Source organism: Nostoc sp. DedQUE08 (assembly GCF_034530895.1).
GTDB lineage: Bacteria > Cyanobacteriota > Cyanobacteriia > Cyanobacteriales > Nostocaceae > Nostoc.
In genome coordinates, this window is sequence record NZ_JAVRCD010000008.1 from 115343 (window position 1) to 173013 (window position 57671).

At 41.1% G+C, this 57671-nt stretch carries 56 protein-coding genes and 2 pseudogenes (2 of these 58 running past the window's edge); 17 read left to right on the forward strand and 41 right to left on the reverse strand.

The features are described 5' to 3' along the window. Positions 1–801: the 3' portion of an MFS transporter gene (locus RMY64_RS07740; RefSeq protein WP_322699750.1), read on the forward strand. Its footprint begins 399 nt before the window's first position; the window shows 801 of its 1200 coding nt (coding positions 400–1200); its start codon lies beyond the left edge, outside the window; it ends in the stop codon at positions 799–801. A gap of 80 nt (positions 802–881) precedes the next feature. Here RMY64_RS07740 and ftsH4 read toward each other — a convergent pair whose 3' ends face one another. Beyond that, entirely contained in the window at positions 882–2750 is a 1869-nt protein-coding gene (gene ftsH4, locus RMY64_RS07745; protein ID WP_322699751.1) for an ATP-dependent zinc metalloprotease FtsH4, read from the reverse strand. Between the two features lie 575 nt (positions 2751–3325). Further along, positions 3326–4408 (reverse strand): peptidoglycan-binding protein, encoded by a 1083-nt coding sequence (locus RMY64_RS07750; RefSeq protein ID WP_322699752.1) that lies wholly within the window; start codon positions 4406–4408, stop codon positions 3326–3328. A gap of 402 nt (positions 4409–4810) precedes the next feature. Here RMY64_RS07750 and RMY64_RS07755 point away from each other — a divergent pair, with 402 nt between their 5' ends. Next, positions 4811–5467, forward strand: a complete 657-nt coding sequence (locus RMY64_RS07755; protein WP_322699753.1) for a class I SAM-dependent methyltransferase — start codon at positions 4811–4813, stop codon at positions 5465–5467. A 59-nt stretch (positions 5468–5526) separates the two neighbouring features. Here the strand turns inward: RMY64_RS07755 and RMY64_RS07760 are convergent, their stop codons facing one another. Continuing rightward, positions 5527–6483 carry an aldo/keto reductase gene (locus RMY64_RS07760; RefSeq protein ID WP_322699754.1) on the reverse strand — a complete coding sequence of 319 codons (957 nt, stop codon included), beginning with the start codon at positions 6481–6483 and terminating at the stop codon, positions 5527–5529. A gap of 225 nt (positions 6484–6708) precedes the next feature. Between RMY64_RS07760 and RMY64_RS07765 the strand changes: the two genes are divergently transcribed. After that, complete coding sequence (locus tag RMY64_RS07765; protein ID WP_322699755.1) at positions 6709–7449, forward strand: SDR family oxidoreductase; 741 nt, start codon at positions 6709–6711, stop codon at positions 7447–7449. A 166-nt stretch (positions 7450–7615) separates the two neighbouring features. Here RMY64_RS07765 and RMY64_RS07770 read toward each other — a convergent pair whose 3' ends face one another. The 3 genes from RMY64_RS07770 to RMY64_RS07780 form a co-directional block, all read right to left on the reverse strand. Further along, complete coding sequence (locus tag RMY64_RS07770) at positions 7616–9367, reverse strand: protein kinase domain-containing protein (RefSeq protein ID WP_322699756.1); 1752 nt, start codon at positions 9365–9367, stop codon at positions 7616–7618. A gap of 373 nt (positions 9368–9740) precedes the next feature. Continuing rightward, the gene (locus tag RMY64_RS07775; RefSeq protein WP_322699757.1) at positions 9741–11417 is read right to left on the reverse strand and encodes an alpha/beta hydrolase; all 1677 of its coding nucleotides are present in this window, start codon (positions 11415–11417) and stop codon (positions 9741–9743) included. A 358-nt stretch (positions 11418–11775) separates the two neighbouring features. Next, positions 11776–12270, reverse strand: coding sequence for a quercetin 2,3-dioxygenase (locus RMY64_RS07780; RefSeq protein WP_322699758.1), 495 nt, complete (start codon positions 12268–12270; stop codon positions 11776–11778). A gap of 489 nt (positions 12271–12759) precedes the next feature. Here RMY64_RS07780 and RMY64_RS07785 point away from each other — a divergent pair, with 489 nt between their 5' ends. Further along, the gene (locus tag RMY64_RS07785; RefSeq protein ID WP_322699792.1) at positions 12760–13143 is read left to right on the forward strand and encodes a GFA family protein; all 384 of its coding nucleotides are present in this window, start codon (positions 12760–12762) and stop codon (positions 13141–13143) included. Between the two features lie 191 nt (positions 13144–13334). Here RMY64_RS07785 and RMY64_RS07790 read toward each other — a convergent pair whose 3' ends face one another. The 10 genes and pseudogenes from RMY64_RS07790 to RMY64_RS07835 form a co-directional block, all read right to left on the reverse strand. Beyond that, positions 13335–13754, reverse strand: coding sequence for a hypothetical protein (locus tag RMY64_RS07790; protein ID WP_322699759.1), 420 nt, complete (start codon positions 13752–13754; stop codon positions 13335–13337). A 75-nt stretch (positions 13755–13829) separates the two neighbouring features. Further along, positions 13830–15383, reverse strand: coding sequence for a GTP-binding protein (locus RMY64_RS07795; protein ID WP_322688282.1), 1554 nt, complete (start codon positions 15381–15383; stop codon positions 13830–13832). 313 nt (positions 15384–15696) lie between these two features. Next, positions 15697–18645, reverse strand: a complete 2949-nt coding sequence (locus tag RMY64_RS07800; protein WP_322699793.1) for an NHLP bacteriocin export ABC transporter permease/ATPase subunit — start codon at positions 18643–18645, stop codon at positions 15697–15699. A gap of 114 nt (positions 18646–18759) precedes the next feature. Continuing rightward, positions 18760–21042 (reverse strand): annotated as a pseudogene (locus RMY64_RS07805) (NHLP family bacteriocin export ABC transporter peptidase/permease/ATPase subunit); the annotation flags it as partial. A 675-nt stretch (positions 21043–21717) separates the two neighbouring features. Beyond that, complete coding sequence (locus RMY64_RS07810; protein ID WP_322699760.1) at positions 21718–23157, reverse strand: NHLP bacteriocin system secretion protein; 1440 nt, start codon at positions 23155–23157, stop codon at positions 21718–21720. 679 nt (positions 23158–23836) lie between these two features. Further along, positions 23837–24094 carry a hypothetical protein gene (locus tag RMY64_RS07815; RefSeq protein WP_322699761.1) on the reverse strand — a complete coding sequence of 86 codons (258 nt, stop codon included), beginning with the start codon at positions 24092–24094 and terminating at the stop codon, positions 23837–23839. A 92-nt stretch (positions 24095–24186) separates the two neighbouring features. Then, the gene (locus tag RMY64_RS07820; protein WP_322692191.1) at positions 24187–24444 is read right to left on the reverse strand and encodes a hypothetical protein; all 258 of its coding nucleotides are present in this window, start codon (positions 24442–24444) and stop codon (positions 24187–24189) included. A gap of 92 nt (positions 24445–24536) precedes the next feature. Then, positions 24537–24794, reverse strand: a complete 258-nt coding sequence (locus RMY64_RS07825; RefSeq protein ID WP_322699762.1) for a hypothetical protein — start codon at positions 24792–24794, stop codon at positions 24537–24539. 510 nt (positions 24795–25304) lie between these two features. Further along, entirely contained in the window at positions 25305–25595 is a 291-nt protein-coding gene (locus RMY64_RS07830; protein WP_322699763.1) for a hypothetical protein, read from the reverse strand. A gap of 548 nt (positions 25596–26143) precedes the next feature. Then, positions 26144–26332 carry a hypothetical protein gene (locus RMY64_RS07835; RefSeq protein ID WP_322699764.1) on the reverse strand — a complete coding sequence of 63 codons (189 nt, stop codon included), beginning with the start codon at positions 26330–26332 and terminating at the stop codon, positions 26144–26146. A gap of 521 nt (positions 26333–26853) precedes the next feature. On the opposite strand from RMY64_RS07835, the gene RMY64_RS07840 reads away from it, so the two are divergent. The 3 genes from RMY64_RS07840 to RMY64_RS07850 all read left to right on the forward strand — a co-directional run bounded on the left by RMY64_RS07840 (position 26854) and on the right by RMY64_RS07850 (position 30340). Continuing rightward, positions 26854–28290 (forward strand): carotenoid oxygenase family protein, encoded by a 1437-nt coding sequence (locus RMY64_RS07840; RefSeq protein WP_322699765.1) that lies wholly within the window; start codon positions 26854–26856, stop codon positions 28288–28290. Positions 28291–28608: 318 nt separating this feature from the next. Then, positions 28609–29091: a hypothetical protein gene (locus RMY64_RS07845; RefSeq protein WP_322699766.1), complete on the forward strand. Its 483-nt coding sequence runs from the start codon at positions 28609–28611 to the stop codon at positions 29089–29091. A gap of 391 nt (positions 29092–29482) precedes the next feature. Beyond that, positions 29483–30340: a lysophospholipid acyltransferase family protein gene (locus tag RMY64_RS07850; protein WP_322684531.1), complete on the forward strand. Its 858-nt coding sequence runs from the start codon at positions 29483–29485 to the stop codon at positions 30338–30340. Between the two features lie 82 nt (positions 30341–30422). Here RMY64_RS07850 and RMY64_RS07855 read toward each other — a convergent pair whose 3' ends face one another. The 4 genes from RMY64_RS07855 to RMY64_RS07870 all read right to left on the reverse strand — a co-directional run bounded on the left by RMY64_RS07855 (position 30423) and on the right by RMY64_RS07870 (position 32466). Beyond that, positions 30423–30683 carry a MoaD/ThiS family protein gene (locus RMY64_RS07855; protein ID WP_322699767.1) on the reverse strand — a complete coding sequence of 87 codons (261 nt, stop codon included), beginning with the start codon at positions 30681–30683 and terminating at the stop codon, positions 30423–30425. A gap of 78 nt (positions 30684–30761) precedes the next feature. Further along, on the reverse strand, positions 30762–31052 hold the full coding sequence (gatC, locus tag RMY64_RS07860) for an Asp-tRNA(Asn)/Glu-tRNA(Gln) amidotransferase subunit GatC (protein ID WP_292856937.1): 291 nt from the start codon (positions 31050–31052) through the stop codon (positions 30762–30764). Positions 31053–31135: 83 nt separating this feature from the next. Further along, positions 31136–31657: a photosystem I assembly protein Ycf3 gene (locus RMY64_RS07865; protein ID WP_322670476.1), complete on the reverse strand. Its 522-nt coding sequence runs from the start codon at positions 31655–31657 to the stop codon at positions 31136–31138. 107 nt (positions 31658–31764) lie between these two features. Continuing rightward, complete coding sequence (locus tag RMY64_RS07870) at positions 31765–32466, reverse strand: SOS response-associated peptidase (RefSeq protein ID WP_322699794.1); 702 nt, start codon at positions 32464–32466, stop codon at positions 31765–31767. Between the two features lie 197 nt (positions 32467–32663). Between RMY64_RS07870 and RMY64_RS07875 the strand changes: the two genes are divergently transcribed. After that, a complete protein-coding gene (locus RMY64_RS07875; protein ID WP_322684533.1) occupies positions 32664–33275 on the forward strand; it encodes a glutathione S-transferase family protein in 612 nt (203 codons plus the stop codon). 123 nt (positions 33276–33398) lie between these two features. On the opposite strand, the gene RMY64_RS07880 is transcribed toward RMY64_RS07875, so the two are convergent. After that, a complete protein-coding gene (locus RMY64_RS07880; protein ID WP_322699768.1) occupies positions 33399–33626 on the reverse strand; it encodes a DUF167 domain-containing protein in 228 nt (75 codons plus the stop codon). Beyond that, positions 33604–34020 carry a DUF2809 domain-containing protein gene (locus RMY64_RS07885; RefSeq protein WP_322699769.1) on the reverse strand — a complete coding sequence of 139 codons (417 nt, stop codon included), beginning with the start codon at positions 34018–34020 and terminating at the stop codon, positions 33604–33606. Before RMY64_RS07885 ends, RMY64_RS07880 begins: the two co-directional genes overlap by 23 nt. A 262-nt stretch (positions 34021–34282) precedes the next feature. On the opposite strand from RMY64_RS07885, the gene RMY64_RS07890 reads away from it, so the two are divergent. Next, entirely contained in the window at positions 34283–36100 is a 1818-nt protein-coding gene (locus tag RMY64_RS07890) for a calcium-binding protein (protein WP_322670471.1), read from the forward strand. A 367-nt stretch (positions 36101–36467) separates the two neighbouring features. Here RMY64_RS07890 and RMY64_RS07895 read toward each other — a convergent pair whose 3' ends face one another. The 8 genes from RMY64_RS07895 to RMY64_RS07930 all read right to left on the reverse strand — a co-directional run bounded on the left by RMY64_RS07895 (position 36468) and on the right by RMY64_RS07930 (position 39797). Next, positions 36468–36668: a hypothetical protein gene (locus RMY64_RS07895; protein ID WP_322684536.1), complete on the reverse strand. Its 201-nt coding sequence runs from the start codon at positions 36666–36668 to the stop codon at positions 36468–36470. A gap of 133 nt (positions 36669–36801) precedes the next feature. Then, positions 36802–37134 carry a hypothetical protein gene (locus RMY64_RS07900; protein WP_322699770.1) on the reverse strand — a complete coding sequence of 111 codons (333 nt, stop codon included), beginning with the start codon at positions 37132–37134 and terminating at the stop codon, positions 36802–36804. A gap of 224 nt (positions 37135–37358) precedes the next feature. Then, a complete protein-coding gene (locus RMY64_RS07905) occupies positions 37359–37565 on the reverse strand; it encodes a hypothetical protein (RefSeq protein ID WP_322699771.1) in 207 nt (68 codons plus the stop codon). Positions 37566–37698: 133 nt separating this feature from the next. Further along, on the reverse strand, positions 37699–38034 hold the full coding sequence (locus RMY64_RS07910; RefSeq protein ID WP_322699772.1) for a hypothetical protein: 336 nt from the start codon (positions 38032–38034) through the stop codon (positions 37699–37701). 223 nt (positions 38035–38257) lie between these two features. Continuing rightward, positions 38258–38458, reverse strand: coding sequence for a hypothetical protein (locus RMY64_RS07915; RefSeq protein WP_322699773.1), 201 nt, complete (start codon positions 38456–38458; stop codon positions 38258–38260). Positions 38459–38588: 130 nt separating this feature from the next. Then, positions 38589–38921, reverse strand: a complete 333-nt coding sequence (locus RMY64_RS07920; RefSeq protein ID WP_322699774.1) for a hypothetical protein — start codon at positions 38919–38921, stop codon at positions 38589–38591. Positions 38922–39128: 207 nt separating this feature from the next. Next, positions 39129–39335, reverse strand: a complete 207-nt coding sequence (locus RMY64_RS07925) for a hypothetical protein (protein ID WP_322699775.1) — start codon at positions 39333–39335, stop codon at positions 39129–39131. 129 nt (positions 39336–39464) lie between these two features. Next, a complete protein-coding gene (locus RMY64_RS07930; RefSeq protein ID WP_322684539.1) occupies positions 39465–39797 on the reverse strand; it encodes a hypothetical protein in 333 nt (110 codons plus the stop codon). A gap of 921 nt (positions 39798–40718) precedes the next feature. Between RMY64_RS07930 and RMY64_RS07940 the strand changes: the two genes are divergently transcribed. The 3 genes from RMY64_RS07940 (at position 40719) to RMY64_RS07950 (ending at position 48608) form a co-directional block, all read left to right on the forward strand. Then, a complete protein-coding gene (locus tag RMY64_RS07940) occupies positions 40719–45992 on the forward strand; it encodes an eCIS core domain-containing protein (protein WP_322699776.1) in 5274 nt (1757 codons plus the stop codon). Between the two features lie 176 nt (positions 45993–46168). Continuing rightward, entirely contained in the window at positions 46169–47296 is a 1128-nt protein-coding gene (locus RMY64_RS07945) for a hypothetical protein (protein ID WP_322670468.1), read from the forward strand. Between the two features lie 172 nt (positions 47297–47468). Beyond that, positions 47469–48608: a YbjN domain-containing protein gene (locus tag RMY64_RS07950; protein ID WP_322670467.1), complete on the forward strand. Its 1140-nt coding sequence runs from the start codon at positions 47469–47471 to the stop codon at positions 48606–48608. Between the two features lie 11 nt (positions 48609–48619). Here RMY64_RS07950 and RMY64_RS07955 read toward each other — a convergent pair whose 3' ends face one another. From RMY64_RS07955 to ilvN, 3 genes are all read right to left on the reverse strand, one after another. Then, the gene (locus RMY64_RS07955) at positions 48620–48934 is read right to left on the reverse strand and encodes a Txe/YoeB family addiction module toxin (protein WP_322670466.1); all 315 of its coding nucleotides are present in this window, start codon (positions 48932–48934) and stop codon (positions 48620–48622) included. Then, positions 48900–49211, reverse strand: a complete 312-nt coding sequence (locus tag RMY64_RS07960) for a type II toxin-antitoxin system Phd/YefM family antitoxin (protein ID WP_322670529.1) — start codon at positions 49209–49211, stop codon at positions 48900–48902. Before RMY64_RS07960 ends, RMY64_RS07955 begins: the two co-directional genes overlap by 35 nt. A 161-nt stretch (positions 49212–49372) precedes the next feature. Next, the gene (ilvN, locus tag RMY64_RS07965; protein WP_322670465.1) at positions 49373–49891 is read right to left on the reverse strand and encodes an acetolactate synthase small subunit; all 519 of its coding nucleotides are present in this window, start codon (positions 49889–49891) and stop codon (positions 49373–49375) included. Between the two features lie 270 nt (positions 49892–50161). Between ilvN and RMY64_RS07970 the strand changes: the two genes are divergently transcribed. Further along, positions 50162–50527, forward strand: a complete 366-nt coding sequence (locus RMY64_RS07970; RefSeq protein WP_322670464.1) for a BON domain-containing protein — start codon at positions 50162–50164, stop codon at positions 50525–50527. A gap of 79 nt (positions 50528–50606) precedes the next feature. Here RMY64_RS07970 and RMY64_RS07975 read toward each other — a convergent pair whose 3' ends face one another. Together RMY64_RS07975 and bioU are read right to left on the reverse strand one after the other, a co-directional pair. After that, positions 50607–51515 carry an alpha/beta fold hydrolase gene (locus RMY64_RS07975; RefSeq protein ID WP_322670528.1) on the reverse strand — a complete coding sequence of 303 codons (909 nt, stop codon included), beginning with the start codon at positions 51513–51515 and terminating at the stop codon, positions 50607–50609. A 257-nt stretch (positions 51516–51772) separates the two neighbouring features. After that, complete coding sequence (gene bioU / locus RMY64_RS07980) at positions 51773–52792, reverse strand: (S)-8-amino-7-oxononanoate synthase BioU (protein WP_322699777.1); 1020 nt, start codon at positions 52790–52792, stop codon at positions 51773–51775. Between the two features lie 350 nt (positions 52793–53142). Between bioU and RMY64_RS07985 the strand changes: the two genes are divergently transcribed. Further along, the gene (locus RMY64_RS07985) at positions 53143–53469 is read left to right on the forward strand and encodes a hypothetical protein (RefSeq protein WP_322699778.1); all 327 of its coding nucleotides are present in this window, start codon (positions 53143–53145) and stop codon (positions 53467–53469) included. A gap of 277 nt (positions 53470–53746) precedes the next feature. On the opposite strand, the gene RMY64_RS07990 is transcribed toward RMY64_RS07985, so the two are convergent. Continuing rightward, positions 53747–54133, reverse strand: coding sequence for a VOC family protein (locus RMY64_RS07990; RefSeq protein ID WP_322692170.1), 387 nt, complete (start codon positions 54131–54133; stop codon positions 53747–53749). Between RMY64_RS07990 and RMY64_RS07995 the strand changes: the two genes are divergently transcribed. The 3 genes from RMY64_RS07995 to RMY64_RS08005 all read left to right on the forward strand — a co-directional run bounded on the left by RMY64_RS07995 (position 54132) and on the right by RMY64_RS08005 (position 54976). Next, on the forward strand, positions 54132–54299 hold the full coding sequence (locus RMY64_RS07995; RefSeq protein ID WP_322699779.1) for a hypothetical protein: 168 nt from the start codon (positions 54132–54134) through the stop codon (positions 54297–54299). The genes RMY64_RS07990 and RMY64_RS07995 overlap by 2 nt on opposite strands. 76 nt (positions 54300–54375) lie before the next feature. After that, on the forward strand, positions 54376–54618 hold the full coding sequence (locus RMY64_RS08000; protein ID WP_322699780.1) for a DUF433 domain-containing protein: 243 nt from the start codon (positions 54376–54378) through the stop codon (positions 54616–54618). Next, positions 54602–54976: a DUF5615 family PIN-like protein gene (locus RMY64_RS08005; protein ID WP_322699781.1), complete on the forward strand. Its 375-nt coding sequence runs from the start codon at positions 54602–54604 to the stop codon at positions 54974–54976. Before RMY64_RS08000 ends, RMY64_RS08005 begins: the two co-directional genes overlap by 17 nt. Before the next feature lie 51 nt (positions 54977–55027). On the opposite strand, the gene RMY64_RS08010 is transcribed toward RMY64_RS08005, so the two are convergent. From RMY64_RS08010 to RMY64_RS08030, 5 genes and pseudogenes are all read right to left on the reverse strand, one after another. Continuing rightward, positions 55028–55828 carry a Shedu anti-phage system protein SduA domain-containing protein gene (locus RMY64_RS08010; RefSeq protein ID WP_322699782.1) on the reverse strand — a complete coding sequence of 267 codons (801 nt, stop codon included), beginning with the start codon at positions 55826–55828 and terminating at the stop codon, positions 55028–55030. 139 nt (positions 55829–55967) lie between these two features. Then, a pseudogene (locus RMY64_RS08015) lies at positions 55968–56195 on the reverse strand (hypothetical protein); the annotation flags it as partial. A gap of 1 nt (position 56196) precedes the next feature. Then, positions 56197–56592, reverse strand: a complete 396-nt coding sequence (locus RMY64_RS08020) for a type II toxin-antitoxin system VapC family toxin (RefSeq protein WP_322699783.1) — start codon at positions 56590–56592, stop codon at positions 56197–56199. After that, positions 56589–56813, reverse strand: coding sequence for a hypothetical protein (locus RMY64_RS08025; RefSeq protein ID WP_322684549.1), 225 nt, complete (start codon positions 56811–56813; stop codon positions 56589–56591). The genes RMY64_RS08020 and RMY64_RS08025 overlap by 4 nt, the downstream gene beginning before the upstream one ends. Before the next feature lie 141 nt (positions 56814–56954). Next, positions 56955–57671 carry the 3' portion of a VWA domain-containing protein gene (locus tag RMY64_RS08030; RefSeq protein WP_322699784.1) on the reverse strand. It continues 564 nt past the right edge of the window, so only the last 717 of its 1281 coding nucleotides appear in the window; the start codon falls outside the window, past its right edge — the gene reads right to left on this strand; its stop codon occupies positions 56955–56957.

Consider the following 57671-nt stretch of genomic DNA (forward strand, 5'->3'; position numbering starts at 1 on the left):
CCAGCTATGTGCCTATTGGGGATGTATTCAAAACCAGCCCAGTTACCTTTAACAGCAAGTTTTGTCACTTTAACAGGCGGTGTGATTGGAGCTTTTAAACCAATAAGCTACAAGTTTATTCTGAGTTTAGGCCCAGTTTATACCTTTGCGATCGGTTCTTTTGTGATGCTGGGGGCGGCAGCCGTATTTCGCTTAGTCAATCCCCCAGAAGTACCAGTGGATAGACACCAAGCAGAAACAGTAAAGTTGCCCTTAGAGAAATTGGCTTTGATTTTAGGAACTGGTTTTGGTGTCGCCTGGGGTATCCGATTTCTCATGGATGTCTTGGGTAAAGTACTCAAGACCCAACTGAATACTGATAATATTGATATGCAAATGGTTTGGATTGGAATAGCGATCGCAATTGCCAGCATACCAGCAGGAATCTTCGCCGTTAAAATTGGTAATAGTCAAGCAATGCTTTGTGGGATCTGTGCAATCATCCCTTCGTTATTGATAATGATATCTCTGGGCGCACAAATTCCAATAATTGTGTTGATCGTTGCGAGCTTTAGTTTAATTGTCAACGGGGCAATTCCTTTTGCTTTAGGGCAAGTACCCCAGCGATGGGCGGGATTAGGAATTGGGATATATTTTGGTGGGTTTGCTTTAGCGATGAGTTTGTTTGGCGTTATATTTCCCCAACTGCAAGTAATAACACCTTTTTTTGGTGCTGTTGGGGGTGGATTAGCATTTTTGTTAGCTGGTATTTGTATTGCGATAAGTGGCATTTCTGAAACGCAAAGGAACGCAGAGGTTTAACGCAAAGGTACGCAAAGTTATTCTCTGCGTACCTCTGTTTAGGAATTACGTTAGCGTAGCAAGACAAAGCCCATTACGAATTACAAATTAGCTACGGGTTTAACTTGACTCAATAAATCGTGCAGTTTTTCGCCTTCAATGACCTCTGTTTCCAATAGTTGAGTAGCGATTGCTTCTAGCAAGTCTCGATTCTGTCTGAGAATCTCTAGGGCTTGCTCGTGGGCTGTTTCCACGATTTCCTTGACTTCGATATCAATCGCTTTCGCTGTATCTTCACTTACCAATCTGCGAGGATTCGGCGCACCATTACCCAAAAATGCTGCTTGTTGTCCTTGTTGATAAGCTAATGGCCCTAAGACTTTGCTCATACCATAAGCTGTTACCATCCGTTCTGCCAAGTCAGTTGCTCGTTGCAAATCGTTGGAAGCACCTGTGGTAATACTGTTAAACACAACCTCTTCGGCGGAACGTCCACCTAACAGAGTTGCAATCTGACCCCGCAGTTCATCTTCATTCATCAAAAAGCGGTCTTCAGTTGGTAATTGCAGAGTGTAGCCCAAAGCTGCCATCCCACGAGGAATAATCGAAATCTTTTCTACACGACCGTTTCCGGTTGTGAGCGCCCCGACCATTGCGTGACCAACTTCATGGTATGCAACAATCTTTTTCTCAGTCTCGTTCATCACGCGACTCTTCTTCTCTAAACCGGCAACTACCCGCTCAATTGCTTCGGCAAAATCTTCTTGAGCAACCTTTTCACGCAGATTGCGCGCTGCCAATAATGCGGCTTCGTTCACCAAGTTTGCCAAATCTGCGCCAGCAAAACCAGGGGTACGAGTAGCGATCGCTTTTAAATCTACATCATCTCCTAATTTGACCTTTTGAGCGTGAATCTTGAGAATTGCTTCACGACCAGATAAATCGGGACGGTCTACCAACACTTGGCGGTCAAAGCGACCTGGACGCAGCAATGCAGGGTCTAGAGTTTCGGGACGGTTGGTCGCTGCTAGTACAATCACCGTTGCATCCCCAGCTGCAAACCCATCCATTTCAGTTAGTAATTGGTTGAGGGTTTGTTCGCGCTCATCGTTACCACCGTAGAAACCGTTACTGCTACGAGACTTACCGATCGCATCCAATTCATCAATGAATACAATACAGGGAGCTTGTTTTTTAGCCTGTTCAAACAAATCCCGCACTCTGGAAGAACCTACACCGACAAACAATTCGACAAACTCGGAACCAGAGATGCTGAAGAATGGAACTCCTGCTTCTCCTGCTACGGCTTTCGCTAAAAGTGTTTTACCAGTACCTGGAGGCCCAACCAACAACACACCTTTGGGAATCCTAGCGCCAATTTGCGTAAACCGTGCCGGAGTTTTGAGGAAATCTACAATTTCCACTAACTCAGTTTTTGCTTCTTCTACCCCAGCCACATCTGCAAAGGTGATTTTAGCGGATTCGCCTTCAACGTAAACCTTAGCTTTGCTCTTACCAATGGAAAGGGCACCTTGAGGGCCACCGCCACCAGCACCACGTGCAAGAAAGAACTGCCAAATCCCAATAAAAATCAGTGGTGGAATCACCCAACTTAACAGGGTTGTAAACCAAGTATTTTTGGGTGGCGGTGTAGCAGCAAACTCAACTCCCTTTTCTTCTAAGAGTTTGGGTAACTCCAAATCAAAGATGGGTGTAGTTGCAAACACCTGACCCGGCTCGGCATTTTCTGTTTTTATTTGGTAGAGGATCTGGTTTTGACCAACGGAAACGCGGTTGACTTCCCCTTCCTGTACTTGATGAATAAACAAGCTGTAAGGAACACCAGTCGGGCCAGAAGCAAATAAATTAGGCAAAAATAAATTTAAGAGCAAGAATAGCCCTGATACTGCCAGTAATATATTAGCAACGATCCGAAACCGAGGTGACTTAGGCTGTTCTTTAATTCCCATAAATGTTACCAATCCTGAAATAATGAAACTAACTTGAAAATTGTGTATGGGGCATTGGGCATAGGGCATTGGGCATTGGTTTTACCCATTCTCCTCTGTTTCTCATTTTCCTTAACGCTTTGAGAAACTTGATTAAAGACTGGTCAAAAATGCTGGTATATTCGCATCTGAGCAATGTCTACGATGGGCTGTAAGGCTCATGATGCTCGTTAGCCCTTACATCTCTTTGGGAGAAGACTCGCTAACGATAAGGCAAAGTTGTTCGGCTTGTCTGGGTCTTCAAGTATACTATTGTTTCTCATAATTTCTCCCATTTAGCAATGTTTGCAGTATTTTTTTACTTATTTATGTAACTAAACTTAACAATTTAATTAATCTTTGGGAACTAACGAGCAAATACGGTTTACCGTACTCAAAAAATATGCAGAGATTGGGAGATGCAAATAGAAATCCCCCACAAAGAGTTATTTTGAACCCTTTGTGGAGTTTTCGTTGTTCCAATCTGGAATTTTTATCAAGTCATTCTACTCTGAACTTTGGAACTGCGTTCTCCATATATGCGGTTCCTCTAGCCATTAATGTCCATCATGCGACCAGTGGGGGCGATCGCTAGATAATTTAATCACACCGTAAGAACGGCCAACTTGCCATAAAATAGAATTTTCATAACTCGTTCGTGGCTGATTAATACTAACTGTAATTCCACTAGCGTTTTTGATATTTAAGGTTCCTGACCAAGTAATTTCCCAATCAATTGCTAATCTTTGGGTATGACGAGAGGTAAGAACAGGTCGAAAAGCAATATTATAAGCAGACACCATTTCTTTAGCAGCTTGGACAGAACCAGCATTGGTGTAATGTAGCCAATTAATATCTACATTAGGCATCGGTGGAACATCTTTAGCAGCAATTTCATTATTACTAATACGAAAAGCATAGTGCATTAAATAAGCTCGTTCTGAAGGGCGAAATACTGAAGATATATCGATATTTGCTCCGGCATTTTTTAAGGCTTGCTCAAAAGCTTGTACTTTTTGACGGAAGGGAGAAGCTAAATCATCAATTGAGTCGCTGTCTGGGAAAAAATTAACCCAGGCTTTTCCACTCAGTCGTTGTCTTAATCTTTTGGCATATTCAGTTATGTTGTCTAAAGCCAACTCCAAATCAATGCCAAGCTTGGTTTTTGTTGTATTAGAAATCTGTTGAGCTAACTCGGCTCGAAAATTGACGTCTCTGATTTTATAAGTTTCGGCTAGTCCTTTTGTACTGTTGGGGCCAAAGTCTCCATCAGCTACTAACGGTGGATTCAAGCGACCGATCGCTGTTAAACTTTTTTGTAAATCTTTGACCTCATTTACTCCAAAGTTAAGATAGGTTAAGAATTTATTCCCGGCATCGGTGTAGATAGCAAAATAAATTGCAAAACCTTGCTCTAGCGCTTTTTTATAAGTAGCAGTATCGACAATTTCCGTTACTGTTAAAGCATTACTAGTCTGATAATCACGAGTTGCTTGGGCTGTAATATTCCCAAAATCCCCATCAACGGCAGCAATAGGGAAGTCATAATCTAAAAGAAATTTCTGCCAAGCAGTTACAATTGGCCCTTCGGATTTTTTTTGGAGAGTCGGAAGTTGCAAAGCTTGAAGTTTAAAGCTCATAGTTTTTCTTGGATGAAACAATTGTTTTGAGTTAATTTCTCTGTCACTATTCGTCGTATAATTTAAGTTACTACCGCTGCCAATTTGGTATCTCGTACTTCATGAGAGCGATTGGAGTTCAATAAACGCTGTTTTGCAAAACCCACTTTGGATTATAACATCCGCAGTTATATTAGATTTTCTCAGGCGATCGCCGATCATCGTATATATAAACGCCTCTATCCTTTTGTTCTTTCTGTGATATCTTACGGTTCCTGTGCTACGCGTAATACGTTAATTAAATTCATCCTATCAGGTGAGTCTAATGGGTGAGGTACAACAAACACCAAGTATTGTACCTTGAGGCTATCAAATGATTGTTTAGCACCCCAATTTCTCGGCTCAAAAATTAGGAAGTAGATAATGACTGTAAACCAAATTATTGGAGATTCAAAAAATAATATTTTTGCAAACCTTGGTAAACATTTTTTTGCCTGGATGATGGCTTCAAGTAGTAGCAAATATGATCAAATTGTCAGCGATCGCCAACGTTCTATGTTTGCTAATCTCCAAGGTAAAGTTTTAGAAATTGGCCCCAGAATAGGCGCTAACTTACCCTATTATCCTAAAGATATCCATTGGATAGGAATCGAGCCAAATTCACATAGGCATTCTTCTCTTCAAAAACAAGCAGAAAAACTGGGTTTAAATATCGACCTCCGCATTGGTAATGCCGAATGGTTAGATGCCGAAGATAACAGCATCGATACTGTTGTTAGTACATTATTTTTATGCTCTGTGCCGAATATAGATTATACATTGCAGGCAATTTTAAGAGTACTTAAACCAGGCGGACGCTTCTTATTTATTGAACGTGTCGCCGCACCTCAAGGAAGTTTATTGCGACAAGTACAAAACACAATTAGTCCAATTGGGAAAGCAATAGGTGATGGTTGTCATCCAGATAAAGAAATTTGGATAGCATTAGGAAAGGCTGGTTTTAGTAGCATCAATTATGAGCGATTTGATGCGCAATTGCCAATTGTTAGTCCTCATATTATCGGCGTAGCAACAAAATAAAAGTATGAATAAACCCCCGGCTAAAGTCGTGGGGTTTATCAGGTTTTCCAGCAGAGATTTTATGGATTCTCGCGCAGGAAAGTATCAATATCATTTAGTTCCTGCTGATTGAGGCGAAATTCTCCAGCACCAATGATTCCTTCTACCTGCTTGGGATTGCGTCCGCCAACGATCGCCGCAGTCACCGCCGGATTATTTAAAGTCCAAGCGATCGCTACTTCACCTGGAGAGCGATCGTGTTGTTTACCAATGTGTTGCAACACTTCGACTAGCTTCAGGTTACGAGATAGACGTGGCTCCTGAAATTCATTACTGTTTTTGCGCCAATCATTATCTGGGAAATTAGCAACTCGCTCAGGTGTCATCTTTCCTGTAAGCAAACCAGATTGCATAGGTGAATAAACAATCACACCTATGTTATTTTCCTTACAAAAAGGCAGAATCTCCTTTTCGACATCCGGCTTCACCAGCGAATAAGGCGGTTGCAATGACGTAACTGGTGCAATCTCTTGGATACGTTTCAACTGTTCGACATTGAAATTAGAAACTCCGATATAGCGAACCTTACCCTCATCCTTGAGCTTGGCCAAAGTTGTCCAGCCTTCTTCGATTTCTGAGTCAGGGTTGGGCCAGTGGATTTGGTAAAGGTCGATGGTTTCAATGTCTAGTCGGCGCAGACTGGCTTCAACCTCCCGCCGCAAAGAATCCGCTTTTAGACTGCGACCAATTTCGCCTTTTTCATCCCAGATCATTGAGCATTTCGTGAAAATGTAAGGGCGACTAGATCGACCTTTGAGCGCCTTAGCAACAACCTCTTCAGAATGCCCTAAACCATAAATAGCTGCTGTGTCAATCCAATTAACGCCGAGGTCAAGAGCGCGATCGATCGCCGCGATCGATTCTTGGTCATCTTGCTCTCCCCAGCCAAAAGCCCATTCACCGCCACCAATCGCCCAAGCACCAAAGCCGATTGGGGTAATGTTAAGCTCTGAATTGCCAAGCTGTTTGGTTTGCATATCTACCTTCTGCAAGAATTTTTGAGTCAATTGCTACTTTAAGCTGCAAATATTTTCTCAACAGCTATCTGAGGTGTGAATTAGTACTGGTGCAAATATGACAGGCGATCGCTACTTGTGTAGGATTACTAAATCTCAAATATTGTGTTGATACACACTACTTATACACTAAACTTGCTCAAAGATAGTAAAAGTTGTCAGTGCCGAGCAAAATAGAGAAGCAATATGTCAGAAGATTTAAAAGGCAAAGTTGCGCTGATTACAGGTGCAAACAAAGGTATTGGATATGAGATTGCCCGCCAATTAGGTTCTAGAGGTGCTACTGTTCTTGTTGGTTCAAGAGATATAGGACGTGGTGAAGAAGCGGCGAATAAACTTCGTCTTAGCCAGATCGATGCCCAAACAATTCAACTTGATGTGAGCGACCAAAAAACAATCGACTCTGCGGCTAAACAAATCGAGAGCGAATTTGGAAAACTTGATATTCTCGTGAACAATGCTGGAATAGTAAGTGATGGCGATCGCCTTCCACCTAGCCAAGTTGATATTGAAACACTACGACATACTTATGAAACGAATGTATTTGGAGTGTTTGCAGTTACAAAAGCGTTGTTGCCATTTTTAAAGAAATCAAAAGCAGGGCGAATAGTGAATTTATCAAGTGGTTTAGGTTCTCTGACTCTGAACTCCGATCCCAATTACGAATTCGCTGATTTTAAGTTTCTTGCTTATAACTCATCCAAAACAGCAGTGAATGCAATCACAGTTTTATTGGCTGCCGAACTTAAAGATACCCCAATTAAAATCAATGCTGCCGATCCTGGTTTTACAGCAACTGACATTAATCAATATCAAGGGTATCGCACTGTTGAACAGGGTGCGATCGCAGCAGTAAAACTCGCTACTTTACCAGATGATGGTTCTAGCGGAGGATTTTTTGATGAAAACGGTGTGGTTCCTTGGTAAAAACTAGAGGGCATTGGGCATGGGTTATTTCCCTTATTCCCTTATCTCATCGTACCTCTACGGGAAAGCAAGCTAAGTGCAGTGTCTGTTTGCAACGACATACTACGCGGACGTACAAAGTGTTAAAAATTACGAATTACGAATTACGAATTACGAATTACCAAACCTACCGAATATTAACCTCTTGCAAGTAATTTACTTCTTGAAGAGATTCAATTTTAGTAACTGACTTTTTCGGAACAAATAAATTTGTTCTTTTTGCAGAAGCTATCTTTTGATAGTCAGCTACCACGCGTTGTTTTTGGGTATACTCATTCAATTTGGCTTGAGCTTGAGCATAAACTAAAGTATCGTTGGGAATATTTCGGAGAAATTTTACAGCTCGATCGAAATCACCAATAGATGCTTTTTTATAGGCTTTCTGTAAAAAGTAGGCTGCTCTGATCTGCCGTTTTCGATTATATTCAGCTAACTTGTCTTGAACTAAAGCACCTGCACGACTTTCTTGAGGAATTTGACGCAGATATTGTAAGGCGGCAGAAAAATCTTTGTCAGCAGCTTTTTCGTAAGCTTTTGCTAATAAATCTTGCGTCTGTATTTCAATGTTGACAGATGCTTTCTGAACTATTTTATCTGTTTTAGATTGCCAATAAAAAATTTTAGGAACTTTCGCAGCAGCACGAAGAACATCTGACCATCTGCTCTCTTGAAAAGCTAGTTGTGCTATTTCGTATTGCTGTGCAGCTACTTGCCATTGCTCTTGCCATTCTTCAATTGTAGCTTGCGCTTCTGGATAAACATTGCTGTGAGAAGGGATTGATTTAGCGAGTGCGATCGCTTCTTCCAAATCCCCTGCTTGATATTCTTTTGTGGCTTTATATAAAGTATCTGTTTCTGAATATGCAGGTGCAGTATTAACTAAAGAATATACACCAAATCCCATCACTAAAGAATTAGCTGCCAGCCCTACTTTCATTCCTGTGAATAATGGGGATAATTTCCCAGACGCAGGATTTTTTGCTACTTCTAAGGAAAATTGAGAATCTTCCTCTAATGTTTCTGATGGCTGAGGTTCCCAGATTATTTGTTTGAGTACCCGCAACACTTCACCCGCAGACTGAAAGCGGTCTTGGTAATTGTAGCGGATCATTTGGCTGAGAACAGCAGCTAAATAATCGTTAACTGGCGTGTTTTGAGAACGCCAAAAAATTTCATTAGTAGAAGGATCGGTTTTTAATTGTAGTGGTTCTAGCCCTGTTAAAGCCTGGATAGCAATCATACCCAAAGCATAAATATCACTGTTGGGCTGTGTCTGACCAATAAATTGTTCTGGCGGTATGTATCCCAATGAAGTGACGGGAATTCTATAAATGGGCAATTCTGCACCTATGCCAAAATCGATCGACTGGATTGAGCCAAAGTCAATCATAACTAACTTGTTATCAACAGTACGTCTAATCAAGTTTTCCGGCTTGATATCGCAATGGATAACGCCTTGAGAGTGAACAAATTCTAGAATACCTAAGACATCTATTAAAAATTTTACAACTTCGCTCTCACTCCACAGACAGCCCCATTGGCTATCGATGGGCAATTCCGCAGTCAGCGCATGTCCTTCAATACACTCTTGCACTATATAAAATCGCTCGTTTTCTTCAAAACAGGCGATAAATTCAGGAATTTGGTCATGGCTTCCTAGAAGCTTGAGGGTTTGGGTTTCAGTCAGAAACAGTAACCTCAACATCTCCAAATAGCCAGATTCGGAACTGCTAACTTTAATCTGCTTAATAACGCATTTGGGATTCTCTGGATAATCTACATCTACAGCAATGTATGTTTGTCCAAACACCCCTGCACCGAGGCTTTGGACAACTTGGTAACGCCCTTGTAGTAATTTACCGATTATGTGGTGGGTCATGACCTGGTTACTCAGTAAGTCCTTTTATCTAGTTTTTCTGACATTCCCTCCTGTTTCCGGAATACTTTAGAAATAAATAACCAGAATTTTGACACTAAAATATAAGTTAATTTTTTTTAAGTATTTTTGCGTATAAAAAACATTTTTTTAGGAAAAAAATACTTCGCAAACAAAATGCCTTTGTTGGGTTGCGCTTTGCTTCACCCAACCTACAATTTTTCTTAACTTTTAAGTAAGTCGGTGCAATAAAACCAAACTGTGTGAAGGAAAGTAAATAAGCCTCAAACTCTTTCTCCCCCTGCCCCCTGCCTTATCCCAATAATTATTTACACCGACCTACTTACTTTTTCCCCTTGACTTAGCAATTTCTTGTCTAATCTTGAGTCTTTTGTTGATATATTTGCGGCGCAAGAATCACTTGAATTTGCTTTTCGTGGCATTTTTGAGAAAAAACGCTAATTTGCTCGGACTCGCCTCCTTCAATTGACAAAGATTGCAAAAATCCTTGAAATCCTAAAAAAGCTAATTCATAAATAGCTTTTTGAGTAAAAGCACCTTCAAAATAGCCCGTGTGGGTATCAACACCTTGAGGATCTGTATTCTTAAAAGACTTCCGAATAAATGCCAAGGTGAGGAAAATATAATTCCCAAAATTTATCGCTGGCTTTTGGATGGCAGAACTAACTATTCCGATCTGCTTCATCCGGTCATCTTTATAATCTGTACAGTCAAAATATGTAAATAAATCTGCGGGTTGTACCAAGTTTTCTGACATTTCAGTTATCTCTTCAAGTTTTCTATGTTCGCTACTAGAAGAACGAATTTCTAAATATTTATAAGGATTATCAAGTCTGTAACCTTTGCCATAGTCTTGTTTGTGTAAATTAACAACTCCATATCTGGGTGTATGACCCACTGAATCATTTTTATTGTTGAAATGTTTAACTGTTATATTACCAAGCCTGTACCCACTAATACGAGTTCGCGCTGGGAAACTAAAATAATTTGCGGCAGTAGAGGTAAATCGTAATGCTAGGTCGCCTTCATTACAAAATATATAAGCTTCTTCACAACGACGTAAAGAAGAACGAAGAAAATTAGCACGTCCTGGCAAGATACTTTCTACAGGAATATCAGGTGCAACTAGCACAAGTCTGCCTAATCGAAATACATTGCCAATATCCGAATTCGGTTTTTTATTAATAGATTTAACATCAAAAACATCAGAGAGAATCCGAATCACATCTGTTACTACAAAACACCCCATACTATGACTAATAAAAGATAATTTAATACGCTTATTTGGGGAAAGTTTTGCTGTGTAATCTAACTGTCTGATCAATTCAACTAAATCTGTAGTTCCATAATTACTTGCTCTGTAAATATCACGAAAATAAGTAGATATCCTGAGAATAATTAATGTAAAGATAATTGAAGATACAATACCAGATAAAATTAACATTGCTGTGAAAAAGTGGACAGCACTATTACTCAAAATATTTAGGAATAATAAAGCTATGGCAGAGCATATACTAATTGTTAGTCCTAAAGCTAAATTAATAGCTAGTAAAGTTGGTAGAGAAGAAAGTGCGTTGATTAGCTTTTGTCTAAAGGAACCAGATTCATCCGTTTTTATAGGATTTTCTGATGGCCATCTATATCCGATAAAAATATACTTATTTGGTTGTTCAATATGCGTATTAACATATTCATAAATCTTTTTACACCCCGTCTCTGTATCCGATGGTGTAGAACTATATCCATGAATATTTATAATTATTTCTGGGTCGGGGCTTGATTGCAAACTTTTAGAAATTTTCTCAATCATTTCTTGGGCTGAAGGTTCAGCTTTTCCATCATTGATATTAAAAAACTTTTTATTCGCAACTGATGAGAAATATCTATGAGAATTGTCTTCTTCTGTCTCAACGTTCAGTTTCGCAGTACTAACTACTAAATAACCAGGTATTTTTTCTTGATTATTTTTTTTAAATTCGTAAATTTTATACGGTTGATTGTCTGGCAGACTCTGATTATCAGGATAGGTCATTAGGTCTATTTCCTTTCAACAATTTATATTCAGTATATCGCGATCGCTTTTTGGTGATATCGGGTCAGCCTGCTTAGATACTGAGTGAACTCAGTACTTATATGAGCGATCTATAAGCCAACTCTGACCCATACCATTACTGCTTGATGGTCATTAAAAGCTATAGCCTTATTCACCATAGCTTAAAGTTATTCAAGCGTGCCATTCAAGTATGAGCCAGCGTTGGATAGTCCGAAGTTTGTGGTAGTGTAATGAAACAAGGGGGGTTGATGCCTCACCTTGATATAAATTATACCGAGTATCAGATTAACTAAATAATCCTTAAACCCGAAATTTTTTCGGGTTTAAAGTTTGATTTTTATGGAGAATTATCAGTTTCAGGAAGAACAATTGTAATTCCATATTTTGGAGCAGTTGCTAATATTTTGTCAATCAATTCTTGAGTTATAGGTAACGGTGGAACTGATGAATTCTCTACTTTAGTTCCGACTTGTGCAAAAAACTTTTCTATTCCACCTGGAGTAGCCAAAATCAGCATTTTAGCTGGAGCAGAACCAATATTTTTAAAACTATGGAGTTGACCTTTAGGAGAATGTAAAAAGGTTCCGGGAGTTGCTACAACTGTTTGTTCATCAAGATAAAACTCAATCGAACCTTCAAGAATGTAGAATGCTTCATCTTCTCGACTATGAATATGTGGCGGCGGGCCTAGTTGGGGTGCAAGTACTACTTCAAACAGTGCATACTTGCCATCAGTTTGTTCGCTCGTAGCTTTAAAGGTGGTTACATCGCCTGCTACTGAATAACTATCACCATCACCTAGTTGCGATAAGATCCCATGATTAATTGTCATTTTCATCATCTCCTAAGTTTTATGACAAACAGATTGCCCTGCTTGCACAAATAATTAAAATACAGCCTAGCCATGATTCAAAAGCCCAGTAATTAAGCTCTAATGCGCTACCCACTATTGTTTTCCGAAAATTAATTAGAATAATTATTTCATGCTAAAACTGATATTTACCAGAGGCTTCTATCTAAAGAATTAGTTGTTTTCTGCCTATGGGGTTGCCTAACAAGCACCAAAAAATCGCGCGTCGATTTGCTGCAAAATACTCCCCAATGTTGGACACGATTTGCGATAACACTATTCAATTGCATATTGCTTTCTCTTCCCTTTTTTGTATTTGCAGATAATCCATGAAATATTATTGTTAATTATGAATGGAACATGAATAGCGAACGGAGGCGGCAGATCGTGAACGACTGGAATTTACCCTGGGAAGGTGGATGCCGTTGCGGACAGATACGGTTTCAGGTAAGTGCCCCGCCTCTGCTGACGATGGCTTGCCACTGCACGGGTTGTCAGCGAATGACCGCTAGCGCTTTTTCTTTAAGCGTTGCGATTCCAAGCGTTGGGTTCTCAATACTGAAAGGTCAGCCGACCATTGGCGGTTTGCACGGCGCGACCCGCCATTACTTCTGCCCGCACTGCATGAGTTGGATGTTTACTCACCCGGAAGGAATAGATGAGTTCGTCAACCTTCGTGCGACGATGCTGGACGATGCGTCATGGTTCACGCCTTTCATTGAAACTTGGACGAGGGAAAAGCTGCTATGGGCGATGACCTCTGCGGTTCATAGTTTCGAGACCCTGCCCAATTACGAAGACTATGCTCTCCTGATAGAAGAATACGCCAAGCAAGCGTCGAAACCTGCACGATGACGTATGATATCATGTCCGGTGAAAGACTTATCATTAAGAACGCAGGGGAGCAGGGGGCAGGGGGAAATAGGGTTTTTTGGTTTTTGCACAGATGCAAGAATTATAACTAATTAGGCGAACATGATATCAGTCATCAACTCAAATGGTTGCAGTCAGGTTTGGGGAATTTTAGCCACAAAAGTCAATAAACTTTAACGTTGAACTGAAGCTTGCTTTGGCGGGGTTCCGTTCCAAGAGAAAGTAGGTTCGCCCTCGCAATAGCTCCATCTTGCTTCCCAGGGCATGGGAAAATTAGGAACCAGAAAGCGGATTGAAAATCGTCCCCAGGTGTTGCTCAACTTGCCTGACCCATCTTCTCGTGACGTATCACATTTGACATTGGAGTTACCAACCCAATAGCCATGATAAATTCCACGATTGCTCGTTACTCCAGCTAGCCCTTCAATGAAGATAGTTCCTCCTGGATAAGTCCATATAGCAGTTTTACCGCGATCGCTTTGATAGACCACCCTGCCATAGCCGCTATTCCACACTTCATCTGCAAACGTAATTTTTGGCACAGCCGCCAAAACAAATACTGCACTGACAATTACTAGTTGCTGAAGCTTCATTGCACTCCTGATTTCTAGTAAGCGTATAACACTACACACAGATGATATCGCTTATGGTCATAAAACTAATAATATTTAACTATTGACTTCTTCATCATGTTCAACCACCTCAGATTTATCTTGTAATGGCTTCACTACCCGTGCGATCGCTTCCTGAATAAAAGCTTTAATAAATTCATCTCGGCGATTAATTTGAAACTGTCGCTGTACAACTTCTGTCATTCCACCATCACCCCAATCTTGGTCATGACGAAAATATTCAATGAAACTTTTACCGGCAATTCGCGTTAAATAAGCTGCTGTCACGCCTTGAATTGCTCTACCAATAATAAAGGTGGCAACATTGAGTTGCAAGGCTGTAGATAATAATTGAATTGCTCCTTTGACAATGCCTAAACTAGCGATGGTTTTCGCTAAAGAAAGAGCTAATTCTCGTCCCCGTTCCATATTCAATTCACAGCCATACACTCTACCAATTTCCACAACCATTTGAGCGTTGACTGCGGCTGTGGCTAATAAATCTACAACTGGTATTGGCGTGACTGATACCACACCAGCACCAATCCATTGAAACCGTTCTACGATTTTGTCAGCTTGACGGCGACGCTGCCCATCAATGAGTTTTCGCGCTTCGTCTCCCAATCGCAGAGATTGCAAAAGAATATTATCTGCTACTAAATCTTCACCCTCAGCTCGTAAAACAGCAGCCGTGCGCCGCAGCAAAGGAACAATATCCGGTTCCGGCTGGAAGGTTTCGCCAGTTTCGAGTTGTGCAGGTTGGGGATTAGCAGCGATCGCTACCACATCATTAGTAGCAATAAATCCCCGTACCCGTTGACGCAATCTCGCAAGGATGGATTCTTTATCTTCATCTGTATATAAATCAGTTTTGTTGAGAACTAGGAGCGATCGCTTCCCAATTTCTGCCAACCCTCGCAACGGCTCATATTCTGAACGTCGTAAGTCATTATCTACCACAAACAACAGTAAATCTGCTTCTGTCGCCAGTTCTCGCGCCATTTGTTCGCGTTCCGTTCCCGCCACTCCTGCTTCTAAAATCCCTGGCGTATCTGTAATTAAAATCTTGCGTTCTAATCCCTTCAACCGCAGACAATAGGTTTCTCCAACCTGAGTTGTACCCATCGGTGCATCTACTTGACCGACCATGCGTCCCATAATCGCATTTACCAGGGAAGTTTTACCAGCACTCCCCGTACCAAATACCACTACTTGAATTTCACCCCGTGCGAGATTGGCTTCAATCTCTCGCGATCGACTTAATAAAGCTTGGCGTGTGACTTCATCTTGAATTTGCGCTACCTGTTGCCGTACAGCCTGGAGAGTTGTAGAAGCAGCATCAGATTTAGCAGCAGGAATTTGGGCCGCAGTCGCTCGCTTCGGATTGCGACGCGATCGCTTTTCTCCCGATCTAATCACCAATACATAATAAACAAAAGCGGCAACCAAGGCTCCAATCAGGAGAATCAGCAGCAACAGCAGTAAATTGCCTAGCAACGGCGAATAGGATAATTGCCAATAGAGGCGTGACAGGGAATCAATAAGCCATAGGGCTAGCCCCAAAATGACGATCAGACCGACAATCAGCGTTACTAGGCGTGACAGAGGCATGGCTGGGAAAAATTAGTGAATATTCAGTAGGCAGATGCTTCTAATCTTAATAGTTTCAGCATTTTTTACCAGAGTAGGAGATTTGCAAAGAATAAATTACTCAAAAAAATTACGAGAGCAAGCTTAAATAGGAGCGAAGTTAATTCAGTTATTTACTATCTTCCCAATACACAGTTATATCAAGTCCGCCAAATTACTCATCATAAAAGAACCCCACCCCCAGCCCCTCCCCGCCTGCGGGGAGGGGAGACAAAGCACAGCTTTGGCGGGGTGGGGTTCTTCGGGTTTAATAAGCAATCAAGCGGACATGATATTAAAGCAACTGTTGCATCATCAGTTGTGCAAATAGCCCTGATTGATTTCCTAGTTCAACAAAACTACCTTGCTGCACTACTTTGCCATTTGCAAGTACGTAAATTCGGTCAGCGTTTTGAATAGTACTGAGGCGATGAGCGATCGCAACCCTAGTTACCTTTAATTGTTGTAAACTTTCACTGACAATTGCCTGGGTTCTGTTATCTAAAGCGCTAGTCGCTTCATCGAATAGCAAAATCCGGGGTTTCAACACCAACGCCCTAGCAATCAACAACCGTTGTCGTTGTCCACCAGAAAGATTACTACCTCCCTCACTGACGATTGTATGCATCTGCATCGGCATTGCTGCAAGATCATCTGCAAAACCTGCCATCTGGGCTGCTGCCCAAGCTTCGTCCATCGTCACCAAGGCACCACTGGCAATATTCTCGAAAATAGAGGCTGACATCAACCGACTATTTTGCAGTACCACACCCAATTGACGGCGTACAGCATGGACATCCAATGAAGTTAAGTCTTGCCCGTCGTAGTAAATCGTGCCAGATTTGGCAAATTCAAACCCCAAAAGTAATCTCAATAAAGTTGATTTGCCGCTGCCAGAAGGCCCAACAATGGCAATAAATTCTCCTGGTTCAGCACGAATATTGACATTATCCAGCGTCAAGGGGCCATCATCGCGATAGCGGAAAGTTACCCGATCTACAACTAATTTGCCCGATAACCTACCCGGATCTGCTTGAGCAGAACTAATTTCCGGTTCAGCTTGCAAAATTGGTTGCGCCCGTTGCCACAAGGGTAAAACTTGCAAAACTTCCACAACTGTGCTGCTTAAGCTAGTGGCTCCGTTAATAAACGTGCCAAAAGCAACATTGAATGCTAAGAAAGTGCCAGTGGATAAACCACCTCCTCCAGGAGTTTGGGATTGCCCAATTAAGCTAGTAGCAAACCAGAAGAGGGCAGCAGTGGTTAACACAGGTAATACTTGATTGATTACCGCGAGGCTATCTTCAATGCCTTGGGTACTCAGCATTAATTTTAGTTGATGCGTATACTGTTTACCCCAGTAAGCAAAGGCGCGGGTTTCAGCTTTGGCGATTCGGAGTTTGGCAACTCCATTAATTAACTGCACCATTACGCCAAAGATTTGTCCTTGTAGCTCTAGTAATGGGCGAACTTTACGGACAATAAGACTACCAGAGATGATAGTGACGGCAATATTTACCAGTGCCACTGCACAAGCTATGAGAGCTAAGGAAACATTGTAGTAAAATAACAATCCCAGATTCAATAAGGAAAACAAACTGGAGAAGATTGTTTTTAAGACTGTGTTACCCAGTCGCTGGCGAATTTGAGTAATAGCCGTGACTCTAGAATCCAAGTCACCAACTGAGTAAGAGCGAAAAAAGGAAACCTTCAAGTTTAACAATCGATCCCAGACTGCGGCTTGGGTGGAGGAATCGGCAAAAGTTTCCAGCCTAATGGTGGCAAACCCAAGGGCTAGTTGAAACAGCGTTCCGCCAAAGGCAGCAGCCACCAAAGCAACAGCAATTTGGCTCAACAAGCCTCGATCGGCATCTGGGATTGCTTTGTCGATTAGGATAGCCGTAGCTTGAGGTGTCAGCATTCCTAACAGACTGATGGTAATTCCCATTACTAAAACTATAATTAGTTCTTTGTAATGTCCTTGGAGGGCAAACTGAAGTAAATCAAAAGTTTTCAGTTTTTTATCAGGTAAAGGTCGATAGAATGCGTAGGCAGTCTTAGCTAGGGCTGCTGCTATGTTGGCATCAACAGAGATAGGCGTTTGTTCTCCAGGAACGTAGAGTTTGTAATGTGTATCAGACACTGGTAATAGTGCCACTGGCAGTTTATCGGCAAGTGTAAATGCTAACATCGGCCCGCAATCCTTTTGCCACCAGTTCTCCCGCAACTGAATTCGTCGCAAGCGGATACGCGAAGCACGAGCGATCGCTTCTACAGGATCTTGGACTCGATTAGAATCTTCTGAGGCAGCTGGCGGACGAATCTTAATTCCTAATGCTCGTCCTACAGCACCAGCAGCAATTAGTAAGGCTTGATTTGGGTCAGTTGCATCAAGATTACTACTGAATCCTATATTATTTAGTCTGTCTGACTTTGGCTGTGGCAATACAGATGCTAATTCTGCTAACGTCTCTTGCATCACTTGGCTCTCAAGACGTTCCCTGGCTTGAAATCTCAGTAATTCTGCATCCATCTCCTGGCGTTGCAGCAGATTAATGCAGTGAAGGGAGTAGGTTTGTAGTTGGGACAAACCACCTAACAAGGAATCGATATCTTCTATGTCTGCGGTGTTAACACTTTTCAACTCCACAGTGTTATCTGCTTGTAACCAGATATTTTCAGCCAAAGGCAACATTCCAGAGGCAGAAGTTAACGGCAATTCTGCAAACCCCATCCATCTAGCCCGCCCTTGAAGAATTTGCACCCACGATATTTGATGCGGCTGGAAGATTTGGTCTTCGACTAAAGAGAACTGGCGGATTTTTGGCAGCGATGTTGGTATCGTTGGCGTAGCGATCCCAGCAAGTACCGAACCTAATTGATAAATCCAGCGTTCTATCAGAGTTACTACTTCTCTATTAGCGTCAGCAAACAACTGGTTAAAGTCTGCTTTCGATACTTTGAGAATTTCTGTCTCCTCAAGTGACACTGCTAAAACCTCTTGCTGCTTACCCTTTAAACTTGGTGCGATCGCAAACATCGCCTGTCCGGCTGTGCTACTAAATAAATAGCGACGAGTGCCTTCGGGAATGCCATCATTAACTGCGATCGCAAATAGCGCCAAGTAACCAGATTTTACTAGCCAAATTGTCTCCGGGTCATCTAGCAGTAGCGATTCATTGCATTGAAAACGATAGTGTTGTCCTTTGAGATTTGCAAACGATAAGAGGGATGAGGAAGACAAGGAAGTAATTTCTTCCCCTACTCCTCTGCTCCCCTGCTCCCCTGCTCCCCTGCTCCCCTGCCTCCCCTGCTCCCCTGCTCCCCTGCTCCCCTGCTCCCCCGCCTCTTCTGTTTCTTCACTGCGAATCAATTGTAAATACGGCCCTTCAACTTGCTGCAATTGTGCATGGCTTCCCCGTTGGACTATCTTGCCGCGATCGAGGACAATAATTTCATCACAATCTCGGATAGTCGAGAGTCGATGCGCCACGATGATACAAGTGCAACCGCGCAACCGCAGATTACGACTGACGTTCTTTTCTGTTTCGGCATCCAGGGCGCTGGTGGCTTCATCCATAATCAGGATACTGGGATTATTCACCAAAGCACGGGCAATTTCAAGCCGTTGTCGCTGACCACCACTCAAATTAGTAGCACCTTCCAAAAGGTCAGCATGATAGCCTCCTGGCAGTGAAAGGATGACATCGTGAAGCGCTGCGTCTTGACAAGCTCGGACGAGATGACTCTCAGGTATGGTAGTATCCCAAAGCGTCAAGTTGTCTCTGACGCTGCCAGCAAATAACAAAATCTCTTGCTCGACGACAGAAATAGAATTGGCTAGTATCTGGCGAGAAATTTGCTCTCTGGGTTTGCCGTCGAATCGAATTTCTCCCTGCCACGGTTCGTACAGCCCACATAAAAGTTTGGCAACAGTAGACTTACCAGAACCACTCCCACCCACCAAGGCAACTCGCTGCCCTGGCTGGAGCAAAAGATTAAAATTTTCAATCAACGGCGGGGCAATTTGGCTATAGCCAAATGTGACATTGTGTAATTCAACATATCCCTGTAATTTAGGCAAGGGGGCAGAGGGGCAGAGGGGCAGAGGGGAAAGATTGCAATTGTCCTCTTTCTCCCCTGCTCCCCTGCTCCCCTGCTCCCCTGCCCCCCGGTCACTGAGCGTAGCCGAAGTGCTGCTCCCCTGTTCCAACTGCCGGTCAATGGGGTTACGCAAGACATCATCAAGGCGAGTCAGATTACCTTCCATCTCTTGGAGTTCGCTTCCCAGGCTGATGAGATTACTTACTGGGGCGAAAAATCTTTGCATCATGCCGAGAAAAGCTATTAACATACCGATGCTCAAGGCTCCATCCATGACTCGCAAACCGCCTACAGCTAAAAGCAGCATAGAAGCGATCGCTGACAGAAAAGATGGTAAAACACCTATTGTCTGGTTTGTTTCCTCTAATTCCTGCTGGGTGTTGATGGCTTTGGCATAGTGACCCGCCCACCGGGAGAAGAAATCTGACTCTAACCCAGATGCTTTTAGCGTCTCCATACTCTGAAGACCAGAAATTTCTACGCCGCGAACTTTTCCCTGTTCTTGGATGAGTTTGATATTGGCATCTGTGCGCCGCCGTCTCACCCACTGTAAGGCGGCAAGGTTGATCGCGACAAAGGCGATCGCAATTAAAGTTAGTACAACATCATATTGCAGCATCACTACTACATATATAAATACAGATACTGTTGCGATCGCTGTAGTCGCTAATTCACCCGAAAGCATATTAGCAATGCTGTCGTTGAGTTCCATACGGCTACTGATTTCCCCAGCATACCGTTGATCGTAAAAACTCATGGGTAGGCGTAAAATGTGCCAGAGATACCGACTCTCCATACCCACGGACAACTTAATTTTCATTTGACGCAAAAACTGCAACTGTAGCAGCGTCAAAAATCCACTGAGTCCGGCTGTAAAGATCATGCCTAAAATTAGCGGACGCAACCACTCATACCGATGCTCAATCAATACATTGTCTACAAATACCTGGGAAAATGCAGGTAGCGCCAGTCCCGGAATTACTAACAAAAATCCTGCCAGCACGCAGTAAAGTAATGCGCCGATGGAGCCTCGCAACCGCGACCACAAAGCTAAGATTGTACTAGGCTTGCGTCCTTTGCGTTGAAACTCTAAACCAGGTTCTAGAACTAGCACCACACCCGTGTAAGCGCCACTGAATTCTTCCAAGGAGACGATGCGCCGTCCAGTAGCAGGGTCATTGAGATAAACTCGCTGTTTGGTGATTCCTTCTACTACTAAAAAATGGTTAAAGTTCCAAAATACAATGTAGGGAAATTTTAACTGCGACAAGCCAGCTAAGTTGGTTTTAAAGCTTTTAGCGTTGAGTCGATAATTTCTGGCAGCCTTCAAGATATTTAAGGCACTAACTCCATCCCGCGAGACACCGCACGCTTGCCTCAGTTCTGTTAGTGGGACAATGCGATTGTAATAACCGAGAATAATTCCCAAAGCAGCAGCGCCGCATTCTACTACCTCCATTTGCAGCAGAGTAGGAGTATGACACCGCTTGTTTTTTGGCAAGCGCCCTAATATATTTTGCAGATTTTGCCAGAACATAAAAATATTTTTTAAAACTTGGATTTTGGCTTAATTTAAGCGTTTAAACATAAATTTTTAGCTATTTTTCAACATGACTAAAATTGCTGTATTACATTACTTTTCCCTTCGGAAGTCTTGATTGTATTGATGAAGCCAAATTAATAGACCTCTTGCAAAAATCCTTGAATCACCCCTCCCCAACCCTCCCCGTATGTATTGGGGAGGGAGCAAGACTTCAAGTTTCCCCCCTTTATAAGGGGGGATTAAGGGGGGTCGATTCGACTTATGCAAGAGGTCTAATAAGTAAAAAGGTATATTGCTTTCTCATTTTGCTTAAATGCTTTCTCATTTGGGTAGATTTAGCAAGCAAAAAGGCATATTGCTTTCTCATTTCAGTAAATCGCGTACTCATTTGGGTAGATTCAGCAAGCAAAAAGGCATATTGCTTTCTCATTTCAGTAAATCGCGTACTCATTTGGGTAGATTCAGCAAGCAAAATGCCTGAATGCTTTCTCATTTCAGTAGATCGCGTATTCATTTTAGTGTTTTCCGCAAATAATTAGATACATTGTTTTCTCTGTACGCCAAAAGGCATTCTTATTTAAGTAATTTCCGCACTCTAGTACAGCCTCAAGGTTGATTCGATCGGTAAAATTTTTAATAATTTCTTCCTCATTCCTCTTATCGCCAATATCACGAAATGCCACTCCAGGATCTCAGAATCGGCAGGACAAAGGTAATCGGGGCGCGTTCTTCCACAGTGACTTGTACTGAAGTGGTAGTTCCAGAAGTGACTTTCATCTGTGGCCCTTGGGAAGAAGACCATTTGTAGGCGCTGAAGGTCGAATTGTCTGGTTGCAGTCGTGCAGTAATTAGCATCTGTGGCCCTTGTGACATCAAAGCTTCCACGAATTCGGAATTGCCGACTACGCTTAATGCACCTTCTTTAGTCACGGGAAAGGCTGAGACTTCTGTGACAGCACCGATGATGCCACCAAAGCGTTCGCGTTGCACTGTGCTAGGTGTGACTTGTAACTTCATCCCTGGTTGAATTTGCTTACCATTACCAACGGGAAAAAATGCCACACTCACAGGTTGAGCCGATCGCTTTTGTGCAGCGATCGCTCCTATGGGTGTACCCTGTAAAACAACCTGTCCGGGACTTGCGGAGATTTCTAAAATTCGTCCAGAGTAACTGCTCTTGACTAAGCTGTTGCTTGATAGTTGCAGTGCTAATTGAACAATATTTCGCTGGACTTCCTGGATTTCTTTTTTGCGGTTGGTTACAGTTTCTAAGTCTTGTTGCGCCGCAGTCGCTTCTTTGCTATCTAGTTGTTTTAATTGCGCTTCCAAATCTTTAATTGAGTTCAAATTCTCCAGGTATTGTCGTTGAGCATCTGCTTCCTTGACATCCAGTTGCTTGAGTTGCGATTCGGCTTCATTAATTTGTGTCACAGCATTTAAGTAGTCTTGCTGCGACTGTAAGACTGTATCGCCAGAAATTGCTCCCTCCTTCAATAGCTGCTGGCGGTTAGTCAATCTCTGTTTGAAGGTAGGTAAGAGATCCCGCAGTGCTTGTAAGCTTTGGGTTTGATTGGCGCGATCGCGTTGAATCGAATTTAGCCCTTTCTCTTTTAAAATCGGGGTGAGTTTCTGTACCGCCTGGAGGTTTTGCTGCAAAGATTGGCGTTGCTGTTTAATCGCTTCTTTGTCTGCCTTTTGCCGCTGTCCTTGCACTAAGTTAGCAGCGCTATCTTCTGTTTGTAGTTGCCCTAATTTAGAGCGTACTAATTGTAGCTGTTTCATCAGTTCGCTTTGGTCTAGCGTCGCCAGCACATCTCCTCTATTTACATAGTCGCCAACCCGGACATTGATTGTTCGCAATTTACCTGCGATCGGTGACTGGAATGAAGTAATTGTACTGGGATAGACTATTATTCCAGTACCCGTCACCGTAATTGGGATTCGACCTAAAAAACTCCAAGTCAGCCCCGCTGCCACCAACGAACCAACAGCAACTAGAGGTAGCCACTTTTTTGGGCTGACTACCTGCATAATTTGATCTAGTTCTTCCGGCGAAGAAGCACGCTCTAAAGCTTCTTTGCGGAATAAGTCGCTTTTTTGATTAACCACTATAAATCATCCCAATTTGCATTGCATTCAGAAGGAATTGGGTATTAGGCTGACAATTGAATAAAAAATTACCTTCTATCTTTAGCGGAAGGCGGATATGTTTTGTTTGCTTTGGCATACTAATATTCAGATGCAAAAATCAACCTACCATCTGATGAAAGGTCGAAAGCTGAGAAAATCAAATTTTTTATTTTTAAATTTTGCGATTTTGCGTAGACGAAGAGTAACTTTTGTTAAAGTAACGATTTTGAAATCTTTATATGAAAACATTGACGGGTGGGTAAGAAGTAAAGGATAATAATGATTGGTCGCTTACCTTTTGACCTTTCGTTGTTATCCGGCTTACACCCGCCAATGTTTGTGTAACGTTGTAAAGGGTTGTGATGCCAATAATAGCCAGACCACTATGTTATAAGATGTCTGTAGCTTATTCGTAAGGGTCGTTTGTAGTCCTTTGTCAGTTGTTCGTAGCAATTGGCAAAGGATTACTGTTTAATAACTGTCCTAACGAAATAATGCATAACTTACATACTTGCTAGCTTAGTGTTGTTTTGATTTGTAGTGATGATACAAATCATACATATAGAAATTTTTGGCAATACAAACCGTTAAGGTGACTTTTGTTGAGGTGATAACTCAACATAAGCGTACTATGGATATAACCTAGTATTTATTAATACTAGAAGCGCACGCGGTCTCTGCTATTATCAATCCCTTGATTTGATTTTTGAATAACCTTAGCATCTCCTCCACCAATTGCTATTGCAACACCAATTTGATTGGATACTTGTACGTTTTCACCTTTGGCTTTAACGTTAATTTTAGCCTTGGTATCGATATCTACACCTCCGCGTCCTCCGACAATTCCACTGATTTCTTCATCAGTTAACTCGGTCATGACTGCGAGTGTTTCTTGTTCAAATGTTACAACTGACATCAAAATTCCTTCCTTGTACAAAATGGTTTTGGAATAGTGAAATAGTAACTCAACATGAGCCTACTATAGAGATAACCTAGTACTAATAGGTACTAGAAGTACACACGGTCTCTGCTGTTATCAATCTCTTGATTTGAATTTTGATAAACCTTAGCATCTCCTCCACCAATTGCTGATGCGTTACCAACTTGATTGGATACTTGTACGTTCTTACCTTTGGCATTAACGCCAACATTGGTTCTGTTATCGATATCTATACCGCGTCCACCGCCGACAATTCCACTGATTTCTTCATCAGCCAATTCGGTCATTACTGCGAGTGTTTCTTGTTCAAGCGTTACAACTGACATAAAAATTCCTTCCTTGTACAAAATGGTTTTGGAACAGTGAAATAGTAACTCAACATGAGCCTACTATGGAGATAAACTAGTACCTATTAGTACTAGAAGTACACACGGTCTCTGCTATTATCAATCACTTGATTTGAATTTTGATAAACCTTAGCATCTCCTCTACCAATTGCTGATGCGTTACCAACTTGATTGGATACTTGTACGTTCTTACCTTTGGCATTAACGCCAACATTGGTTCTGTTATCGATATCTATACCGCGTCCACCGCCGACAATTCCACTGATTTCTTCATCAGCTAATTCGGTCATTACTGCGAGTGTTTCTTGTTCAAGTGTTACAACTGACATAAAAATTCCTTCCTTGTACAAAATGATTTTGGAATAGTGAAATCTTGACTTTAATTAACCAATTAATAAGAATATTTAGATGCTTAAAATAAAAGTATCTAGCAATTTTTATTACCAAACTTGTTGTTAAAACGTACTAATGAATGTGCTTAACGACAATTTGTTATTGGTTTGTTTTGCGATTTCACTATGTTTAAACAATACAGGTTTTTCAAAATATTTTATATAAAGAAATGATGAAGTTAGTAGAAATTTTTTAAAGATTGGTCTTTTAAGAAATATCAAATATCGGTATTAATTGAAATTAAAAAAAGGTAGGATAAGTCAAAAGTGTATCTAAAAATAAGGTTTTTCAAAGTAACTATATATATCACAAATCCTTGCTGTATAAGTAACAGATAACATCTTAAATTATTCATAAAATAATATCCCCAACTTATAAATAAGTTGGGGATACGTACCTTCAATTGGGTACATAAACCGTGAATTTAATTTGAGTTACTGTGAATGCTAAATGGCTGAAGTCACTGTTGAATCTGTTGTTTGTCCAACTCCATTTATCAGTGTGAATCTTCTTCTTGTGCGTGTTCTTTGCTTAGTTTTCGTATTCACAATATCCTGATTTGAGTCTTGAACAACAGCATCATTTCCATCAGTTGAAGTCGCATTGATCTGTGATGAAAAATCTAAAACAATACTAATACCTCCCACTATTCCTTTTAATTCGCCATCTATCAGTTCCTCAACAATAACTTTTCGATTACAGGTGGATTGAAAACTCACTTGATTGATAGTAGTCATAAATTCCTCCAGAAGTATGCAGACATGTTGTGTCTGAGATGTATTTACAAATAGCAGCTTATTTAATAATTTGTCAACAGATTATAAAAAATATCTTACTTTTCCTAACTAACTTACTTTTGTTATTTTTTAATTTTCACTTTTCTAATTTTTTCTATTTTTATTACTAAGCTTCTAGAATATACAAGCTTCATATTACAATTTTTCATCAAAAAAGATTGTCGTCTAGTCTTTGCCATCCGACAAACATGAATTATCAATAAAAGCTATAAAAACATTTGTTCGATGTTTGCCAAACTACTGCTAATGTTGGCAGCATCACGCATCTTTATTACGGCATTGAACCGCTAAAATCTCAAATCTTCAATCTCAATTCAAACTTCTGACACAAATAGGTTTTTTGTAAACACAGAAGTGACATGATAAAATTCAGAAGTCAGAATAATCTGACTTCTGGCTATTTTACTAAACAATGAGGAGTGTATAATTGGAGTTATACTATGTATTAGTTGAGCAAAAACGAAGATGAATTTGTAGTATTCTCTTCGTCAACCTCCAAGACTTCCAAGAATTACAAGAGCGTTTGTCAGAGTATTATCGAGGCCAGTACCCAATGCTCCAAGTACAGGCCCCAAGAAGACAAATCCTCCCACTACTCCATCTAATTCTTCCTCATTAATTTCTTCCAAAATAGCTTCTTGATTTGTGAGTTGTGTCAATTCATTAACGTTAGTCATAATTTTCTCCAAAAAAAAGTGCGTAGGCATTTGTGCCTTGGATGTACTTATAAATATCAACTTTTATAAAAGCTTGTCAACGGTTTTTATAAAACATCGTACTTTTCCTACTTTTCCTATTTTTCCTGCTTTTCCTACTTTTAAAACCCACTTTTCCTACTTTTCTTCCTAGCATTTTTAAGATGTCCAACACCTGATAAAACACATAGTTTCATACCAAAGGAAGATGTTTTATATAAAATTTTGCCTGTTTAGTCGATATGCTTTGAGTTTTTATGTAAAACGGCAGATTTACAAACAAAAGTTTATACAGTTTATTTACACTGAGCATAGAAAAATAAATATAGCTTATATCAAAAGACTGATTTTTTAGTTTTCAACTAGTAATTTAGTATTGTTTGGCAGAGGATGCAGGGAAGAAATATTGTCAGGTGCTAAATCATCCCGCTTTCTCTGCAACGCCAAAAATTGTAACAATGTCAGAATACATCCATCTACATCAATTCAGGCAAGATTTTAATATGCAGACTATCGCTAAAAAGTCAATAAATAAATCTTGGGCTGGCGCGATCGCAGAACCAGCAAAAGAATTTCCCCTTACTCAACTGTCAATTATTTCTGGTAAAATTCCAGATGGCTTGCGTGGCACTCTTTACCGCAATGGCCCCGCACGGCTAGAACGCGGTGGTAATCGCGTTGGACACTGGTTTGATGGAGATGGGGCAATTCTCGGCATCCATTTCACAGATGCAGGAGCTAGCGGAGTCTATCGCTATGTGCAAACAGCAGAATATCAAGCTGAAACTCAAGCAGATAGGTTTCTTTATGGTGTCTATGGGATGCATCCGCCTGGCCCCATCTGGAAGCGCTGGGGGCAACAAATCAAGAATGCAGCAAATACCTCAGTGTTGGCTTTACCTGATAAATTGTTGGCTTTATGGGAAGCGACCAATCCTTATGCCCTTGATTTGCAAACTTTAGAAACGAAGGGATTGGATGATTTAGGCGCTTTGGATAACGGATTACCTTATTCTGCTCATTACAAGCGCGATTTCCAAACAGGCGAGATTTTTAACTTTGGAATCAGTATCGGCAGTTCCGTACAACTGAATCTCTACAAAAGCGATGCTACTGGCAAAATTATCCAAAAAACTGCTTTTAAGTTAGATCGCTACTCGATAATGCATGATTTTGTTTTAACTCAAAGGTATCTGGTGTTTTTTATGCCACCGATGCGGATGAAAATGCTGTCACTTTTGCTAGGTGTGACTACCTTTAGTGAATCTCTGTTGTGGGAACCTCAATTAGGAACCCAGGTGTTAATCTTCGATCGCGAAAATTTATCCTTAGTTAGTCGTGGCGAAACCGATCCTTGGTTTAATTGGCATTTTGGCAATGGTTGTGAAGATGAAGACGGTTCCGTGGTTCTAGACATGGTGCGATATGCAGATTTTCACCAAACTAATGAATATCTCAGAGAATTTGCAAGTGGTGAGACGCACACAGTTACTAGAGGAACATTGTGGCAAGTTCGCCTCAATCCCCAAACGGGCAAAGTGACAGCAATACAGGAAGTTGTCAATCGCAAGTGTGAATTTCCTGTAGTGCAGCGATCGCAAGTTGGACAACCTTGGCGCTATACTTATGTATCATTAATGCCCCAAAGAGGGGATATAGACAAAGAATTGTTCAGTGCGATCGCCCGCTTCGACTACAAAACTGAAACCCTCACCGAAGCAGACTTAGGAGAAAACCGCTATCCTTCAGAACCCATCTATGCCCAAGATGTCCAAAACTCCGAGCAAGGCTGGGTGTTAACCGTTGTATACGATGCTAATACTCATAGTAGTGAAGTTTGCGTATTTGATAGCGATCGCCTGGATGCAGAACCCGTTTGCAAACTAGGATTACCTAGCGTCATTCCCCACAGCTTCCACGGCACTTGGAAGCCAGCTTAACAATTTGGGGAATGAAGCAGGGGAGTAGGGGAGTAGGGGAGTTATGAGTTATGAGTTATGAGTTATGAGTTGGAGCAGGGGGACAAGGAGGAATTATTGAACAAGTCTCTCCCAAGTCTTCCCCCTCTTCCTTGTCTACCTTAGTCTCTTCTTCATACCCAATTCCCAATGCTCAATACCCAATGCTCAATACCCAATCCCCAATGCCCAATCCCCAATCCCCAATCCCCAATCCCCAATTCACTCTAATCTTTGATAATTGCTAAGTGTAAAAACGTAGTATCCTACATATTGGTATCTAAAAATAAGTCCAAAATCATGAGGAGAAACCGAATAGCATTACTACTTAGCGGAGTGATTGTCAGCTTTGGGCTGTCATCATTGTTAGCTCAAGCACAACAAAAGGTTTCTGATGCCCAAGTCGCGGCAATGGTAGAGGCGCTACGACTAGCTGCACCGCAGACCGGCACCGCAAATGATGGACTTTACAGTGAATGGCAAGTTAAACCAGAAACCTTAAAAGGCTGGTCGAAATATTGTCTTAAACAAGAACTAACACCAACGCAGTTTGAAAATAGTCCCGCCAAAGCACGCCAAGTTGTATCTTGCATCACGCGCCGTGAGTTTAACAAGCAATTTCTCACCAACAGTAATAATGAAATCGCTGCTGTGCGTGGCGTCGGTTGTTGGTGGATGACTGGCAGCTATACAGGCTGCAACAGTGGATTTACTGCTACATATCTTCAAAAAGTTGTCGGTTTTTACCAGCAGCAGCGTTCAAAACCAACAACTACTCCATAGACATCACCAAATTAATCGCCGCGATTTGGTATAAAAATATGAGTGAAAAAGAATGTAGAGACGTAGCACTGGTACGTCTCTACAAGGGTTATGGATAATGCAATATTTAATTTCACCAAATATCTAATGATTAAGCGATCGCAATTAAGTAAACGTGAGTTCGACAAGCCTTTTTTGATCTTTCCAAAACCCTAATTTATCGTTGCTCCTCCCTTTCCCCGTGGGAGAGAGAGGTTGTCCGGGAGAGGTTCATCGAACTTACGTTAAGTAAAATCAACCTCTATGCGTCTATGTTGACTTTAATACAAAGTTTTAGTCTTAACCTATCCGTATTGAGTTATATCTAAACAAGGGATTGTTTGAACTTTGCTAATGCTGTTAGAATGCCTCAATGTCAAAAAAGCAACATTTATTAAACAAAAAACTCGGTTGGTCTTTGGATGAGCGAGATCCAAAGTTCATAGAATCTCTGATGCCCCTAGTTGGCTTTTTCTATCGGTACTATTTCCAAGTTCAAACTAGTGGCTGGGAGAATATTCCACCCCAGCAAAAAGTTTTGTTTGTTGGCTCGCACAATGGTGGACTCGCAGCCCCAGATATGGTGATGATGATGTACGACTGGTTCCGAAGATTTGGTGTAGAAAAACCAGTTTATGGTTTGATGCATCCCAAAGTTTGGCAGGTTAGCCCACCACTAGCGCAATTAGTCGCCAAGGCTGGAGCAATCATTGCTCATCCAAAAATGGCTTACGCTGCCTTACGCTCTGGAGCGAGTCTGCTAGTTTATCCCGGTGGAGCCGAAGATATCTTCCGACCGAATTATTTACGTAATAAAATCTACTTAGCTGGGCGACAAGGATTTATCAAGTTAGCGTTACGGGAAAATGTGCCGATTGTGCCTGTGATTTCTTGGGGCGCTCACGATACACTTATTGTTATCGCTGACTGCTACAAAGTTGCGCGGCAACTCCACGAATGGGGAATGCCTTGGCTATTAGGTATCGACCCAGAAGTTTTTCCAATTTATCTTGGACTGCCTTGGGGATTAGCAATTGGCCCGTTGCCCAATATCCCATTACCAGTGCCCATGTATACGCGGGTTTGTCCGCCAATTGTATTTGAACGCTACGGTCGTGAAGCAGCTAGCGATCGCCATTATGTCAATGAATGTTATGAATTAGTTGTTAGTCAAATGCAACAAGAGTTAAATAACTTAATAAAGCTAACTGCTCAGACCAATTCTCTTTAAATAGTTATGAGTTAAAAGTTTTGAATCTTTAATCGATCGCTCCTAACTCTTGTACAGACAAGGGTTAATCGCGTCTCTACTCCTAACCGCCGCTGACTGGTGGAATTAACACAACCTCATCTCCATCTTGTAGTAAGGTATCTGGTTCGACAAATATCAAATTAATCCCAAAACGGGTTATATCGCGCCATTGGGAGAGTTCAGGGCGTTCAGCTATGAGGCGATCGCATACTGCTTTGACTGGCATATTATTAGGAAATTCCAGCACTAATTCCGAAACCCTAAAGGCTTCTTGATAAGCAGCAAACAATTTGACGGTAACGGTGATTACAGATTTAGACATAGAACATATTTTCCTACACCCTACACCCTAAACCTGCAACCTTGCCCTGACGAGCTTTCAGCTTTTCTTAGTGCCATTCTATTCAGCATTGAGGATTTTTGGTACTTTGAAAAATTCGCCTTCCTGTTCGGGCGCACTGTTGAGAATACTTTCCCGGTCAGGATAGGGTTGCAATTCATCCTCTCGTGTAATGTTGCTGACATCAATTGCGCGTGTTGTTGGCAGTACATTACTGACATCAAGTTCATTCAATTGTTCGATATAGTCCAGAATACTTCCCAACTGAGTAGTGAATTGTTCCTCTTCTTCTGGAGTCAATTCTAAACGAGCAAGATTGGCTACTTTGTGAACTTGTTCTTGGTCAATCATAAATTGTCATTTGTCATTGGTCATTTGTCATTTGTCATTGGTCATTAGTCCTTAGCAAATGACAAAGAACTAATGACTAATGACTAAAAGAATACGTCAATTTGCGATCGCCCGGTGGTTTTTAGCCAGTTTTGAGCTTCGATGTAGTTATTGGGAGCCATGCGAATAGCACGAATCCAATAGTCTGCTGCTTGGTCAAAAAGTGCTTCGCCAGCCTCGTTATCTCCAGCTTCTTTTTCTTTTTCGCCTTGGTAGTGATAAATTACAGCGATGTTGTTCAAGGCTTGGGGCATACGTGGGTTCAACTCAATTGCCTTGTGATATAGTTCTAAAGCCTTGTTGTGGTCGCCATTGCTGGCATAAATTAGCCCCATATTGTAGAGTATATAGCCGCGATCGTTGGTATCTTCCTCTAGTGTTAGAGCTTCTTCATAGTATTCCAATGCCTCAGCATATTCCCCTTCCGCTTGGGCTGACATCCCATCTCGATAATAAACAAACGCTTCTTTAGCTTTTTTGTTAGTTGGCAGGATCTTCAAAATGATATCCGCCATCACAGTAAAGGATTTGTCAATAAAATTATCGTTCTTTTGTGTTCTTGGCATATTTCTCTCTGGGTATTGGGCATTGGGGATTGGGCATGGGGCATTGGGAAAACGCTTTTTTATCCCCTTGTCTGCTTGTCTCCCCAATTCCATAGTTCACTCAATAGTTAATTTAACTGATTTGCGGGGGCGTTCTTCTCACTGAGGGGTACGATACATTCTGAACTATTATGTCGAGAGTTGTTTACCAAGGTGCTAACTGGATATGCAATCATTGCTGGCGCTGGATAAGGACGCAATAGCTGCTGTAGGGTTTGGGCCGTTTGTACTTGGGAATCTAGCCATAAATCGTAATCTTGTGGCTCCAGAATTACTGGCATCCGCTCGTGGATGGGTTGGAGTAATTCGTTAGCTGCCGTTGTCAAAATTGTACAAGAGATTATTTCTTCATTATCAGGCGATCGCCATCTTTCCCACAAACCTGCAAAACCGAAGGGTTGCCCATCTTGGAGACGAAAATAAAATGGCTGCTTTTTACCTTGTTGGCGTTGCCACTCATAAAAGCCATCAGCTAGCACTAAACAACGTCTGTGCTTAAAAGCCGAACGAAAAGCAGGTTTTTCAGCAACAGTTTCTGCCCTAGCATTAATCAGCTTTGCCCCCATTCCTGCATCTTTCGCCCATGACGGAATTAATCCCCAATGCAACTGCTTAAATTCTCGCTTTTTGTTTTCGGGATTTTGTAACACTGTCGCCACCATTTGCGTAGGCGCAATGTTATATTCCGCTGCCAAATCAGGAACTGACTCGACATGGAAAACTTCAGACAATCCTGCTGCCGAATAGTTTAGAGTAAATCTTCCACACATAGTTTTCTTTTCGACCATTAACTAAATTAAACATCTCAAACTATAAATAAATAACATTTTTTTATTTTCTTGAATAATTTCCTGTAGTACGTTCAGAACCTAAATACAAAAAAAATATCCGGTTTTGGGAAAATCTTTTGGTAAAATATTGTATTTTGAACCTTTACTTCTCAACATATTCCTAACTGTATTTTAACATGGAACTACTGCATCTGTACGATTTTTTACCTTCTGGTCATGGTTATAAGATACGTCTTTTATTGACACAACTAGGTATGCCTTTTGAGAGGATAGAGCTTAACATCTTGAAAGGCGAGACTCGAACACCAGAATTTTTAAGTAAAAATCCTAACGGTAAGATACCTGTTCTGGAAATCGAGCCAGGGAAATATTTGGCAGAATCAAATGCTATATTGGTTTATCTAAGTGAAGGTACAGAGTTTTTACCTTATGACCGTTTTTTACGAGCGCAGGTGCTGCAATGGTTATGTTTTGAACAATATAGCCATGAGCCTTTTATTGCTACATCAAGATTTTGGATTTCTATTTTAGGTAAAACTGAAGAATATAGTGAAGCTATCAAACAAAAACGCGAACCAGGCTATGCAGCACTTAACTTGATGGATAAACACTTAACTTCTCAAGATTTTTTTGTCGGAGAACGTTATACGATTGCTGATATTGCTTTGTTCGCCTATACTCATGTAGCTGATGAAGGTGGGTTTGATTTAACACAATATCCTGCTATCCAAGCTTGGATAGAAAGAGTCAAAACTCAACCAAGGTATATCAGTATTACAAAGGCATAAAAATTAGATGAGAGCAAGTTACTATCTCTTGTTTCTTGTCTTTAGTAGAGAATGTCCTGGGTGGAATGTAGATCGCATTCAGAAAGCAGCAAAGTCTTCACAAAAGATATTATTAAGCAACAGTTAGGTATTCGGATCGATTTCCATCAGCTTTTGCCGAGAGGAGAAACCTGACTTAATTCTGATATGAGACTTGGGTACATCAAATTTATCTGCTAGTAGTTTAATTAACTCTTCGTTAGCCTTACCATCAACTGGGGGCGATTTTAAATAAACAGTCAGACTACCATCAGGTTGTTCTTTAATTTTTTGCTGTTTTGAATTAGGTTTAACCTTGATTTTTTTTTGCATAACTTATTTTGTGTAATTGTCGCAGCCATAACCAGCCCAAAACAGAACCCAATACATAATGAGGAAAATCCCACCAAACAAAAGTCGTACCAAGTAACAATTTACCTATCAAGGTGGCGCGCATTTGCTCTAATAGTGGCGGATGCCAAAGTTGCAAGAATTCTAGTATACAGGTGATGACAAAAACCCATATAGGAATTTGGATTACTGCCGCCCAACTTCTGAAAAACCAAAATGCGAACAGACACCAAAATATTTCGTAAAATACAGCTGCTCCGTAGTCATTAAACCAGTGATGAGCAGGGCCGTTATAATACTTAAACAAAAATCCCATCGGTACAACGATGAGTACAGAAATAATAATAAATATTGTTTGCTTACGGTATCGGAGCATTTCTATAGACTAGAGACTATCCAAAATTTTAGCAACGGAACGACTAGAAGTCTCCTCTGGGTACTAGGGAAGAAAATATAAGAAGTTACAAAGCGCCCATAGTAAGTAGTTGGATATTTTTTCTTGAGAAGTTTCTAACTAAATAGTTAATGTTTTTTAACATGAAATTACGCAAATTACAAGTAAGCTACATGGAACTGATAAATAGTTCTTTCATTGATGCTGAACTTACATATTTAGTGAAAAATTTAGGAGAGATAATATGGTTTTCGGTACTACAAATCCTGACACGATAAATGGGAGTTCGGGAAATGACACCATAGTTGGTTGGGCTAGTGGTGGTAACGCCAATACTGCCTCCGGTAACGATATCTTGAATGGCTTGGCTGGTAACGATTCCCTCGCAGGTGGCACGGCGAATGACAGTCTTAGCGGCGGAGATGGCAATGACACACTTGATGGGGGTACAGGAAACGATACTCTAAAAGGTGGTGCAGGCAGTGATACCTTCAAAGGCAGTCGGGGTAACGACAACATTGATGGCGGAGATGGCATTGATACCGCAGACTATAGTCAACTAGGTCAAACCATTACCTTATCAGGTGTTGGAACCATTCAAAAAGGTGGGGGATTGGAAAAAGACCTACTCTTTAAAGTAGAAAGAGTTATTGCTAATCCTAATGTTGCCAACAACACTATAGATGCATCCGAATCTTTGGCTGGGGTATCTATCGCCGTTAACCTACAAACCCAAAGTTTAGCTGCTAATAACGTTCCTGGTTTAGGAAGATTGTCATTTACCGCAGTTAACTTTGATAATGTCATCGGCACAAATGGAAATGACACCATTACTGGTGACAATCAAAATAACCAATTATCCGGTAATAATGGCAATGATACACTTGATGGGGGCACAGGAAACGACACTCTAAAAGGTGATGCAGGCAGTGATACCTTCAAAGCCAGTCAGGGTAACGACAACATTGATGGCGGAGATGGCATTGATACCGCAGACTACAGTCAACTAGGTCAAACCATTACCTTATCAGGTGTTGGAACCATTCAAAAAGCTGGAGGATTGGGACAAGACCTACTCTTTAAAGTAGAAAGGGTTATTGCTAATGCTAATGTTGCCAACAACACCATCGATGCATCCCAATCTTTAGCTGGAGTATCTATCGCCGTTAACCTGCAAAGCCGAAGTTTGACTGCTAATAACGTTCCTGGTTTGGGAACATTGTCATTTACCGCAGTCAACTTTGATAATGTCATCGGCACAAATGCAAATGACAACATTGTTGGCGATAACCAAAATAATCAATTATCCGGTAATAATGGCGATGACACACTGAATGGGGGTATAGGAAATGATACTTTAAAAGGTGGTGCAGGTGACGATAGTTACTTTTTTGACACTACTCTTGATATCATTACAGAGGCTGCGAATTCAGGCATAGATACCGTCCGGTCTTCTGTAAGCTACACATTAGGAGCCAATCTGGAGAACCTGAGACTGAGAGAAGGTGGCAACCTTACCGGGATAGGTAACAGTCTTAACAACTTTCTTTTTGGTAATACTTCTAATAACACTCTAAATGCAAGAGTAGGCGATGATACGCTAGACGGTAGTAATGGCGACGATATTCTCAATGGTGAGGACGGCAATGATAGCCTACAAGGCGGGCCGGGCAATGATATCCTCAATGGGGGATCTGGAAATGATATCCTCATCGGTACTTTTCCTGGTAGTCCGCTTCCACCTGGATTAGGGGAAATTGATAACTTGACTGGCGGGGCCGGGGCAGATAGATTTATCCTGGGGGACGCTGAAAACGTTTTCTACGACGATAACAATACTACGAATCCTGGTTTTGGAGACTTGGCTTTTATTACTGACTTCAACTCTAGCCAAGACCGAATAGAACTCAACGGATTTTCACAAGATTACCGCTTGCAAGTTGTTGGAAGTAACACACGAATATTCTTAGACAAACTGGGAGCAGAGCAAGATGAAATCATCGGTATTGTGCAGGGGGTAGTGGGTCTCACACTTGATAGTGACAACTTCACTTTTCTATGAGCGGGAAAATACTGGATAAAGTACAAACAATACATTCGCCAGTCCTGAAGGGTTAGGTTGCTTATCATCAGGCTCAAACATTAATCCTTCAGCCCAGATTGCCACAGTTCAACCAGGGGACGATCCCGATTTCGACTTTAAACTTATTGGCATTTGTGGGGAAAAGGGGAAGGGTTAAAGGGTAAAGGTATGGAATTTTCCCAAACCCAGTAACCTTTAACCTTTCTCCAATCGGAAAGCAAAAGCTACTTTTGCAAGATGTCTATTTACTATTGCTATTTGGGCATGAAAAAATAACTACTACTAGCGTACTCTCTCTCAAAGAACCTTCTAATAATGTCCGTCCCAAACCTGATACTTTACTAACCTACAATCCTCGAAATAAAAAACCAATAATTAGACCAACTATTCCAGCAATCAAACCAGCACAAAAGAAGTAGAAAAACAATTCAAAACTTGCTTGAATATTTTGGGTATATCTGAAATAAAATATTGCCCAGATTGCTCCAAGCGTTCCTAAAATTCCTGTTGGAATCGTTACGATTGCTATGAGACTTTGAGTTTCCATTTATATATGTATAGTATTATGAGCCGTAAAAGCTTATAGTTAAACACATAACAAACATAAAAGACCGAAATTCGACAAAAATCCAAAAATACGCACGAATAGGATCTATAAATACGTACTTATCCAGAACGGATTATGAATAAAATCTGATGAAAATCAATCCTCCTAAAACTGCTCCTTCAATAATGCCTATAATCCAAAAAATTGAAATCCAAAGAAGCCAACTGGCGCTTTCAGAACTAAAAATGAAATCACCTGTAAATTCCTGAAATCCCGTCGAACCAACTAAATGACCAATAAAAGCACCAACTATTCCACCAAGCAATCCTCCCAAAAATGAGTAGAAAAATAACTTGAGAGTTACTTGAATATTTTGGCTATACAGTAGATAAATTATTGCCCAGAGCAATCCTATGATTGCTGAGATTACTACTGGTACTATTATATAAAAAACTATCCCTTTCATCACTTTTTTTGCGGTCTTATCTATGGGTAAACATATAAGGTTCGCGAAGAGCGAACAATCAGCCTTAGTGTCATAGCCGCCACTGATTGTAATGCGCGAATTAATAATGTGCAAATTTTGAATTGATTTGACTATTGCTATTTGGGCATGAAAAAATAAGTACTACTAGCGTACTCCCTCTCAAAGAACCTTCTAATAATGTCCATCCAAAATCTGATACTTTATTAACCTATAATCGACTGATATAAAAAACCAATAATTAGACCAGCTATTCCAGCAATCAAACCGGCACAAAAGAAGTAGAAAAACAATTCAAAACTTGCTTGAATATTTTGGGTATATCTGAAATAAAATATTGCCCAGATTGCTCCAAGCGTTCCTAAAATTCCTGTTGGAATCGTTACGATTGCTATGAGACTTTGAGTTTCCATTTATATATGTATAGTATTATGAGCCGTAAAAGCTTATAGTTAAACACATAACAAACATAAAAGACCGAAATTCGACAAAAATCCAAAAATACGCACGAATAGGATCTATAAATACGTACTTATCCAGAACGGATTATGAATAAAATCTGATGAAAATCAATCCTCCTAAAACTGCCCCCTCAAGAATGCCTATAATCCACAAAAATAAAATCCAAAAGAACCAGTTTAAGCCTTCACCGCCAATAAAAAAACCACTTTTGGCTTCTTTATATGTCTTCAAACCAACTAAATGACCAGTAAAACCACCTACTATTCCACCAAGCAATCCTCCCAAAAATGAGTAGAAAAATAACTTGAGAGTTACTTGAATATTTTGGCTATACAGTAGATAAATTATTGCCCAGAGCAATCCTATGATTGCTGAGATTACTACTGATACTGTTATAGCAAATATTATCACTTTTTTCACTTTTTTCGGTCTTAGCTATGGGTGAACATATAAGGTTCGCGAAGAGCGAACAATCAGCCTTAGTGTCATAGCCACTACTGATTGTAATGCGCGAATTAATAATGTGCGAATTTTGAATTGATTGACTATTGCTATTTGGTTATGAAAAAATAAGTACTACTAGCGTACTCTCTCTCAAATAACCTTCTAATAATGTCCATCCCAAACCTGGTACTTTAATAACTTAAATCGACTGAAAGAAAATAACAATAATTAGACCAACTATTCCAGCAATCAAACCGGCACAAAAGAAGTAGAAAAACAATTCAAAACTTGCTTGAATATTTTGGGTATATCTGAAATAAAATATTGCCCAAATCGCTCCAAGCATTCCTAAAATTACTATTGGAGTCGTTACGATTGCTATGATAGTTTGAGTTTTCATTTATATATGTATAGTATTATGAACCGTAAAAGTTTCTAGTTAAACACATAACAGTAACGATCGGAATTCGACAAAACATAAAATAAATACGCACGAATAGAGCTAAAAACACGTATTTATCCAGAAATGATTATGAATAAAATCTGATGAAAATCAATCCTCCTAAAACTGCTCCTAAAATAATGCCTATAATCCAGAAAATTAAAATACAAAAGAACCAGGCGAAGCCTTCAGAGCCAATAAAGATAGAACCTGGTGCTTCTTTAGATACCCTCGAACCAACTAAATAACCAATAAAACAACCCACTATTCCACCAAGCAATCCTCCCAAAAATGAGTAGAAAAATAACTTGAGAGTTACTTGAATATTTTGGCTATACAGTAGATAAATTATTGCCCAGAGCAATCCTATGATTGCTGAGATTACTACTGGTACTATTATATAAAAGACTATCCCTTTCATCACTTTTTTTGCGGTCTAGCTATGGGTAAACATATAAGGTTCGCTCTTAGCGAACAATCAGCCTTAGTGTTATAGCCCTCACAATAATAATGTGCGAATTTTAAATTGATTTGACTATTGTTATTTTGGCATGAAAAAATAAGTATTACTAGCGTACTCTCTCTCAAAGAACCTTCTAATAATGTCCGTCCCAAATCTGATACTTTATTAACCTACAATCGACTGATATAAAAAACCAATAATTAGACCAGCTATTCCAGCAATAAAATCGGCACAAAAGAAGTAGAAAAACAATTCAAAACTTGCTTGAATATTTTGAGTATATCTGAAATAAAATATTGCCCAAATCACTCCAAGCGTTCCTGAGATTACTGTTGGAGTCGTTACGATTGCTATGACAGTTTGAGTTTTCATTTATATATGTATAGTATTATGAACCGTAAAGATTTCTAGTTAAATACATACCAGAAACAACTGGAATTCGACAAAAAATCCAAAAATACGCACGAATAGAGCTAAAAACACGTATTTATCCAGAACGGATTATGAATAAAATCTGATGAAAATCAATCCTCCTAAAACTGCTCCTACAATAATGCCTATAATCCAGAAAACAAAAAACCAAAAGAACCAGTTTAAGGCTTGATCGCCAATGAAGATACCACCTGGTGCTTCTTTATATGTCCTCGAACCAACTAAATGACCAATAAAACCACCAACTATTCCACCAAACAATCCTCCCAAAAATGAGTAGAAAAACAACTTGAGAGTTACTTGAATATTTTGGCTATACAGTAGATAAATTATTGCCCAGAGCAATCCTATGATTGCTGAGATTCCTACTTGTATCGTTGTACAAAAAATTATCGTTTTCATCACTTTTTTTGCGATCTTAGCTATGGCTAAACATCTAAGGTTAAGACGTTAATAGTAACATGACAAAAAATATCGCCAGAAAACGGGAGCATCCCATTTTGCAAAAAGAGGGAAAAAAAACTAGATTATTCGTGAGTTTCTTCCTTGATTTTTGCTGTGATACTCCCTTAAGGCTAAGGTGGGCTAACAAGCCTCTGAACACTATTACTGAAGCTTTAGAGGTGTTTAGAACGGCTATGTATACTCGATTTTTCAATTGGGTTGCCTGGGAAATTATTGCTCATAATTTAACTATTATTAGCCGAGATACTCTCAAAAATAAAATAAGTCATCACAGTTTTGCTTGAAATTATTACTATCAATTAAGTTTGAAGATTATTTTTAATTGTCCTATAAAATTTAGCGAGATAATATAGTTAAAACTGGCTTGGTTATATGTACTAACTAGTGATTATTAACAAATTTTTATATCTGATTTGTTCAGCAGTTTCGCACCGATAACTAGTCTCAACTCCAGTAATGACTATCTTGATTGTGGTATCAATGATAACTATCTTGATGGAGGTGATATTTTCATCATCTAATTTAAAATTTCTCTGGTAGCAATTCTAATCCTGATTTTACTTATACACTAGGAGTCAGTTTTGCATAAAAACATTGGCAACTTCAGAAAGTACTAATATCAGAAGGCAGATTCAAGGATACTTTATCCTCTTGGCTAGGAGAATACGCAGCCGTGTTCTCCTTTATCCGACGTGAGACTCTTTACAAGCCAGTACTTATCTCTAGGGGTAACACATCTTAATTATTTCTAATTGATTAGCGTTCTAAAATTATCTTGATAATTGCAATTTTGGGTAAATGATAATCAAAACTAATCACCTTGACAAATTTAATCGTCAATAGTTGCAATCAAAACCGATGAAATCCCTCAAAAGTCCCTCATCCAGCTTTTCTAATTTTCAAGCACCAGAACAAACTCCTCAATTGGCCTATAGACCGTTTGGTGGCCAAACTCAAAAAGCATCTTTTACGCCCGTGACACAAACGGATGTAGAGAATGAAGCTGAAGAAAAGATGGAAGTAACTGGATTGGAATTACAAGCCAAGCATCGGACGATTACGCCAGAGGGACAAGAACGGCTGACTGTATTGCAAGCCAAGATGGAGCGATCTTTGAATTCTCGGCTGGAAAAAGCAACTCGATTTGGTCATAACTTTGCCAATATTCCAGTCAGAAGACCAAATACATCAACACCAATTCAAGCAAAACTGACGATTGGGGAGCCTGGAGATAAGTACGAACAGGAAGCTGACCAAACAGCACGTCAGGTGATGCAAAAAATTCATCAGCCACAGAGTGGAAAACTTCAGCAAGAAAAATTATCTGATGAAGAAGAATTGCAAATGAAGCCAGAGGGCAGTATTCAGCGTGAGGAACTGCTAGAAGAAGTACAAATGAAATCTTGGGGAGAAATTCCCTTGCTACAACGGGAGGAACTACCAGAAGAAGAATTGCAAATGAAGCCGCTTGGTACTTCATCCCAGATAATGAATGAGGTAAAATCCCCAAGCAAACCGCTTGAACATGACATTAGTCGAATATTACTGCGGCGTCCACAAACAAAACTGACAGTTAGCCAACCTGGAGACATTTATGAGCAGGAGGCTGATAGTGTCGCCCAATTGGTGATGCAGAGGATGAGCGAACCTGTGCAATCTATCCAACGGGAGGCATTACCAGAGGAAGAAGACCAATTACAAATGAAATCCCTGGCGGATTCTATTACTCCTTTGGTGCAGCGTCAGGGTGGAGGAAGGACAGCCGCAACATCTGAGCTAGAAACTTCAATCCAACAAGCACGTGGCAATGGGCAGCCACTTGCAGATGATATCAAGCACCCAATGGAGCAAGCATTTGGGGCTGATTTCGGTAGCGTCCGGGTTCATACTGATGCTCAATCTGATCGTTTAAATGAATCTATACAAGCTCGTGCTTTTACCACAGGGCAGGATGTGTTCTTCCGTCAAGGCGAATACTCTCCTGGAAGTGATGCAGGCAAGGAGTTACTGGCCCATGAATTGACGCACGTTGTCCAGCAGAATGGCAGTGCAGTGCAGCCGAAATCTCTTCATGTAGCACCAAAAGAAAATAAACTCCAGACAAAAGTGCCGACAACATCTGCGAGGCATGGACTAGCTATCCAACTGCGAGAGAATTTCCAAAAACCAAGTGACGAAGACAACCAAAAAAAATTAGAGTCCAAAACTGATACGGAAAAAGGCGAACAACAAAATCACCCTACAACAGAAAAACATCAAGCTATCGCTACACCTCCAGATAATGGTGGGAACGCGGCAACAGACCCACCTCCAACAAAAAAAGTTGGTGCAGCAGTAACTCAGAAACAGGTTGAGGTTGGGGGAAATCAACCAAAAGAGCTTGAGTCAAAAGATATTAAAGTTAATACAGAAAAGGTCGATTCTCAACAGCAAGCTCAAAGCAAAGGAGCAGATGTAGGTAAGGTAAACGCAGATTTATCTGGAGGAAACGCAGGGAAAGCGATCGCCGGATTACCAAGAGCAAATGTAGCTAGCACCACAGTAAAATTACTTGATGCAGCTGATGGGAAAAAGGCTCCCACTTCCCCTGAAAATGACCCAGCATTTCAAGCGGTAGCTGGCACAACAAGAGAGGTTGCAGGACTTGAGAAAAAACACCCACCTGCTAATAGCAAAGCCCAAGAAGCCCAAGCGGCAGCCCAACCCCCAGGTAATGAAGTAGACAGCAAAGCGCAAGCCAATCAAGTTGGGGAGATGCAACAAGCCCCAACACCAGGATTTGATGCTGCCGCCTTCAAAGCCAAATTGATGCAGCGCATTGCTGATATGGCTCCCAAAAACTTGGAAGAGGCGGACAACTTTAAAAATAACAACAAACTTGACTCTGTTAAGGGCGATTTGAGTGGCCAAGTCAAAGAAGAGCAGAAAAGCTCTCAAGGTCAGCTAGAAGAGAAAACTAAAGAAAAACCTGATGCTAGTGGGATTGAGGCTAAACAAGTAACACCACTGCCCAAGAATGAATCAGGGACACCGCCAACAGGTGTTGATGCAGATAAAGCCGCACCCAAATCTAAAGGACAAGGTGAAGTCGAAGCACCACTGCAAGAGGACAGTAAAAAACTTGACCAGCAGATGAAAGAGGCGGATATTACCGAGGAGCAATTGGCAAACTCCAATGAACCGGAGTTTCAAGGGGCACTCGCAGCCAAGAAAGACGCCCAAACCAATGCACAAGAAGCGCCGCCACAATATCGCCAACAAGAGCAAGGCATACTCGCAACCGCTCAAGCTACGGCAGAAGCTACAGCCCAGCAGCATCTCCAAGCAATGCACGGTATCCGTACCCAAAACCTGGGTCAGGTAGGGGAGCAGCAGGTGGGTGCCAAGAGCAAGGATGAGCAAGCACGGGCAAAAGTTGCTGGTGATATTAATAAGATTTATGACAAGACCAAAAGCAAAGTTGAGAAAACCCTCAACGAACTAGACGGGCAAGTTATACAAGCCTTTGATGCTGGTGCTGCTGATGCCAAAAAAGCCTTCGAGGATTACGTTGGCAAGCGGATGGACGATTATAAGAGCGATCGCTACAGTGGCTTTTTTGGGCCAGCAAAATGGCTGAAAGACAAATTGTTTGGTATGCCCTCAGAGGTGAACGCCTTCTATCAAGAGGGTCGGCAGCTTTATATTAATCAGATGGATGGTGTGATTAACAAAGTTGTCGCCATTATCAGTAAAGGACTGACCCAAGCCAAAGCAGAAATAGCCAATGGTAAGCAGGAGATTCAGAATTATATCAACAAACTGCCACAAGACTTAAAAGGAGTTGGTCAACAAGCTGCCGCAGACATTGACAGCAAATTTGCAGAATTGCAACAAAGTGTTGACGATAAGCAAGATGAGCTAATTGACACCTTAGCGCAGAAATACAAAGAAAACTTGGAAGCTGTTGATGCCCGCATTGAAGAGATGAAGGCAGCAAATAAAGGTTTTATTCAAAAAGCTTTCGACTTCATCGTGGGAGTCATCAAGACGATCGTCGAACTGACCAAAATGCTTTTGCAAGTGCTAGCGCGAGTTGCTGGCGTAGTTGGGCAAATCCTCAAAGACCCGATTGGTTTCTTGACTAATTTGATCCAGGCGGTGAAGCAAGGCTTCCTCAACTTCATGAATAACATCGGGAAGCACCTCCAACAAGGATTAATTGGCTGGCTGACAGGCACAATGGCAGAAACTGGTATTGAAATGCCAGAAAACTTCGACCTTAAAGGAATCTTTAGCCTAGCGATGCAGCTTTTAGGCTTCACTTATGAAGCAATTCGTGCCCAAGCTGTGAAACGATTGGGTGAAGAAAAGGTCAGCCGATTGGAACAAACTGTTGATGTATTTCAAGTTTTAGCCAGTCAGGGAGTGGCTGGGATGTGGGAGTTTGTCCAAAAGAAGATGGGCGACCTCAACGCTTTGGTGATTGAACCCATCAAGAATTTTATTATTGAAAAGGTGATTACAGCCGGGATTGAGTGGATTCTCAGCTTGTTGACTCCGGCTTCAGCATTTATCAAAGCTGCTAAGGCGATTTATGAAATTGTCAAATTCTTTATTGAACGCGCCCAGCAGATTGCCGATTTAATTAATGCGATACTGGATGCGATTGGTGCGATCGCTAGTGGTGCGATCGATCAAGCAATCAAAGGCGTTGAAAATGCCCTAGCTAAATCTTTACCAGTTGCGATCAGTTTCCTAGCAAGTCTTTTGGGCTTAGATGGAATTGCTGGCAAGGTTCAAGCAATATTCAAGAAGCTGCGTAAACCGATGGAAAAAGCAGTTGATTGGGTAATTGATAAAGGTGCGAAGGCGTTTAAGAAAGTTGGCAACAAATTTAACAAGAGTAAGGTTGGAAAGAAATTCAACGCTGCTAAAGATACGGCGAAGGAGAAATATAAAGCAGGTAAGCAATGGGTTGAAGATAAGAAGGAAGCCGGTCAGAAATGGGTTGAGAATAAGAAAAAATCTGTTAAGGATAAGTTTCACAAGTTTGGCAATAAAATTAAGGATAGATTTAGGTCTGGCAAGGATAAACACAAAGAAAGGCAAGCCAGAAATGGCAAAGCTGATGAGCGGACAATGGAGAAGAAACAAGCTGACCTTAAGGCAGCTTTAGCAGAAGCTCAAACACTGATGCTCAATGATAAACTTTCATTTGAAGATGTCGAGAAGCGTCTGCCTAAAATTAAAGCTAAATATAAGATGACTTCGTGCAAACTTGTCATTGACAAAGATGCTGAAGAGCAAACAACTGCTCATCTTGAGGGTGAAATCAATCCTAAGGCGAAGAAAGACAAGGTTTCCAAACCCAAATTATATGACAATCCCGCCCCGATTGTCGGTAAACACGTGGTGAAGGATGTAGTTAAGGGTCGCAAACCACCACGCCATTCTCACCACGTTCCTGCTAAAGGACTAAAAGTTGCCATCAGTCAGGATTTGGAAGCAATCATCAAAAAGCTGAAAAATAAACCTTTCAAAGATGATAATGCTGCTAAGGATCTGGCAAATAATCTTAATACTCGCGTTGCTGAACTCAACAATATTAATAAAGAAGGTGTGGGACTTAGCGCGATTCTAATTCACGAAGATACTCATAAAAAGAGTTCAACAGCTGTGCATAACAGCAAATTGAAAGAACCACTCGCAAAACATCTAGATGCAGAGCAGCAACTGACTCAACAGAAGCGGATAAGGGTTATGGATGCCACTCAGAAAAAGCTTCTTGTGAATCCAAGGACGAATAACTGGAGAGATTTTTTAGCAGCTTGTTACCAAGAAATTAAAAACAAAGCCCAATCACCTAACCAAAAGAAAGTTACTGAAATTATCTTGAGTGATGCAGAAAAAGAATTCAAGGATATTGACGATGATGATAGAGAAAGAATCTTAGAAAACACCAAAGATCAGTTAAACAATTTACTTGAGCGAGCTTTTAATGACGCCTACCACTTTGATAAAACTAAAGTAAAGTTAGCTTTGGATGCCAGCAAAGTAGATGGTAGCTCAAAGAATAAAAACGCAGCTATGAATGATTTGGAGGATCTAGCAGAACAAACATGGGAACCAATTTATAGACCAATACATTAGGTATTATGGTTTCATCTCAAAAAAATGAATACCAATTGATTTTTGGTACTAAATTTAAACTTTAGTTTCATAAAATATTACATAAGGAAGGAGTAAATCTGACACATAGCTGACAAAATAAAATGAAAAGCTGACAATAGCTAACATTTAGCTTGACAAAAGGAGCAGACATCGACATGACTCGGCTTTCCTTAACCTGTTCTTTTGATCCCTCAACATTCAACTTGAGCGAAAGTACCCGCAAAGCAACTAAAATAGACTTTAATATCCAACCAGAGCAGCGTATCAGTTTGGTTAATCAAGGTACGTGGAGTGTACTTCCTTTCGCCAGAGTTCTTCCTTTTACAGATACCTTTGGCAAGGAGATAGTTGGTATTCGCCTTTTACCTGGTAAAGTCTTAGCGCAGAGTCCTGTAGTTGTCTGCTCTCAAAACCAAATTGTTACTGTATCTACTTCTTTAAGTACGGCCCTACCAATGCTCATTTATAGATATAAGTTGTATAAATTACGCCGTGGGAAGGAATCTCTACGTGAGTTGTGGCCGGAGGTAAAGGACGAACTGATCGAACTCCATGTTGCAATGGGTGGAGAGGATCATCTCGAAGGGCTGGAGTCAGTCATCTTCGATGACAAATTATATCCACAAAGCGACAATGCAGCAGTTGTTCAGGAAGCTGCGTGTGAAAGTTTGGAGCGTTTAGACTCAAATCCGCAACACCTACTATATCGAAAATACCTGCATCAAGCAATAACTAAGCAGGTAGTAGCTATTCCGCTTCCCGATCGGCTTGGTACTTGGAGAAATGCAGCAGCAGTTGTAGCGCTACAGATCAGTAACCAGTTGAAGAAAAATATTGAAGAACAGCAACTTGCAGCTTGGGAGGTTGCTAAACTTCCTGCTTCTATAGATACAAGCACCTCCCGCACAATTGAACATATCTTCAAACTCGGTGGTAATGCTGATTTAAGGGTAGCTAAGGCGGCGCAGATTCTGGTAAAACAGCAGGATTCGGTATTGCAAGAATGGAAACGCGATCCGATTTGGACAGCGACAATAACTTTAGCTAACGAGGGCAAAACATATAATGGTTTGGCTCATGTTGAAGCAGCCAAAAACTTAGATGAATCGGGTGAACCAGCACGCGCCTTTGATGCTCTGATCAGCGCTGCATTCTGGTCTTACAATTTCCAGGGCGAAGCTCTAATATCTGTAGTGGATGCAGCACGCTACCTTGCGACACAACATGAATGGGAAGAAATTAGTGAGATTCTTGAAAACCTGGCTAACCTCTACAACAAGTAGAGTGGACTTTCAAAAGTGGTAACTATTGACACTGCCACCTGATTCAATCTCAAATCAGATGGGCATAACCCCCTATCATCTGGCTAATTCCTAAGAGAACCAGACATTACAATCGCTACTAATTAGATGCTGAATTATTACAGCAAAATCATTAATTGTCAAATAACCATATATGTACGCGATCGCTAAAACAGATGATCATCAAATCAACACCGACTTAACCCTACACGACTCCTGCCAATCTCCCTTAACCGTTCGCGCGATCGCACTCACTCTCACCAAACAAAACAACGAACTCATTGTGTGTCGTCTCACCTTCCAAGTCAACCCACAACTCTACCAACGCATCGATACCACCGCTTTATTCAATCTTAAACCAGCTGTGCGTAACCCTCTATCATCTGACAAATTTCTCCGCGAACCAGACATCACCATCGAAACCAGTCTGAAACCCGATTTATTACCACTACTAGCAGAACACGCTGTCAATATTGATGCAACGGCAAAATATATCCTGAATTTAAGTCAAGAACAACCTGATAATCAAATCCTTTCCACCGAAAGTTGGTTAGGTTTATCTGTTAAACAGCAACAAGAATCAGGCGAAATCGGCTATCGTACTTTTTGGTCTTATATTAGTCCAGAAAAACTAGCTCAAACAAGCACGAACGGTGAAGGAATTGCTGAAGGTATTGTCAACTTTTTTAAAGATTGGACTGAAGCTAATTTATCTGTAAAAACTCAGAAAGCATCTGCAAAAATGCTAGAAAGGATCGATAAATTTTTGACTGAATTTGCTGATATTAACCAAGATGAAATAACACAAAAAATAGAGGCAGATTTGCCCTCAGATTCTACAGATGGTAGTATTTTTGAAGAAATAATCAATTTTTTCCAAGCTGATGATTGGCCCTTTGTACAACTTCCAGGACAGCCAGCTTTACAAATATTGTTCCAAGGCGAAAATGGCAAATGGAATTGTTACGCTAGAGCCAGAAGCGAACAAAATCAATTCGTTTTTTATTCAATTTGTCCAGTCAATTCACCAGAAAATAAGCGGCTGGCTGTAGCAGAGTTTTTAACTAGAGCTAATTCTGGCATGATGATCGGCAATTTTGAGTTAGATTTTACCGATGGCGAAATTAGCTACAAAACTAGTATTGATGTTGAAGGTGACAGACTCAGTTTTGCACTTATTCAACGGGTGGTTTACGCCAACGTGACGATGATGGATGAATACTTGCCAGGGATTATGTCTGTGATTTATGGTAATGTCTCACCAGAAGAAGCAATCGCCAAAATTGAAAGGTAGTTAATCAGCCCTTATTCGTAATGATACCGATAAGCTAAAAAATCAATCTGAGTGTTTCCCACCCGATATACAAGCCGATGTTCTAAATCAATTCGCCGCGACCAAATATCTGCATCCATATATTTTAATGGTTCTGGTTTACCAATCCCCTCAAAGGGGTCTTGCATTACAGCCGTAACCAAATCTAACATTTTCGATGCTTTCTGAAAATCCTGCTTAAACCACCAAGCTAAATCTTCTTTAAATTGAGAACTAAAACCAGGATTGCGATTAACAATAACTGGTTTAATTTCAATAGGTTCGGCTTTTTTTTTCTTCTTGCTCAATCCCCAACTCCTGCTGAAGTTCTGCTAGCGTTTGAGATTGGATGTTACCTGTTTTCGACTCCTCTATTGCATCCAGTAAACGACGCGCATTAGCAGGCGATCGCAAAAGATAAACCGTCTCAAGTAAACTCACTAAATCTGATTCAGCAATCAAGGCTACATTTTCACCATCACGACGGTTGATCATATACACCTGATGATTTTCTACTACCAGCTCTAATAACTTAAAAAAGTCATTTCTCGCATCGGTTGGGGATGTGATTTTGTAAAACAGCATTAGTTAATGTACATAAAGTTGTACATAAATTCTAAACTATGCGGTTCGTGGGTAGTTGAATATTTCTTTTTTGCTAGTCCCTAAATAGAAGTCATAGTAACAATTGCCACTATGACTTCTGCTGCGTTTGAGTATTTCTGAGTCTTGATTTAAATTCGCAACTAAACCTTTGCTTCCAAAGATTTGAGTAACTCAGTATTCACGCCTGACTCACGAGTTAGGGCAATTTTGCCAGTACGGGCGATTTCTTTCAAACCAAATTTTTGTAATACTTGCACGATCGCTACCAGTTTACCTGGATCTCCCACAACTTCTAAAGTGAGAGAATCTTCCGCCACATCCACGACTCGCGCCCGGAAAATCTGAGACAATTCGATCACTTCTGAGCGATTGCTGGTACTAGCATTCACCTTCAAAAGCATCAATTCCCGCTCGACACAAGGAGTTTCGGTAATATCCTGGACTTTTAAGACATTGACTAACTTGTACAGTTGCTTAGTGAGTTGCTCGATCACGCGATCGTCACCAGGGACAACCATTGTAATTCGGGAGACTCCTCCTTGTTCAGCAGGGCCAACAGCAAGGCTTTCAATATTAAAGCCGCGACGCGCAAATAAACCAGATATGCGGGAAAGAACACCCGCCTCATCTTCTACGAGAACTGAAAGGGTATGTTTCATCTTCGCCAATAGAGGCTAGAGCAGGAATTGAGTAACGCAGACACTAGCAAAGGGCAACGCTAGACCTACTACCGCACTAAATTTTCAGTGCGACCTCCTATTGTAAACTTAAGAGCTGCACTCATTGCATTTCCAATCGAGAAATTGTTTAGAAATCCTACTGCAAGCAAGAATTTGATTGAATGTATATCTTTTTGTTGGCAGATGCAGCATTTGTTGCAAACCTTTTATACTCAGATTTGATCGGTTTCTAATAGGAGAAAAGTTTTTATGGGTTGGCTACAAAGATTGTTTGGCATGGAAAAACCTCAAAATGCAGAAGTAAATCCGGCTCCACAGGCTATACAGCAAGCTCCTAGTAGTGATGTTGCTAGTGCTACGCAATCAATACCCCCAGAACGTCTGGGATTAAGCGGGGAATACGATCAAAGTGGTTTAGCAAAGCGGGTAGCGTTGGCATTTGATGAAGATCCCCAACTCGACGATGTTAATACCCTTTGGGTGGCTCAGACGGGTAGCACTGTAGTGTTGAAAGGTAAAGTTCCCAGTCAAGAAATTCTCAACAAAATGGTTTCTGTGGCGCGTTCTGTAAATGGTGCTACAGATGTTGACACTAACCAAGCAACGATTGGCTAGGTGCAAGAAGGCAGAAGCTTGAGGGAGATGAGGGAGATGAGGGAGCAGGGGAAGAATTCAAACTCCTAATTCCTAACTCCTAACTCCTAACTCCTCTCTCAATCCAATCTAAAATCGCTTGGTTAACTTGTTCTGGACATTCATCATGGGGACAATGCCCTACGTCTTCCAGATTTAGCAGTTCCAACTTCTCGTTATACTGGGCAAATTGGCTAGCTAGGGCTGGCGGCACAAACCGATCTTTTTGTCCCCAAATTAAAAGCATCGGAATTGTTAAGGTTGGTAATACTGTCTTGACACTGGGGCTAAAGTTAATTCCGATCGCCGCTTTGAATAAAGCACTAAATGCCCTCGCAGAACCCCGGTCTTGGGGAGGCCCTGCTAAAATTTCGATCAGTTCATCGGTAATCGCTTCTGGGTTAGCGTATGCAAGACGTGCCCAGCGACGCAGCACCCCAGGACGGCGCACGAAGTTAAACACAGGTTTAAGTATCAACGGCGAAGCAACAACATTTTTAATTGCTGTGACAAGTGGGCGCAGCACAAGAGGAATTGCTTCTTGTTCTAATGACGGGTCTGGTAAACTCATCATCACCATACCCAGCACCATATCGGGGTGGGCGGCGGCGGCGGCCATAGATATCAGTGAACCGTTGGAATTGCCTATTAATATTGCTGGTTGACGGATAAATGTTTTCCAGAAATCGTAAACTTGCTCAACCCAGAGTTCGATGCTGTAATTAGCTGCGGCTTTTTCAGAAGCACCAAAACCCAACATATCTATGGCGTAAACTGTGTGATGCTCACCCAACACCTCTAAATTATGTCGCCAATGACCAATGGAAGCGCCAAAGCCATGTAACAAAATTAGCGGTGTTGTATTGGGGTGACTTTGGCTAGGACGAATGTAAGTGTAGCGAGTTTGCCAGCCACGCCAAATCCAATCTCTTTGATTACCAACTCGTTCCTGCCAGTGTACCGTAGCGATCGCACTTACCTCCGATTTATCAGCACTAAAATACCATTATAAGAATTGGGAATTGGGAATTGGACATTGGGCATTGGGCATTGGGAATTGGGCATTGGGCATCGAGAAGAGACAAGGTAGACAAGGAAGAGGGGGGAGATAAAAGAGAGACTTGTTCAATAATTACCCCTTGTCCTCATTGTCCCCCTCATCTCCCCTGCTCCCCTGCTCTCCATGCCCCATGCCCTATGCCCCATGCCCCATGCCCCATTTCCTATTTACCTAACAAATTGGGGCATAATTTCGGCAGCTGTGAATATTCCATAGATGCCGCGTTGGTGCAATTGTCTACCAGCTTTTAGATAGCCGAAAGCAGGGCCGCAGACATTGGCTGCCATGCTGGTTTCATCTCCCAGAGTAAATGTATGGGTAGAAATCTTTCCTTCAAAGGTACGTCCTGTTACCTTTACATTGGTGCTGAGAGGCTTTTTGGGATTGCGGGTATCGACTACACCACCAACCGTAACGCGATCGCGCCCTACTATCCCGGCTACTTCTAACATCACATCATCAGCGTGTTCCATATTTTTCAAGGTCAGCACGCCATTAGTTTTATCTAGTAAGGCTTCTACTTCTGCGTCAGTCATCGCCCTAGCAGCTTCTACTGTGTAACCAGGCATGTGACCTATATCTTCACGAACAGTGGCGCGGTAAGCTTCCCAGTTAGCAATTCCTACCCCAAAGGTAATTTCAACTTGATGAATTTCGGCGTAACTTTGGGCGGCTAAAGCTGCTGCTGCTGTTAATAGTCCAGGTGTAGCACCGCATCCTGTCATGTAGGTAATCCCGGCGGCTTGCAGTTCCTCTTTCATCGCTAGGAGTTGTTCTACAGCAGTGGTGCGTTTGATTGCATCTACTAGTACCCCACGCCAACCAGATTTGATAAATTCCTTGGCGACATTGGGAATAAAGTCATTAGGTAGGTTGGGTAAAGCCAAAAAATACCCATCTACTTCAGCTATTTCGATTAAATCCTGAATACTTTGATTTGTTAATGTACCAATTGGCTCTAAATAACCCACCGAACCTTGGGACTGATAGGTTGCAACGGATTTTTCAGTATTTAAACCTTCAGCAGCATAAGCGTAACCTTTTTGATCTGCTGCTGCGACTAAAATCATTTCTTGTTTGCCAGCAACTACCTTGGCGGCTGCTTGTCCGAGTCCGCCAAAACCCAGTACTCCTACACGTATCGCTGGCGAAATATTTAGAGAATTTTTGATTTGTTCAGAATTCATAGTCAATTCGTTAAGTTGAATCAAAAGCCTTGAGTATTCCGCATCTCAGCTTCCGGCTGGTAACTGGTGGCTGATGGCTGATAACTCAAAGCTATAGAGATTAATTATGATTCATTATCCTGGGTTCTTTGGCTGGATATTGCAGATATTTATCTACTAGCGATCGCTTTTGAGTTTTTTGACTGGGAATATACCAGATTTAAACCAATGGGCGCAACTGGCAACCCAGAAAAAAGCTTAAAAAAACTAGCTAAACTTGATGTTCTGACAGAATAGAGTTGCGTGATGATGCAATCACTCATGGGAGCGATCGCCTAAAGTGGTAGGAAGTTGTTAAAATTCTGAGCATTATGAAGCGCATTTGCACTAAAGTTAATATTTTTACAATAACTTCATTATCTGCTTTTCTATTTGCTAACACCACTAATTTATTGCTAGTGCAGACAGTCACAGCTAAACCATTACAGACAAAAAAGCCAGTCAATCAACCAATACCATTTAACTCAAAACTACGAATATATCGTGCAAATAATAGCTTACCAGCAAGCCGTTTGATAACGAGTGAAAGCGCTATTAAAAAGTCTAGTAAGATGCAAATAACAGAAGCAAAACTTACAACATACGAAGAATTTGCAGCCAAAATAGGAGAATACAAATCATCGATTTCCAACAACTGAATGGTGTGGATAGTGACTGGTTTTGTCCAAGGTGAGTTGAGAATGTCTAGAGGTAGAAGTGTCTGTACTGATAACGCTAAACTTGTGGAAGTAAGGGATGCTGAAACTGGCGATTCTTTTGGTAGAAGTATTTACTGCCCTCCAAACAACCAAATAAATTTTATGCCGTAAAGTTGACTTAGAATCAAAATAACTTGATTTCAGGAGATTGACAATTACAGTGGTGCAATCGCTTCATTATCTATAGTGATAATAATTTTGCCTGTTAGCAGTAATTTTAACGCTCATAAATTTCTAATGGTAAATTGTCTGGGTCTTTAAAGAAAGTATACTTTTTACCTGTAATTTCATCAACTCTGATATTTTCTACCTCTAACCCTTTTGATTTTAAATAAAAAACAGTTTCTTCTACATCATCAACTTGAAAAGCAAGATGTCTTAAACCACAAGACTCTGGCTTACTAGGTCGTTCTGGAGGATTTGGGAAAGAGAATAGTTCGATTTGAGTATTTTCTGCAACTTTTAAATCTAATTTATAAGAATTTCTGGCGGCGCGAAAAGTCTCTTGAATAATCGGAAAGCCTAAAGTTTCGACATAAAATGCTTTGGAGCGATCGTAGTCAGAACAAATAATCGCTACATGATGAATACCAGTGGTTTTCATGTGTACTTTTCAAGCTACTAATCATTTACCTGTAGCACTTTTAGCAGAGTTTTGCCAGTCTTTGCAAGTTCAGGGCTTTCGCAAAGTGCTAATCTGGAAAATGCAAACCTTAATGCCATCAGCCTTAAAGACGCTGATCTACTTAGAGCAATATTTATTACTGTAGATCAGATCAGAACTGCTACATTTTGGTATGAAGCAATATACAACGATGATTTTCGTCAGGAGATAGGGTTACTTCCATGAAATTAGATCGCATCACTAGCAATCCCAATCGCATGAATGGACAGCCCTCTATTCGTAATCTTCGTCTTACCGTTCGTCGGGTGATTGAGTTATTAGCTACCTACCCTAATCGAGAAGAACTGCACCAGGAGTTTCCTGAATTAGAAGATGAAGATATTCAGCAAGCCTTAATTTTTGCATCGTCTTACTTGGACGATCGCATCATTGAACTACCTAACCGCTATGAAACTGTTGCTTAATCGGGAATTACCACTCTCTGCGGCAGCATTGCTACGTGATGCAGGTATCGACACTATCTATCTGGGTGAAATTGGGATGTCTGAAGCTGAAGATGCAGAAATCATCCAGAAAGTTAGAGAAGAGAGACGTGTTGTTGCTACACTCGATGCAGATTTTCATACATTGCTAGCACTTGATGAAGCAACTACTCCTTCAGTCATTCGTATTCGGATTGAAAGGTTAGGTTCTCAAGCATTAGCAAATTTGTTGCTGACGGTAATCGCTGAGTGTGAAGAGGATTTGGAACAAGGAGCAGCCGTTACAGTTGAGCCAAGCCGTATTCGTATGCGTCGTTTACCGTTATTGTCTGATATCTAACCTTTGGGATAGTCTTTTAACCATCTCCTTTATCGACTTGTTAGCCAGCATTCAGTAAGTTTGTCTACCGATTACATCAGTAGCAGTGTCAATAAGGTTGTCGTAATGTAACAGCAAGATGTTTTTGTTCATGCGTTCTTCGCGTCGAATTTCGTACATATCTTTGGTTTTGCTGAAGTCACTACGTTTGCCAGCAATGACGACGAAATGGAATCGTGACCTATCCATCGTAACAAACTCATCAGGCAGTGCAACGTCAGCTCGTCTTGATTTATCAAATGTCTCTTTCAGCGAAGAATAATAACTATCCAGCCAACGTCGCCAGTCACGTAATTGCTTTATGCCTTTGCGAAACACTTCTCCAAGGTCGCCCTCAGCAATCGCGATCCTGCCTTTAGGCGCTTCAAGTTCAACAAAGACAAACTCATGGCCGCCTGAACTCTGACCAATAATTAAGTAGTCGGTTCGATAAGAACTGCCGAGCTGAAACTCAGGGAAAAGATAAGTTGCGTGGTGACCAAAATGAAAATACTTACTAAGAAGTGAGCCAATGATAAAGTAGGCGCGATGTTCGCTAATGAATTTTAAAATACTGCGTTCATTGACATCTTCGGACTCAAGCAATTGTTTGAAGCAAGCAAGTTTATTATTGAGTCCTACACGATCTTGAAGATCAACAATGTCCATGTAGTTGTTTGGAAACAGGCTGATATAGTGGCGTGCAGCTTTAGGGTACTTATGAAAAAGCGACTTTCTAAATTGGGGGGTAACGACCTCCTGCTCTTTAAGTGAGCGGAATTCTGCTTCTTCGTCAGAGGTGAGTATCGTGTAGTCTCTGTCGTACAACTTCATGTGCTGACCTGCTTGCCATTGCTAGCTAACTAGTTATTTAAACGGATTTTTTCTGGATATCTACTAGAATTTAATATGCCCATTTTTAAATTGAAAATACTCTACACGCTCACCGTTAATCAGCAACGCTGAATTTTTACTATTCCTGTAAAACAGTCTTTGATACAATCCTAGTTTTCTTCAGGTCTGCTTCCGAAAGTTCTTCCCCAGCTTGCAAGCGAGTGGCAGAAGTTTGCAATACTGTCGCTGCACCTTTATCTCCGATTTGTAAAGCGGTTTTAGCTGCTGTTTGTAGCATTGTCGCTGCACCAGTGCGATCGCCTTGTTGCAATTTCGCCTCGGCTAACTGGGCTTGGCGATACTTGGCTTTACTTGAGGTCGGGAATTACCTGAATCAGTCCAGTCTGGAAGGCTTTATCGTAGGTGATGACAACTAAACTTTCAAGTTCAGCTTGAGCCATGATAATACGATCAAAGGGATCTCGGTGGGCGATCGGTAGGCTTCCTGCTCTGAGCGCATGGGCTGTGGTGATGGCAAGTTCGATAAATTTAGCCTGATGCAATATCTGTAAATATTGCTCAACGAGTTGTTTGGCTTCGGGTAGTTTACCCATCTGGTATTTGGTGGCAATTTCCCAAGCGGAAGCACTGCTAACAATGATGCGATGATTTGGGTTGCGAATGATCTCTCGGCAGTCAGTGTGAAGTTTTGGGTCGTCAAAGAGCCACCACAGAAGGATATGAGTGTCGATGAGGTAGCTCATTCCCATTGCTGGAGTTCATCTTCTGGTAATGGTTCAAAGAAAGCATCACCGAGTTGTCCTTTCAATAAACCAGGGGTGCGCGGTTCGACTTCGCTCACCGCAAGAGGTTGTGTACCTTCTTGACTTAAACCTAGCCGAAAGTAGTGAATTAGGTCATAAATTTCTGCTAGTTTGTCTTCAGGGATATCTTGCAATTCTTGGACAATCTTCTGGATCAGCATAAGTCAAACTCTTCGCTGGTTGTTAATTAATAAGTTAGGAATATGCGACTACTTTGTTGCTCAATTGAGGAATAAAATATTTTTTCTCGCTTTGCGCTTTAGCGCGAAACTTTCATACCGTTAATTAGCAAGGCTGAATTACTATTCCTGTAAAACAGTCTTTGATACAATCCTAGTTTTCTTCAAGTCAGCTTCAGAAAGTTTTTCCCCAGCTTGCAAGCGAGTAGCGGAAGTTTGCAATACTGTTGCTGCACCTTTATCTCCTATTTGTAAAGCGGTTTTAGCAGCCGTTTGCAACATTGTGGCTGCACCAGTGCGATCGCCTTGTTGCAATTTCGCTTCGGCTAACTGGGTTTGGCGATACTTCGCTAATGCTAAAATAGAATGTTGCACCTGGGGATTAGATGTCGGTTGATACGCCTGCACTACATCTGCATACACTGGCATCAAGGGCGAAAGTAAGCCTTGTTCGTTAACCAACGGGTCATCATAACGAATTTGCAGATGCCCGATCGCTTGCTTCCCTTCTGGCAATTGTCCCAGATAAATGTTCGCCAAAACTACGCGTTCTACATCCTGCATCAAATCTCCCAAACGCACAGCAAAGCCACCGTCAGCTTCAGTTTCCACTGGTAACTCGATTGTGTCTGGGGCAACTTGAGCAATGGGTTTCAATTCTGCTAATCGGACATTGGGTACTAAAGATAACAGCAAGTAAGCATTAGTTAGCCCAATCGATTGAATCCGTCCAAATAGTCGGCTAAATTGCTCCACAGCTTGTTCGGGACGTTCAATATAAGCTAGAGTTCCACCACCGACATCGGCAATGTTTTCTAGCATATCTTGATTCCAGCTATT

Bases quoted from the DNA above. Each gene is read 5' to 3' on its own strand.
- ftsH4 (WP_322699751.1), bottom strand. From the start codon at position 2,750: ATGGGAATTAAAGAACAGCCTAAGTCACCTCGGTTTCGGATCGTTGCT.
- RMY64_RS07985 (WP_322699778.1), top strand. From the start codon at position 53,143: ATGAAGCGCATTTGCACTAAAGTTAATATTTTTACAATAACTTCATTA.
- RMY64_RS07945 (WP_322670468.1), top strand. From the start codon at position 46,169: ATGACTCGGCTTTCCTTAACCTGTTCTTTTGATCCCTCAACATTCAAC.
- ilvN (WP_322670465.1), bottom strand. From the start codon at position 49,891: ATGAAACATACCCTTTCAGTTCTCGTAGAAGATGAGGCGGGTGTTCTT.
- RMY64_RS07950 (WP_322670467.1), top strand. From the start codon at position 47,469: ATGTACGCGATCGCTAAAACAGATGATCATCAAATCAACACCGACTTA.
- gatC (WP_292856937.1), bottom strand. From the start codon at position 31,052: ATGATTGACCAAGAACAAGTTCACAAAGTAGCCAATCTTGCTCGTTTA.
- RMY64_RS07855 (WP_322699767.1), bottom strand. From the start codon at position 30,683: ATGTCTAAATCTGTAATCACCGTTACCGTCAAATTGTTTGCTGCTTAT.
- RMY64_RS07850 (WP_322684531.1), top strand. From the start codon at position 29,483: ATGTCAAAAAAGCAACATTTATTAAACAAAAAACTCGGTTGGTCTTTG.
- RMY64_RS07925 (WP_322699775.1), bottom strand. From the start codon at position 39,335: ATGAAAACTCAAACTGTCATAGCAATCGTAACGACTCCAACAGTAATC.
- RMY64_RS07830 (WP_322699763.1), bottom strand. From the start codon at position 25,595: ATGACTACTATCAATCAAGTGAGTTTTCAATCCACCTGTAATCGAAAA.
- RMY64_RS07760 (WP_322699754.1), bottom strand. From the start codon at position 6,483: ATGCAAACCAAACAGCTTGGCAATTCAGAGCTTAACATTACCCCAATC.
- RMY64_RS07900 (WP_322699770.1), bottom strand. From the start codon at position 37,134: ATGAAAGGGATAGTTTTTTATATAATAGTACCAGTAGTAATCTCAGCA.
- RMY64_RS08000 (WP_322699780.1), top strand. From the start codon at position 54,376: ATGAAATTAGATCGCATCACTAGCAATCCCAATCGCATGAATGGACAG.
- RMY64_RS07960 (WP_322670529.1), bottom strand. From the start codon at position 49,211: ATGCTGTTTTACAAAATCACATCCCCAACCGATGCGAGAAATGACTTT.
- RMY64_RS08010 (WP_322699782.1), bottom strand. From the start codon at position 55,828: ATGAAGTTGTACGACAGAGACTACACGATACTCACCTCTGACGAAGAA.
- RMY64_RS07880 (WP_322699768.1), bottom strand. From the start codon at position 33,626: ATGCAAAAAAAAATCAAGGTTAAACCTAATTCAAAACAGCAAAAAATT.
- RMY64_RS07865 (WP_322670476.1), bottom strand. From the start codon at position 31,657: ATGCCAAGAACACAAAAGAACGATAATTTTATTGACAAATCCTTTACT.
- RMY64_RS08025 (WP_322684549.1), bottom strand. From the start codon at position 56,813: ATGCTGATCCAGAAGATTGTCCAAGAATTGCAAGATATCCCTGAAGAC.
- RMY64_RS07755 (WP_322699753.1), top strand. From the start codon at position 4,811: ATGACTGTAAACCAAATTATTGGAGATTCAAAAAATAATATTTTTGCA.
- RMY64_RS07970 (WP_322670464.1), top strand. From the start codon at position 50,162: ATGGGTTGGCTACAAAGATTGTTTGGCATGGAAAAACCTCAAAATGCA.
- RMY64_RS07890 (WP_322670471.1), top strand. From the start codon at position 34,283: ATGGTTTTCGGTACTACAAATCCTGACACGATAAATGGGAGTTCGGGA.
- RMY64_RS07815 (WP_322699761.1), bottom strand. From the start codon at position 24,094: ATGTCAGTTGTAACATTTGAACAAGAAACACTCGCAGTCATGACCGAG.
- RMY64_RS07940 (WP_322699776.1), top strand. From the start codon at position 40,719: ATGAAATCCCTCAAAAGTCCCTCATCCAGCTTTTCTAATTTTCAAGCA.
- RMY64_RS07785 (WP_322699792.1), top strand. From the start codon at position 12,760: ATGGCTTGCCACTGCACGGGTTGTCAGCGAATGACCGCTAGCGCTTTT.
- RMY64_RS07750 (WP_322699752.1), bottom strand. From the start codon at position 4,408: ATGAGCTTTAAACTTCAAGCTTTGCAACTTCCGACTCTCCAAAAAAAA.
- RMY64_RS07920 (WP_322699774.1), bottom strand. From the start codon at position 38,921: ATGAAAGGGATAGTCTTTTATATAATAGTACCAGTAGTAATCTCAGCA.
- RMY64_RS07990 (WP_322692170.1), bottom strand. From the start codon at position 54,133: ATGAAAACCACTGGTATTCATCATGTAGCGATTATTTGTTCTGACTAC.
- RMY64_RS07770 (WP_322699756.1), bottom strand. From the start codon at position 9,367: ATGACCCACCACATAATCGGTAAATTACTACAAGGGCGTTACCAAGTT.
- RMY64_RS07845 (WP_322699766.1), top strand. From the start codon at position 28,609: ATGAGGAGAAACCGAATAGCATTACTACTTAGCGGAGTGATTGTCAGC.
- RMY64_RS07765 (WP_322699755.1), top strand. From the start codon at position 6,709: ATGTCAGAAGATTTAAAAGGCAAAGTTGCGCTGATTACAGGTGCAAAC.
- RMY64_RS07835 (WP_322699764.1), bottom strand. From the start codon at position 26,332: ATGACTAACGTTAATGAATTGACACAACTCACAAATCAAGAAGCTATT.
- RMY64_RS07840 (WP_322699765.1), top strand. From the start codon at position 26,854: ATGCAGACTATCGCTAAAAAGTCAATAAATAAATCTTGGGCTGGCGCG.
- RMY64_RS07775 (WP_322699757.1), bottom strand. From the start codon at position 11,417: ATGACCTATCCTGATAATCAGAGTCTGCCAGACAATCAACCGTATAAA.
- RMY64_RS07930 (WP_322684539.1), bottom strand. From the start codon at position 39,797: ATGAAAACGATAATTTTTTGTACAACGATACAAGTAGGAATCTCAGCA.
- RMY64_RS07795 (WP_322688282.1), bottom strand. From the start codon at position 15,383: ATGCCTCTGTCACGCCTAGTAACGCTGATTGTCGGTCTGATCGTCATT.
- RMY64_RS07895 (WP_322684536.1), bottom strand. From the start codon at position 36,668: ATGGAAACTCAAAGTCTCATAGCAATCGTAACGATTCCAACAGGAATT.
- bioU (WP_322699777.1), bottom strand. From the start codon at position 52,792: ATGAATTCTGAACAAATCAAAAATTCTCTAAATATTTCGCCAGCGATA.
- RMY64_RS07875 (WP_322684533.1), top strand. From the start codon at position 32,664: ATGGAACTACTGCATCTGTACGATTTTTTACCTTCTGGTCATGGTTAT.
- RMY64_RS07995 (WP_322699779.1), top strand. From the start codon at position 54,132: ATGTGTACTTTTCAAGCTACTAATCATTTACCTGTAGCACTTTTAGCA.
- RMY64_RS08005 (WP_322699781.1), top strand. From the start codon at position 54,602: ATGAAACTGTTGCTTAATCGGGAATTACCACTCTCTGCGGCAGCATTG.
- RMY64_RS07790 (WP_322699759.1), bottom strand. From the start codon at position 13,754: ATGAAGCTTCAGCAACTAGTAATTGTCAGTGCAGTATTTGTTTTGGCG.
- RMY64_RS07885 (WP_322699769.1), bottom strand. From the start codon at position 34,020: ATGCTCCGATACCGTAAGCAAACAATATTTATTATTATTTCTGTACTC.
- RMY64_RS07915 (WP_322699773.1), bottom strand. From the start codon at position 38,458: ATGAAAACTCAAACTATCATAGCAATCGTAACGACTCCAATAGTAATT.
- RMY64_RS07870 (WP_322699794.1), bottom strand. From the start codon at position 32,466: ATGTGTGGAAGATTTACTCTAAACTATTCGGCAGCAGGATTGTCTGAA.
- RMY64_RS07905 (WP_322699771.1), bottom strand. From the start codon at position 37,565: ATGGAAACTCAAAGTCTCATAGCAATCGTAACGATTCCAACAGGAATT.
- RMY64_RS07820 (WP_322692191.1), bottom strand. From the start codon at position 24,444: ATGTCAGTTGTAACGCTTGAACAAGAAACACTCGCAGTAATGACCGAA.
- RMY64_RS08020 (WP_322699783.1), bottom strand. From the start codon at position 56,592: ATGAGCTACCTCATCGACACTCATATCCTTCTGTGGTGGCTCTTTGAC.
- RMY64_RS07825 (WP_322699762.1), bottom strand. From the start codon at position 24,794: ATGTCAGTTGTAACACTTGAACAAGAAACACTCGCAGTAATGACCGAA.
- RMY64_RS07780 (WP_322699758.1), bottom strand. From the start codon at position 12,270: ATGACAATTAATCATGGGATCTTATCGCAACTAGGTGATGGTGATAGT.